This window comes from Desulfuromonadaceae bacterium (assembly GCA_019429445.1).
GTDB lineage: Bacteria > Desulfobacterota > Desulfuromonadia > Desulfuromonadales > JAHYIW01 > JAHYIW01.
In genome coordinates this window covers 1-57671 of the sequence record JAHYIW010000010.1, presented here as the reverse complement: position 1 = coordinate 57671, position 57671 = coordinate 1, and the positions used below count along the sequence as shown (strand labels likewise).

Sequence of the window (57671 nt, the reverse complement as noted above, 5' to 3'; positions counted from 1 at the left end):
GCAAGCGTTCGTGCGCTGGTGTTGGCGGCAAGCCGCTCTTTGTATAAGTTCATTCCTTCGGTGCGACCTTTGTAAATAACCCCCTTGGTGTCGCAGAGGATAACATTATCCTTTCTAATCCCCAGTTTGATCGCCAGGTTGGCGCATGCGATTCCGGCAGCACCGGCACCGTTGACGACCATTTTGACATTTTCAAACTTTTTGCCGACAATTTCCATTGCGTTCAGCATTCCGGCCATGGCGATAATCGCCGTGCCGTGCTGATCGTCATGAAAAACCGGGATGTTCATAATTTTTTTCAGCTCTTCTTCGATGTAGAAACATTCGGGACCTTTGATGTCCTCCAGATTGATGCCGCCAAAAGTCGGCTCAAGCAGCTTGACCGTGCGGATAATTTCATCTGAATCGAGGGTGTCGAGTTCGATATCAAATACGTCAACATCGGCGAAGCGCTTGAAAAGGACCCCTTTCCCTTCCATGACCGGTTTGCCGGCCAGCGCGCCGATATTGCCCAGACCGAGTACGGCGGTGCCGTTTGAGACCACCGCCACCAGGTTGCCCTTGGCGGTATATTTGTAGGCATCATCCGGATTCTTCTCAATTTCCAGACAGGGCTCTGCCACGCCGGGGCTGTAGGCCAGCGATAAATCCCGACTGGTGGCGCAGGGTTTGGTCGTAATAACCTCAATTTTGCCTTTACGGCCCATTGAGTGATAATCTAGTGCGTCCTGACGTTTTGACATTTTTTATCCTCTCTATTCCGGTTTTTGGCGATGGTCATGCTGCGACTGTGCTGCAAAAAAAATTAAGTTTCAGTGAAATTTTTTAGCAAAAATGAAGATAATTTATAGTCCTGCCTCCACCGAGTGTCAAGATGTTTCAGTTGCGTGCTGTCTTTTTTTAACGATAATAAAATATATTTTGATTATAGCAATGCTTAAGCCAAAATTAAAAAAAGATCTTGTTTATCAAGATATTGACATGAACAGGCAAATTTTTATGTACGAAATGGTAATTATTGCGAATTAGTGTTTCCGGCTTTAAGGTAACAAGGTTATATTGTGGCCAAAAACAACCATTAATGTTGAAATTTGACCAGCGAGCAAGCCATTAATAAATCAAATCGTTTGACAGTGTCTGCTTCGCTAGGTAAAACATTGGGGTACTGAACATTGGGCCTTGAACAGGGGTGGGTTTGATAATTGTTTGAGGATCGACGCAACTTTGGATAAAGGACAGCCGGGGATGATTAAAATTGGCGTCATCGCTGATACGCACATCCAGAAACTGAAGAACGCAACCGATTTTCTTGATCACCTCGCCACCGGACCATTGCAGGGCATTGATATGCTTTTTCACGCCGGAGATATGGTCGATCCGGATATCCTGTTGATGTTCGATCATGTGCCTGTTTATGCCGTGCGTGGTAATATGGATTCGGCTTCTGCCGGGTTTGAGCAGAAAAAAATTGTGACCGTCGCGAGTTTTCGTATCGGTTTGATGCATGGCTGGGGAGCCAGTGCCGGTCTCGAACGGCGATTGATTCAAGCCTTTTCCGGAGATAACATTGATTGTCTGGTTTACGGGCATACGCACTACCCCTGTTGTCGGCAGCAACAAAATTTGTTCCTGTTCAATCCGGGAAGCGCGACCGAGCGGCGGACGGCTCCCTGCCATTCAGTAGGAATTTTGCGTGTCGAGGAAACTATTTCCGGCGAAATTATCCGTCTGGATTAGGCGAATTGCTGCACCTTGACAACTCCATGGAACGGAATAATTAAGAATGTGGGAAATTGTACTCAAGGGCGGGCCACTGATGTGGCCGATACTTTTTTGCTCGGTATTATCGCTGGCGCTTTTTTTTGAGCGACTCTGGTTTTATTATCGATTTCGCCGCGATGATACTACGCTGGTGGCGGAGGTTGAAGGGCTGGCGCGCGACGGACGGATCAATGATGCCGAAGTGGTTTGCCGTCGGGTCGGATCGCCCCTGAGCCGGATATATCTGGCCGCGTTACGTTGTGCCGGCCAGGAGCGGGCGCGCATCAAAACCGTGGTCGAGGAGATCGGCTCGCGCGAACTGGCACCGTTGGAACGCTATCTGGGGTTAATGGGTACGATCGCCGCACTGGCACCGTTGCTCGGTCTGCTGGGGACCGTTCTGGGAATGATCCGGGCATTTAATGTGATTGCGACCGCCGGTGTCGGAACCCCCGCAACCCTTGGAGGAGGGATCTCGGAAGCTCTGATTACCACCGCCTCGGGGTTGGCCGTGGCAATCCCGACGTTGCTTCTTCATAAATATCTGAGCAGTCGAGCGGATCGTCTCGCCCTTGAGGTCGAGGTTCGCTCCCTGCACCTGGTCGATCTGTTGGAGAAGTAATATGTCCTGGCGGCGTAATCAACGAGAGGAACCACGGGTTGAACTGACGCCAATGATCGACGTGGTCTTCCTGTTACTGATTTTTTTCATGATTTCCACAACATTTGTCGAAACGCCTGGCCTTTCGATTCGTTTACCCGAATCGTCTTCGCGGGTCGAAGAACGTGAGGCCCGTGAATTAAAGGTTTATCTCAATAAAGACGCCGAAATATTTTATCAGGAGCAACAACGCTCGTTGGCATCGTTGACGGAAATTTTTGCCCGAAAAGGCCGAGAAGAGTTGAAGCAGATGACCTTCGTTCTGGTTGCCGACAAAGAGGCGTTGCATGGACGTGTCGTTCAATTGATGGATTTGGCCAAACTTTCCGGATTCGGCAAGCTGGCGATCGCTACAGACCGCGCGGCACCATCAAATTGAGGTTTCGTTCGAAGACGATGCGCTTGATGAACATTCTTGCGTGTGGTATTGCATCGCTGTCGATAATTTGCCGCCGATAACAACTTCTATTATTCTATTTCCATTCCAGTCAGGGGCTTCCCGATGTTACTTCCGTTGTTGCGTTTGCGTCGCAGTGTTCGTCAATTTTTATCAACGCCGGTTGCCGCCGCCGATATCGAGATTTTGCGTGAAGCGGTGTTGCGGTCGCCGTCATCGCGTGGCAAACGTCCCTGGGAATTTGTTATCGTCGATGACCCTGAGCTGTTGGTGCAGTTGGGCGCCGCGAAAGAGCATGGTTCGTTGTTTCTTGCCGCTGCTCCGTTGGCGGTTGTCGTTTGCGCGGATCCCGATAAATGTGATGTCTGGATTGAAGATAGCAGCATCGCTGCCATTATTCTCCAGCTGACCGCAGAATCACTCGGTCTTGGCAGTTGCTGGGCGCAGATGCGTCTGCGTCCGCATGGTGACGGACGCACTGCCGAGGAATATATCAAGCAATTGCTGGGGCTGCCCCCGCGTTATCGTGTTGATTGCGTTATCGGCATCGGTCATCCGGCAGAGCGCTCCGCGGGGCATGCAGCGGAAACACTGCCGTGGAAACAGCTACACCACAACCGGTTCGATCCTGCCACAGCCGAAAATTGAACTTTTATTGATGGAATATGACGCTCTCCCTGGCACACTAATGTGCATTGCGCCGACATTAAGTCAAGACGGATAATAAACAAATGACAACCAAACCGATAATTCTGCTGGTCGATGATCTCGATTTTTTTCTGGAAATGGAAAAAGATTATCTGAGTAAGACGCAGGCCGACATCCGGATTGCCAAAAATGGCCAGATCGCCATCGAAACGGCCCGTCGCGTTCTTCCTGACCTGATCTACATGGATGTGCAGATGCCGGTCATGGACGGAATGGAAGCGTGTCACAAGATCAAACAGGATCCATTGCTGAGCAATATTCCGATAGTGATGGTTTTTACTGAAACGGGGGGCGTCACGCGTGAGTCGGTAATGCGTTGTGGCTGCGATGACGCGCTGGTCAAGCCCGTCGATCGCAAGCTCTTTCTGGACGTCGGACGTAAATTTCTCTATCATGTCGAACGGCGTGATAAAAGGGTTTCCTGCCGCACGACCGTCGAGTTTCGAATCAATGGGCTTGATCGTCAGGGGGTGTCGCATGATCTGAGCAAAAATGGCATCTACGTTGAATGTCGCGAAGCACTGAAGCAGGAAGATCATGTCTATCTGTCATTTCTGCTGCCGACGATCAGTTCACATAAAATCCAGGCACGAGGGCGTATCGCCTGGGTTAATCAAGGATTTCCACGCACCAACAACAGTCTCCCGCAGGGGTTTGGCATCGAGTTTCAGAACCTTGACTCGATTTGTCGCCGGATGGTTGAAGAGTACGTAAAAAAAGCCACCAATTAACACCTTACGTTTTTGAGAAAGCTTCCGAATGATGATGCACAAGAAGCTCAAACAGGGGCGCGTACAGGTCTATACCGGAGAGGGGAAGGGGAAGACGACAGCGTCGCTCGGGCTTGCTCTACGTGCCGTTGGTCACGATTTCAAGGTTTGTATTCTCCAGTTTATGAAGGGCAGCACGGTTTACGGCGAACTGGAGGCCGCGCGGAGGTTGTCACCCTGGTTGACCATCAAACAGGTCGGACGTAAAAACTTTGTGGCGCGTGACACGCCCTCGGCAGACGATGTTGCTGCCGCCGAGGCCGGTTTTGCCGAAGCACAGCAGGTGGTCACGTCTGGTGACTTTGATCTGGTGATTCTGGATGAACTGAATTGTATCGCCGATTTCGGTCTGGTGCCGATCAGTGACATTTGCGCACTGATCGCTTCCCGTCCGGCACATGTCGAACTGGTATTAACCGGGCGGAATGCACCTGAGGAGATTGTCGCTATGGCGGATCTGGTAACTGAAATGCGCGAGGTAAAGCATTACTTCCACGCGGGGCAGGTTGCGCGCAAAGGGATTGAATCGTAGCTTCGATGACGCGGCAATTTCGATTGACAGCGCAGCCCTGAATTGATATAAAACACAACTCTTGGGCGATTAGCTCAGCGGGAGAGCATCCGCCTCACACGCGGAGGGTCACTGGTTCAATCCCAGTATCGCCCACCAAGTAAAAACAGGCACTTAGAGGAATTCTAGGTGCCTTTTTTCTTGTCTGGAATTGCTGCGAAATACAAGTTGAAATACAAGTATTTTTTTTGACGTGTTTTTTGTGCTGTTTACTCCCCAAAACTCAGCAAAAAAAAACAGCTCACCTCGTTAGAAGTGAACCGCTCAGGTTTCAGTTAATCCCTGCACGTTACAAATATATTACTGATAAACCAGTTCGCGTCTTTCGCCTTTGAAGATGTATCGCTTCCCTCAAAGATAGAATTTCCAAACCCCCTAGAAAAGTCTACCGTATCTACGATGTTTACGATCCCGCCTGTATTACTTCGAGCATATATCTTCAATTTTAAATTCCTGCATTTTGGCCCTGAGCCTATCCTTCCACTTACTGTTACTAGATCGTCCTTTGTAACTATGTTGGTTGTTATTTTATAATCACTTGCACTTATAAGCTTTTTATTCGGCTCTTTTTCAATAATATCGATTGCTGACTCTTTTAGTTTGAAGTAGAAACCCACACCCTGTCGGTGTGGTGATGTGGACTGGCTACGCCGGTCCCGGATGGGTATGGCTGAAAGCCGCTCACTGTTATTCTTTCTTTCGAGTTGTGCCGCAACTTCGAAAAGAAAGGAGGAAACAGTGAGCAGCCGATTTCGTAAGTTATCACACTCGATATGGCACTGCCCGTATCACATTGTTTGGGTCCCAAAGTACCGGTTTCGGATTTTGCAAGGGAAAGTGAAAGAGGCCGTTGAATCAGGTATTCATGCGATATGTGGTTATGCCGGGTGTGAAGTCGTGGAGTTGAATGTTCAGCCCGATCATGTCCATCTGATCGTGATGATTCCGCCCAAGGTATCGATCTCGAACTTTCTTGGGCGGTTAAAAGGGCAGACGTGACCGTCCGCCTTCGGGATGTAGCTTCTAAGAACCGGCTTCGCCCGGTACGCTCCTCGTTTCAGCCGTTCGGTAAGGTTCTGGAGATTTTCCTCCAGATTCTCGCCGTAGTGGCGCCATGTCTCTCCATCAATCCCTGGGGCGGCGTTACGTTTGACCGCGTAATAGGCGCGCCGCAGTTGCTCGATATCGTAAACGTGGTGAAAGAGCGCCGTGAACCGCTGCTTCTTATCCTTTCCTGCTGCTTGGCGTACCCGTTCGAGGGCGCTGGGCGCGCCGGTCCGGCACTGTGTCCGGGGCGCGTTGCTCTCGGGCGGGTTCCCCTTGGCCAGCCCCCTTTCCTCCATCTCCTCCGCCGCCCGTTGCCGGGCCTTGTTCGGCGACTTCTCAGGTACTACGGGGCTGTCCGACTTCCCATATCCGTTCATCATCGGCTCACGTCCTTGGACTTTCCGCTGCGGCCTTCGCAACCCTCATTGCAAAGGCGGATAGGGGATCTCCCGGTTCCCGTGCGAGGTGTTTCCGTACATGCTCGAGGTCTCCGACCGCGCAGGGTCCGACCGTGTCTCGCGCTAGCGACCCGGTCGGTGTTGCCTTCCACCACGTCCAAAGCGTGGGCACCCTGAAGTTACAAGATTTCACGGCTCAATACTCGGCCTGCACGTACCCCTGCCAACGCTTCGCCGCCTCCTTGCGGATCGACGCATGACGCGGGGCCGGTGTGGTTCGCTACGCCTTCACCGTACGACTCTTTCATTCGCTACACCTCGCCGGTTTTGACCGGCGCTTTCGGACGTCCTTGATATTTTGACATTTACCCATTCCTGATAAGTATTATTGCCTTCCATCAATACTCGTGCTAACATTTGTACGCACTACAAACTCAGGAGCGACTCATGGATACTAGAATTCAATTTCGTGTTGACGAGGAAACAAAACGCTTGGCCCAACAGATGACTGAAAGCCAAGGTCGTACTCTCAGTGACGCTTGCCGAGAACTAACTGAACAGCTCGCCGAGCAACAGCGCAAAGCTTTATCTCATGATGTCTGGCTTACCGAACAAGTAAACCGTGCGTTCGACAAACTTGATTCTGGTAAAGCGGTGTTCATCGACAGTGACTCTGCAAAAACTCAAATGGCTGACCGTAAGGACAGAGTTCGCAATCGAGGGCGCCAATGATCTTTTGGGAAGAAGAATCCTTAAATGATCGTGAAAAAATTTTCGAGTTTCTTTACGATTTCAACCCCGATGCTGCCGAAAAAACCGATAAAATCATTGAAGCCAAAGTTAAAAACTTAATTGAACAACCTTTGATGGGCGTTCAACGAGATGGAATCCGAGGCAGATTGCTGATTATTCCTGAAGTTTCAATGATTGTATCCTATTTTGTCGATGGAACCACGATTCGTATCCTCCGAGTTCTTCATCAAAAACAAAAATTCCCCAATTGAGTAACTGAACTTACACAATTTTATTGATTCCGACCCGAAGCCTGCGTAGCGACTCGTCTTTCCCCAGTACTTCGAGAACCTCGTAGATCCCCGGACTGGTTGTCCCCCCGGCCAGTGCCACCCGCACCGACGGTCCGATCTTCCCGAGTTTCAAGCCGCAGTCAGCCATCACCCCCTTGAAAACCGCTTCAATACCGTCGTGGGTCCAGTCGCTGCACGCTTCAAGCTTGTGCAGCAACAGATCAAGCACCGGTTGCTGCTCGGCAGTCAAAAATTTGGCCACCGCCTCACTGTCGTACTCCAACTCGGGGCGATAATAGAACGCCGCACTCGCGGCCATCTCGACCATCGTTTTGGCACGTTCCTTCAGGGTTTTGACCACCGCAGCCGGGTCTGGTCCGAAGGATGTATCAATCCCCATCGCAGTGAGATGTTCGCACAGAATGGCACCGAGTCGAAGCGGATCTCCGGTTTTTATGTAATGACTGTTGAGCCACAACAGTTTTTCCGGATTGAAAACTCCGGCTGACTTGCCAACACTCTTCAGGCTGAAGAGTTTGATCAATTCGGCTTTGCTGAAAATCTCGTCATCACCATGCGACCAGCCGAGGCGTACCAGATAGTTGAGCAGCGCCTCAGGCAGATAGCCCTCATCCTTGTAAGCCATCACCGAGGTGGCACCGTGGCGTTTGGACAAGCGGGCTTTATCGGCGCCGAGAATCATCGGCACGTGAGCAAATTCCGGCACCGGATAACCGAGCGCCTGATAGAGCTGAATCTGGCGCGGGGTATTGTTGATATGATCATCGCCGCGAATCACCAGGGTGATCCCCATCTCGGCATCATCGATCACCACCACAAAGTTGTAGGTCGGCGTGCCGTCGGTGCGCTGGATAATCAAATCATCGAGTTCTTCGTTGTCGAAGACGATCGGCCCCTTGATCTGATCAAAAAAACCGGTATCCCCTTCCGGTGGTGCCTTGAAGCGAATGACACAGGGCTGCCCCGCCGGCTGGTCGGCACGCTCCCGACAGGTACCGTCATACTTCGGCTTCTGGCCGAGCTTCATCGCCAACTCGCGTTTGACGGTCAACTCATCGGTCGTGCAGTAACAACGGTAAGCTTTCCCCTCATCAAGCAATTGCTGCACTTTCGCCTGATAATGATCGAAGCGCTCCGACTGATAAAATGGCCCCTCGTCATAATCGAGTCCGAGCCAATCCATGGCCTGCAAGATCGCATCGACCGACTCCTGGGTCGAACGCTCAACATCGGTATCCTCAATCCGGAGAATCATCTTACCCCCCTGCTGACGGGCGAGCAGATAATTGAACAAGGCCGTGCGGGCCCCGCCGATATGAAGATATCCGGTTGGACTGGGGGCAAATCGTACGCGTAACTGAGACATGGAATTCCTCCTGAAAACGACTCAAGGGCCGCTGTTGCGGCCCTCTTTATACGTGATGTTTGACTAATTGGCAAGGATTGATCTGTGCGCTTCAGTGAATCACCACCCCGGCATATCCGACCACGTCGGTATCGTCGCCGCTCACTTCCCCGGAATTGCCGTAGCGAATCAGTTCTGCCTGGCACCCCCCCATGACGCGCACGGCAGCCAGCATGACAACGGTCGGAATCACCCCGCACATGCTGATCCGCTGTTCATGAACGATGGTGTAGAGCCCTTCCGGATCGAGCGCCAGAACCCGTTCCAGGGCAAGAAAGTCGTGTTCCCTGGCGCGGCTGGCCGATTCAAAATGAGTCATGTCGCTGCTGGCGACAAGGAGCACATCGCGCGCCTGCTCATTGAGCAGCACCCCGATCTGCTCACCAGTCTGCAGCAGCACATCGAGCGGTAAATGACCGAAGCAAATCGGGACAATTTGAGCAACCGGGTTCAACATTTGAATCAGCGGGATTTGCACTTCCAGTGAATGCTCGCGAAGATGGGCACTTTCGTCGCACGCCAGCGCCGGGCAGGCAGAGAGAAGCAGCGCGGCCAGCCCGGCATCGATCATAACTTCTCCAAGGGGGGTCAGCCACGAACCAGACGCGTAGAGCGCTGCACTGTGTCCGAATCCGTGATGATTCGGACCCATGACGATGACCTGTTCCGGTACGTTTACAGCGGCGAACGTTGCTGCGGCAATCGCCCCGGAATAGACATAGCCAGCATGGGGAGAGATGATCCCGCGGGCGGCAGACGGTGCCCTGTCGGTCGGCAACAAGCGCTCGATCAGATCATGGAGCGGCTGACGTTTACCCGGATAAAAATGACCGGCGACCGCAGGTTGACGCACCATCACGCACCTCATTGAAAATAACGACCCAAAATCATTTGCAGCCCGATAATAATCAACAGGCCGGAAAATACCTTTATCAGTTTAGCATGCGCTGACCGTCCGGCAACCCGCACGCCAAGACGCGCGAAAAGAATGGAAAAAGGAGCAACAATCAGGGCCACCGGTTGGCTGACAAAGCCGAGTGAATAAGCCGGCATGGCAACATCCCAGCCATGCCAGATGTATGCGAGTACCCCGGAAATTGCGGACAGCACAATCAGCGCACTCGAATTACCGACCGCCAGATGAATCGGCAGACGCAGTGCGATCACCATCAGCGGCACGGCAACGACCCCTCCGCCGACGCCGAAAAATGCGGAAAAGCACCCTCCAGCCAGCCCCACCAGCACAAATTTCCACGACGCATGCTCGCGTCGTTCGGCTTCAGGTCGTTGCTCGGGTGAACTGATCATCTTCAACGCCACGGCGATCTGCATCAATCCGAATAAAATTTTCAGTTGATCGCCGCCGATCCCGACCGCAAGGGTCGAACCCATCACCGCCCCGATCATCCCGCCCCCTCCCAGGGCGAAAACCTGATGCCAGTCGACATTACCGCGTTTGCGATGTCCCAGCGTACTGGAGACGGCGGTCGGAATAATTACTGCCAGACTGGTGGCAAAAGCGGCATGAACAACGATCTGGTCAGGGAAACCGGCGAGCGGAAAAGTATACAGGAAGAGCGGCACGAGAATGATGCCGCCACCGATACCGAGCAACCCGGCAAGGAAACCGGCACCGGCACCAAGGAGCACAAACAACATGAGAGTAAAAAAGGTTAATTCCATAAAATAAGCTTAAACCATTATTTTCGACAGGTGCGATATTTGTCCGTTATTGGGGGGCTGACGGTAGATTTTTTACCGTCGGGGCACCCCTCGCGGGTGCCCCGGTTCAGGGCGTCGCGTCTTGCCCACAATTAACATCGCTATTGGCATCGACGTCAACCCAACTTCTCCCCCACCACAATCCCCATCCCGTTACCCCCCTGCGCTTCCTCAACCCGCCGCACATTCACCAGCCCTGCCGCCGTCATCATTTCAATCAACTCATTCTCCCGATACGCCTGCCCCGCGTCGGTTTGCACCAGCATGTTCAACGCGAACAAGGTCGGAAAAACGGGGGAGCAGCCATCATCATGCAGGATAAACTCCTGGATCAGCAACAGCCCCCCCGGTTCCAGTGCATCGACCGCACGCTGCACCAGCGCACGACAGGCCTCGGGGCCATTGCTGTGGAGGATGTGCGACATCCAGAAAAGATCGTAGCCGGTCGGGAGTGGATCGCTATTGAAATCACCGGGATGGAAATCGATGCGTTGCTGCATGTCGAAACGTGCCACGGTGGCGGTGGCGATGGGGCGACTCACCGGACGGTCAAAAATCGTCGCTGTCAAGTCTGGATTAACGCGACAGAACTGGATGGCATAGGTTCCCGGCCCGCCACCGAGATCGAGCAGGCGTTGGTGAGCGCTGAAATCGAACTGCTGCGCGACCTGCGGCGCACGCATCGATGCGAGATTGAACATGCCGTTCAAAAATGCCGTCAGCCACTCCTCATCTTTATGCAACGACAGCTGTTGATGCGCTGCGCCGCTGGCGACCGAGCGGTCGAGATGCGACCACGACTCCATCAGGTGATGATGATGCAACACGATATCACCGAGGTATTCCGGCTGCCCCTGCACCAGATGCGTGCGGGCAAAGCTTCCGGCGCGATAGCCGGCTTCTTCCTTGTCGAGCAGACCGAGGGCCGTCAGCGCATCGAGCAGCATCCCCAGACCGCGGGCGCTGCAACCGGTGCGCTCCGCCAGTTGGGTGAGGGTCAGGCGCTCCTCGGCCAGCGGCGTAAAAACATCATGCTTGACCCCGGCGTGCAAGGTCGCCGACACCCAGAAACCGCTGCTCTGCTGTATGAACCGTTCGATCGACCATTCATTCTTTGGCATATGTTCTCCTTGTCACTTGAAATGAATCGATATCGTCCCCCGTCAACCCCCTCGGTGCGAAGGCGACTTGAGGTAACCCGGCGAAAAGCAGTTGCATTGCCGCAACGACTGCGTATAATGCCCCCACTCTACCCACTGAAGGAATAAAGAATGAAACCGATGGAAAAACTCAGCGGCAAGCAGGCCCGACATCTGCGCGGCCTCGGCCATCATCTCAACCCGGTGCTCGTCATCGGCAAAAACGAACTGACCGAGCAGGTTGTCGCCGCCGCCGAAGAAGCGCTGGCCATTCATGAGCTGATCAAAGTCAAGCTGCTGGAAACCTGCCTCAGCAATCGCAAAGAGGTCGCCGCCGAACTGGCCGCCGCCACTCATTCCGCGATCGCCCAGGTGGTCGGTCGCACCTTCCTGCTCTATCGTCCCGCTGAGGAACCGACAATCAAGCTCCCCTGACCGGCAGCGCCACGCTCACACCCGTTCAAACGGCTCGAAGAGCCGTTTGTATTCGTCCTGCGCGTAGCGATCGGTCATCCCGGCAATATAGTCGCAGATGACGCGCTCCCTGCCGAAACGCGCATACTTTTCCTGATAACTCAGCGGCAGCAATAGTGGATTATGCTGATAACACTCAAAGATCAGCGTAATAAACCGTTCTGCTTTAAAGCGCATCCGTTCGACCTTGTAATGCCGATACAAACGTTTGAAGAGGAATTTTTTCAGTTGGCGGTTTAACGTCGCGATGCGGGGGCTGAATTCTACCAGGCGGCGTTCCTGACGACGCACATCTGCCAGACTTTCAATCCCCGCAGCAGTAATATTTTCAGCCGTCTGCTCAACCAGATCGAGGATCAGCCGCCCGATCAAGTGACTGATCGTTTGATGGGCATGCCTTTCCTCACCAAGTGTCCCGTATTTTTCACGCACCAGATCTGATGTTTCGCGCCATAATTCGAGCTCAGCCAATTCGTGCAGATGAATAAACCCGGCCTTGAGCCCATCATCGATATCGTGATTATTGTAGGCAATCTCGTCGGCCAGATCGATCAACTGCGCTTCGAGAGTCGGCTGGGCACCAGGCTCATACTCCACAAAATCACCGTCCGCTGAATCGTAATCAGAGGTGTGTTTGATAATCCCCTCGCGTGTTTCCCACGACAAATTCAAACCATCAAAACCAGGATAACGCTCTTCCAGCTGTTCAACAATACGCAACGATTGACGGTTGTGCTCGAACCCGCCGTAATCCTTCATCAAACGATTCAACACATCTTCACCGGTGTGCCCGAACGGGGTATGCCCCAGATCGTGGGCCAGCGCCAGCGTTTCAACCAGGTCTTCATTGAGTTGCAACCGCCTTGCAATCCCGCGCCCGATTTGCGCCACTTCGAGCGAATGGGTCAGCCGCGTCCGGTAGTAATCTCCTTCGTGGTTGACAAAAACCTGGGTTTTGTATTCGAGACGCCGAAACGCCGCGGAATGGATAATGCGATCACGGTCGCGCTCGAAGGGCGGGCGATCGTCTTTGTGCGGTTCCTCATAACGGCGGCCACGACTGGTGTCACTGTGTGCGGCATAAGTTGCCAGAGCGGATCGTTCCATGGCAGTTCTCCTCCTAAATGCACTCGCAAAAAAGAATTAGATGGCTAAGCCATCAATTTAAACGATTTTTTACAAAGGGGCAACGTGAAGGCAAAATGCCGATCGAGAAATTGACAGATCACGCAACTACGGTAATAATTTAGAATCCGAAATAAATTCAACATTGGCGGTACCGCCGCCCTCAGCTTCGCAAAGGAGAAAAAATAATGGCAACTTACAGCTGCGCAAAATGTGGCATGGGTGTAAACGCAACCTGCGCCAAATGCAATGCCCCGCTTAAAAATGACACCTTGACCTTGCCCGACGGAAAGATGGTCCAGATTTCCAAATGCCCTAACGGACATGGCAAGATCAAATCACCGATGTGTTGCGGCGAAGACATGAGTTGTTCGCTGTAAAAAACATAAACGGACGAACTATTAAATGATCAAGGGCCCCGCCAGTTCAGGTGCGCTATGGAACAGGCGGGGCTCAAGCTTGATGCACCGGCGATCACGGGAGCCGACCCGGCTACCCCTTCGGTAAATGATTCCTGAACCGTTTCCGTACCCAATTCACTTCATCCTCATGCGTCACCACCCGCCCGTCGAGCCGTGCCCCGAGCAGTCGTTCCAGAACCTCACGATACAGCGGCCCCGACGGCATCCCCATGTGATGCAGATCATCACCGGTCAACAAACATTGGACCTGACGCAAATGGGTCAGATAATGAGAAATCCACCGTTTTATCGCATCGCGCGAGGTCAGGCTCATCAGGTAGAGAATGACTTCCGGAGTCAACGGTTGCAACCGACGATACAACTGGCTGGGCAACAGCGTGCCGTCACTCCCGGCCCGGCGCGACAAGTAACGCAACATCTGATGTCCGGCGGCGCGGCCAATGACAAGCTGCGTACGCTGCCGCTGGGAGAGTGTTAGCCGGGTGCAAAGCGCCTGCATCGCCTCATCATCAAGTTCGCAGGTCAGACAGAGCAGATAGACCAGCCAGATCTCGCAATCGTGTTCCGCGTAGAGCAGTTCGTACCAGTGCAATACCTTGCCGACCGCTTTCAACGCCCGCCGGTTACGGCGTCCGAGCTTCAGGTCAAGATGCAACCCGGCCAGCAGTCCAAGGTCGTTCAGCCGCTCAAGGGCGCGGAACGGCTCTGATTCATTGAGAATATGGATCAGTTCATTGGCCAGGCGACTGCCCCCCACCTTGTTCAGGAAGCCCATACGCACCGCACTGGTAAGGAGGTTGAGGGTATGTTTACCGATCTTGAAACCGAGCCGCTGCTCAAAACGCACCGCCCTGAACATCCGCGTCGGGTCCTCGACAAAGCTCAGATTGTGCAGCACCCGTACCGCCTTTTCACGCAGATCACGTTGACCACCGAAGTAATCAACCAGTTCACAAAAGTGCTCTTTATTGAGTGATAAAGCCAGCGTGTTGATCGAAAAATCGCGACGATAGAGATCCAGCTTGAGGGAAGAATTTTCGACGTTGGGGAGCGCCCCCGGTTCCAGGTAATACTCGGTACGCGCACTGGCAACATCGATTTTGTAGCCGTCAGGAAAGATAATCACCGCCGTCCCGAACTTGCGATGCACCCGTATCCGACAGGTGCGCCTGCGGGTAAAGGCCTGCGCCAGAACGATCGCGTCGCCTTCGACGACCAGATCAAGATCGATGTTTTCTTCACCGAGGAGTAGATCACGCACAAAGCCACCGACGGCAAACACCTGGCAATCCAGTTGGTCCGCGAGATCCCCAAGTTCTTTCAGCAGCGTTACCACCCGCTCCGGAATTTTAGCGTGCAGCCGTCGCATCAGCTGGTGGCGTTTGATTCCTCCCCCACCGTCCGGATGCAGTGCCGATGACAGGCGTGCGATGCGTCCGCCCGAAACCAGATGGCGCAGCAAGTCGGTACGGGTGACCGCGCCGACCATGCGTTCCCCCTCAATGACCGGCACAAAGCGCTGATTATTGCCAACGATCAACTCCTGAAGCTCGGCAACGCTGGTTTCCGGGGTCGCACAAGCCACGTCATCAAACATGTACTCGGTCACCAGCTCTTTGGCGAGACCGTGATGCGCTGCTTTTTCAAGCGTCTGTCGGGTAATAACGCCCGCCACTCGCTGCCCGTCGAGTACCGGCAGGGCGTTGAGATTGTAGCGGGTCAGTAACTGCCGCGCCTCACTGATTGTCGTATTGACCGCGACACTTTTGACCGGTGTTGACATCAGGTGTCGGGCATTCCAGCGCGGACTCACCTGCTGTGCCAGCACCAGCGGCAAGCGCTCCATCACTTGGATCAAGGTCAGATCGCGCACCACCCCGGAGGCAGCATAAGGATGTCCTCCGCCGCCAAACTCGCCCAACACCTCCCGCACATCAACTTCCGGCAGCCGCGACCGCCCGACCAGAAAGATCCGGTCGCCCATCCGTGCCGCCACGATCAGCACCTGGCAATTTTCCATATCTTTCAATTTGTGAGTCAGCATCGCCAGATCGCCCACGAACCGTTCCGTCGAGGCATGCGCCAGGGTGATGTCGACCCCGTGGACATTGAGTACGGACAGATTCTGGGTCAGTTCATGGAGCAACGCGACCTGTTCGACCGTCAGCTCCTGCGTCAGGAAGTCGGCAACCGTGTTGAGATCGGCCCCCTGCTCCAGTAAAAAAGCGGCGGCGGAGAAATCTGCGCCGGTCGTCGAGCTAAACAACAGACAGCCGGTATCTTCATAGAGCCCGAGCATCATCATTGTCGCTTCTTCCGGGCTCGGCGTGATGCCACGTTGGCGGATAATCCGCGTCAGGACGGTCACTGTCGCGCCGACCGGCTCGACTATTTCGAGCGTGCCGCGCAGATCATTTTCACTGGCGGAGTGATGATCGTAGATATGCAGTTCGATCCCTTCGCGGCCAATCAGCTCGGCGAACGGACCGATGCGCTCCGCCTGACGCACATCGACCAGGATCAAACGGGTCACGGCAGCCAGGTCGATATCGCGAAAGCGTTTGAAATCGAGGGCATAACCGACGCTCTTGACAAAGAACTCGCGCAGTCCACGTTCCTGTGCGCCGGCAAAGACCATCTTGGCCTGCGGATAAAGCAGGTGGGCTGCGACCATCGAACCGAGACAGTCAAAATCGGCATTCACATGGGTGGTTATGACATCCATCGTTGTATCCTGAATAAAGATAAATTACTGAAATTCTGTCGATTATAGCGTGTTTTGGTCGGCGCTACCAGCGCTTCATCAGGCATGACGGTCTGAAAATCGAGCATTTTTTCATCCTTGACAGCGTCACGTCATCATGGTTATCATTTGACAACCATGAAACAACTCTCGCCACGTCAACAGCAGGTTCTCAACTTTATCACCGTCCATCGTGACACCCACGGTCGGCCGCCAACCCTGCGCGAAATTGCCACTCATCTGGGGGTCTCCGGCACGCTTGGCGTGATGAAACATCTGGCCGCTCTGGAACGCAAAGGGTATCTGCACCGCCGCTCCGGCAGCGCCCGCGGGATCATCCTCAACACTTCGGAAAGTGCGGGTGACGCACTGCCGATTGTCGGCACCGTGCAGGCGGGGAACTGGCAACCGGCCACCGAAGAAATTGAAGGATATTTCGCCATCGATCGCGCACGCCGCAGCGGCGGCACCTTTTTTCTGCGCGTGCGCGGCGATTCAATGATCGACGCCGGGATCATCGACGGTGATCTCGCCCTGATCCGGCCCCAGCCGATCGCGCATGATCGCGATATTGTCGTTGTCCTGCTCGATGGCGAAGCGACGCTAAAACGTTTTTTTCACGAACCTGGGCGGATTCGCCTGCAACCGGAAAATCTCCACTATGCCCCGCTGTATATCTCGGCCCGCGACGGCGAAGCGCGCATTGTCGGCAAGGTGGTTGGTCTCTATCGTCAACTGCCGGACTGAACATGATGGCGTCGCAAAAAGTCCGGCCTACGGCGTTACGCTGTTTTTTCAGGACCTCGACCGACCTGATGTAGGCCTTCGCCCCTGAAAAACCACCAAGCATTGTATGACGAAATTTTTGCTTGGCCATCTCATTCTTTTTTGCGAGTGCATCAAAACATGGTGATCCAGCTCAATAAAACGGTGCGGGTCGCGGTCATCTTCGCCCCCGGTGAAGTTCCCCGGCCAATCTGGTTCGACTGGAATCGACGCAAATACCAGATCGCCGAGATCACCTATCGCTGGCAGGAACAACGCGGTGCGACCACCTTGCACCACTACGCCACGACGGTCGACAGCAATCTCTACGAGCTGATCTATGACAGTAATGAACAGAGCTGGACGCTCGGCGCGGTCGATACGGAACAGCGATGAAGCGCACCATCATGCATATCGACATGAACGCGTTCTTCGCTGCCGTCGAGCAACAACGCAACCCGCAGCTGCGTGGTAAACCGATCGCCGTTACCGGTGGCGGGAAACGCACGATCATCACCACATCGTCCTACGAAGCGCGGCGGTGCGGCGTCAAGACCGGGATGAACCTCTGGCAAGCCCGCAATGTCTGCCCTGAATTGACCCTTGTGGTTGGCAACAACCGGCTCTACACCGACACCTCAAAACGCATCATTGCCCTCTTTCACGATTTTACCCCGCAGGTGGAAGTCTTTTCCGTGGACGAGGCGTTTCTCGATCTGAGCGGATCGTTGCAACTCTTCGGTTCCGCACAACGCGTTGCGTACCTTCTCAAGGCGCGGATCCGGCAAGCTTTCGGGCTGACCTGCTCGATCGGCATCGCACCGAACAAATTACTCGCCAAACTGGCTTCGGAGATGCAAAAACCGGACGGTCTCACCATCATCGACAGCGCACGCATTGCCGCAACCCTGGAGCATTTGCCGATCGGGGAACTCTGCGGGATCGGCAAACGCACCGCGAGTCAGCTCAACCGTCTCGGGATTTTCACCTGCGGAGAACTGGGACGTTTTCCGGGCGCTGCGTTGCGGCGCAAATTCGGCATTATCGGCCCGCGTCTGCAACGCATGGGACGTGGCGAGGATGACGCGGCGGTGATCCCCGGTACACAGGCGGAACCGATCAAAACCGTGGGGCACGGGGTGACGCTTGCGCAGGACATTGACGATCCCGAAGAAATTCATACTCAACTGTTGCGTCTGTCCGAAATGGTCGGTCGCCGCGCGCGTCGCTATCGGGTCAGCGGTCGAACCGTCACCCTGACGATCCGTTACGCCGACTTCACCACCTTCAGCATTCAGGACAGTTCTTCGGAATGGATTAATCGCAGCGACGAGATCTATCGCCGGGCGCGGGGGATTCTCGACCGAACGCCGCTTTGTCAACCGATCCGCCTCCTCGGCATCCGTCTCAGCGGCCTGCAACACCAGAACGGGCAGCTGCAACTACTTGATGAAGATCGGCGGCGCCAACTGACAACGCTGGCGATGGATCGGGTGAATGAGCGCTACGGCACCGCCGCCCTGACGTTCGGGAGTATTCTGGGACAGGAAAGCGTGGCGCGGGTCATTGCTCCGGCCTGGCAACCGGCGGGGATTCGGGACGTGGAGGTCGAGTGATTCACCCAAGAGCCTGGCTGAGAATAAGGGCCGAAGCGAAAATCCAGAAGTTTGAGGGCAGATTTTGGCTCGTTTACAGCCTCATAGCCATAGCTATGGGGCAAAAAGGAGCTGAAATATGAGCCAAGCAGCTGGGTTTGCAGCCGGTCATACATTCTCGGACAGGCTCATTGGAGTAAAAAGTTGCAAAATCGTGTCATGATCGACGACGTCGATCTGTTCATCGTTCATGTATTTGCGGGCATAATCAAGATAGATCCGCTCTTTGACAAAGACGGCAAAAATATCCGCGTCAAAATGACGATCTTTTGTCATAAAGGCCATAATCCTGAGCGTTTCAGATAAGGTCTTGCCTTTTTTATAAGACCGATCTTTCGCGGTCAGCGCCTCAAACACATCGGCAACAGCGATAATTCTCGCTTGCAGCGGAATTTGTTCTTCAACCAGATGCGCGGGATAACCGTTACCGTCCAGCCGTTCGTGATGCCCGCCTGCATATTCAGGAACATGTTGCATGTCTTGCGGAAACGGCAACGATTCGAGAATTTTGATTGAGGCAACGACATGATTATTGATAACGTCACGTTCTGCGTCAGTCAATGTGCCACGAGAAATGATCAGATTGTTTATTTCATCAGCGTCCAGCAACGGTCGCGTCGTACCGTCCGGCCCCCGCCAGCGCATCGATTCGGCGAGCGTTGCAACCCGCTGTTGCTGATCCGACGGCATAAATTCTCCCCCGGTATTGCACCGCCGCAAAAAATCACGTTCTTTGTCGAGTCCGGCAAAAATCTCTTTCAGCGCTCCTTCGTCAATCTTTTCAACCACTCCGTGCTGCCGCAACTGATCGCGCAACCAGGCAATTTCGGCGTCGCGTTTAATAACCTCAAAACGCGTATCAACCGCTTCAATCCGGTCGTAAATCGTTTCCAGCTTGGTTGCCTTGCCGACCACATGTTCCGGCGTGGTTATCTTGCCGCAATCGTGCAACCACGCGGCAACCTCCAGTTCATAACGCTTCTTTTCATCAAGGACAAACGGGGCAAGGTGCCCCTCGGTAGAAACAGAAACAGCATCCGCCAGCATCATCGTCAGGATCGGCACCCGCCGACAATGTTGCCCGGTGGTCGGCGACTTCTCGTCAATCGCAGTCGCCAGTAGCTGGATCAACGCCTCAAACAGCTTCTTTAAATCCTGAATCAGGCGCTCTTTGGTCAACGCAACTGCCGCCTGCGAAGCCAGCGAGGCGACCAAACGTTGATCCTCATCGGAAAAGGACACCACCTCGCCGGACTCAGCGTCGATCGCATTGAGCAGCTGCAAAACCCCGATAATGACATCTTCCTGATTTTTCAGGGGAACGGTCAAAAATGATTTGGAGCGAAATCCGGTTTTTTGATCAAAAATCCGCGTCCCGGAAAAATCAAACCCGGACGCTTTATAAGCGTCCGGGATATTGACAATTTCATCTTTGATCGCGGCGTAGGTCGCCACCATTTTTAAATTAGGCTGTCCCTGATCATCATACATGGGGATCGGCGCGAAAGGAATCTCGACGCCATTTGTCCCCCCCATCGCAAAACCAAGTGACTCGGTCCGCATGATTTCAAACTTGAGGGAATTGTCAGCGGTGACCGAATAAAGGGTCCCCCCGTCGGCATTGGTCAAGTCCTTGGCGCCAAGCAGAATGGTTTCAAGCAACCGGGCGGTATCCTTTTCTGTAGACAAGCGGATACCAATCTCGTTCAGTTTCTCTATTCGATCAAGCAGGTTTTTGAGATTGCCGCCACTGTCCACAACTCACTCTCCCCAAGAGCCATTCCGAACACAGGCACGCCGCATCATTCTGCGATGCCGCACCCCCGACATTGCCGAACATGTCATCGATAGGACAAGTGAAACTATTGTGCCCCGGCTTTCAAATTTTCCAGTGCCAGCAGCGAATCCTGGCGAAGCGCACTCGTCGGATAACTGGCAACAAATGCTTCAAAAAGTTCCGTCGCACGCGCGCTGTCGCCGTCAACAGCGACCTGTACCGCCGCATTAAACGCCGTCAATTCTTCTGCGGAGACGTTCAACGTTTCTTCTTTCCCTTTCCAGTACAATTCTCCGCCGTCGTCATTTTTAGCGCCGCGTACGCCCCCGACAGCTGTTGTAACAGAAGTCTTTTTCGTTGGCGTCACCTTCTCGATTTTGCTGCGCAGTCCGTCCCAGAAACTTTTCTGCGCCTCTTGCGCCGAAACACCGGCGACACCAACAGAAAATACCAACGCTAATGCAATAACAATAAGTCTTATCATATTAAACCTCCTCACGGTCCATGTCCCGTAATGTAGCCCTGTTATCACCCTGTTCAAATCGGCCCGGTCAGTTCGAGCGCCAGTTTCCGATATTTTGTGGCAATCGTTATATCCATTTCCATGGCTCGTTTAAATGCGTTCACGGCCTCTGCTTTCATATCCTTCCCCAGATAAGCCCGAGCCAGATTGACCTGGATGTAGGGGTCCTCCGCGTCGAGTTCAGCGGCCAATCGATAATAGTATAACGCCTGATCAACATCTTCCTGCAAATAATTTACATTCCCCAGATTGTTTTTAATTGACGCATCCCCAGGGGCGAGTTCTTCGGCTTTCAACAACATTCGTGAAGCCTCGTCCAGTTCCCCCTCTTCAGCGTAGACGATACCGAGTTGCAACATCGGCGCATAGTTGTCAGGTTCCGCACGCACGGTATCGACCAACGCCTTGGTGAGATATCCCATGCGGATCTTCTTGAGACTCTTCAGCTCATCGAATTTTTTTTCAATTTCGCTTCGTTTGACCGGTTGCGGGCGCCAGTCGATACTTGGCAAACTGGCGGGTTTAAACTTTCCCCATGCTGCGCGAATATCCATCGTCGTCAACCCGCGACCGGCCCAGTCACGGTAATTTTTACCCCCCTTTTCCCATGCTTTGAGAAACGATGAACCGACCATCGTCACCTCTACCGGAATCCAGAGCATCTCCTCATCAACGACAAAAAGATCGGTCATTGACTCCGGTCGGCTGGCAAAATCAAGGGGCGTTGCAAACATCATGAACATATGCCCCGGAACCTCCACCGCCTTGGTCCGCACCCCGATACTCTCCATCATTGAGCTGTAGAGCGCAACCAGGTCATCACAGTCCCCCGAACGGCGCTGCAACGTTTCCCGTGGATACTGAATGTAATCTATGAAATCAGTATGTTCCGATGTTTTCTGGTAGGGATTGGAGGGATCCTGCATGTACGTCAACCCAACCACACCGAGGGCGTCAAAAAGGACTCCGGCATATAACAGGGGATCATCAACCTCAGGATACTGGGTCGTGATTGTACGCACGAATTCGAGGATAACGCTATCCTTCGGTGCGATAAATGTCGCAAAGCGTTCCCGCACATCCCACATCATCCGATGTTTTTCGTAAATATTGATCGTATGATTACGGGTAAAGGTCTTCAGACTATCATTTTCGTAGTAAGAAATTTCAATCTCTGTCTGCACCGGGGTATCTTCGGTGACATCCAGAATTTTGTTGTTGAATACCGCCTTCAATACCACCTCGGCACTCGAACGTGGGCCCAGGTCCTTAATCTCGACTTCTGTCGGGAAATCCATAAAATCCTTGATTTTAAACTTCACCTTGAGACTGGCGATCCGGGCGCGCGTATTATTGGCAACCGTCAGCACGCCAATGCCTTCGTTTTCGTAGAGCTTGTAGGTATTTGAAAAAACATTGCTGATATTAATCGCTGCATACTCAATCGGAGGCCGGGTTGCGATTTGGGTTATTGCCTTGATCTCTACCGGCACAGTTTCCATTTGATCGATACTGACAGCGGAAACGCGGAAGGCATACTCGGTCGACGGGTCAAGCCCGGTCGCCACGTAGATCGGTTCCTTACTCTCTCCAGCCTTGGTAAATTCACCACTCACATTACGGTAGATATTATAGTGGTCGAAAAATGGGGCTTTGCACTCATCCCATTGCAGCTCAACCGACCATTCCTGCGTAACCGCCCGCACATTATTCAGGGGAGCAACCTCAGCGCGCGCGGGGGTCGCATTGACAGCGGCGGTACGCGCCCCTTCATTCCCTCCCTTGGCCAGGGCACTGACCCGATAGTAATACGCGGTTTGCGGCTCAACAGCCGTATCAAGATAGGAACTGGAGCTGGTTTCAGTCAGTTTATCAAAAGGCCCATCGACGGCATTGGCACGATATACTCGATATGCTGTGACGTAGGAATAAGGGCTGACCGACCAGTCAAGACGCACCTGACGCATCCCCTCACTCGCTTGCAACTCGGTCACCGCAGTGGGTGTATAGATGGTTTGAAAAGTCTGAAGTCGCTTGCCAGCGGCGTCGGCAACGACAAAAGTGATGGCATCAAGGGGGACCATTGCCGTCGGTCGGCTAAAATCCCCCTTTCCCGTTCCGGGAGCACCAAACCGGCGCGACAAGGTTCCGTCAAGAGCATAAACCTTGACATCACTGGTTTTGGTATCCAGTACAAAAACTTCGTCGTTCGTTACCGCCAGATTGACCGGCCCTTGCAGAGCGTCCTTGTCTTTTCCGCCACCAAATTCATAGGCCGGTTTGCCGTCAGGGAAAAAGACCACCACTGCCCTGCGCTCATTGTCCAGCACATAGAGGTTTTTGTTCGGACCGATTTTGATCGCAATCGGCTCCTCAACGACCAAACGCCCGGTATTTTTCCCTAATACAGCCAAAAACACGCCATCGGTATTGAACACCTGAATACGTTCATTTCCGGTGTCAGCTACATAAATAATCCCCTCGCGAGAAATAGCCAGATCGCTTGGCTTTGAAAAACTGCCGTTGCGGCGCCCTGATTCTCCGACCGAAAGCAGCACCGCGCCATCATCGGCAAGTTTCAACAAACGCCCTTTATCGCGATCAAGCGCCCAGATGTTTCCCTGGGGGTCAACCGCCGCCGCTACAGGTTCCCAGCCCTTCACACGAATGCTTTTATCCAGCTTCAGATCACGATAAATATTGAGCAGGTTCTTTTTACTATCGACCGCCAGCAGGCGTTTATCGCTGGCATCCCAATAGAGATGATGCGCTTCAAGAGCAGCGTCGCCCAGCCATTTCACTGAGGTGAGGGGAGGATTCCGATCTGTATGGGCAATCTTTGTCCCGTTCTCCATGGCAAAAATCTGGATATTTTTATTCTTGAGGTCGGCCACGTAAAGCTGCCCGGCGGCATCAACCGACAAACCACTGATTTTCTGAAATTGCGCACGCCCATTCCCTTTCGTCCCGAAACGCAGAAGCTGCTTGCCGGACAGGTCGAATTTGGTGACGTTATAAGCATCGCGATCAGCAATATAAAAACCGCCGTCATTCATCGCTATGGCACAGGGTTCACTCAGACCTCCAACTTTACCAAGGTATCTTCCCGCTGGATCGTAAATCTTGACCATATCGTCCCCGGCATCGACGACATACAGGTTGCCCTGATAATCAAGCGTCAAATCGACCGGCTTGCGCAGACGGGCATCACCCTTGCCGTCGTTGCCGATAAAACCAAGAAAAACACCGTTCGGGCCGAAGATCTGTATCCGCGCATTATCGGTGTCCGCAACGAAGATATTGCCATCAAAGATCGCAATCCCGCGGGGATCGTCAAATTCCTTCGGGTCGCTGCCGTCCGCGCCGAAGCTCCCCAGGAATTCACCGTCACGCGTAAACATCGCAATGCGATCCAGACCACGATCAGCGACATAAACTGTATCGCCGTAAAGCGCGATCCCGGATGCCTTTTCAACTTCCGGTCGACGGCTGCCGGGCTTTCCCAGGGTAAAGAGGACCTTCCCTTCCTGATCAAGAACAAATGCCGCGCCATTTTCTGTCGTGACATAGATACGACCTTCCTGATCGACAGCTATTTTTTCCGGGGGCTGACAGGGAACTTGACCGATAAAATTTACCTGCTGAAAGGCAGCACCGGCAACCCCGTTCAAACCACATAAAAACACGCCCGCCAGCAGCCATGAGAAGTATTTCGATATCGGCATTTTGTCGTCCTTCAGCAAAGCAATAAATAAACTCATATGCAAAAAATCCGTAGTCTTTAATTATGACACAAAACAAAAAATCAATGGAGGAGAAATTTTACTTGCGCAGCGCCGTATAAGATCCGTCCCAATCTTCCTCGGGAGGGGTATCAAGGTATTCCTGGCAGCGCTGGCAGTACAATTCTGATGGCCGATCGTTGTAACGTTCGACGAGCGCGGCAAAAGCTTGCTGGGCGTCGAGGAACTTGCGCTGCCGGTATAACATCAGCGCATCGTGAAATGCAGTCGCCGCGTCAGCATGACAGGTCATCACCTCAAATATTGCCAGCGGCCGTTCTTTCCCCTTGACGCGCACAAAATCAACTTCACGCAGAACATATTTGTTCACCGGCAGCAGCTGTCGGGTCGAGTCACTGATCAGAATACGGGTGCCGTAAAGTTTATTGATCGCCTCCAGACGTGAAGCCAGGTTGACATTATCACCAATGGCCGTATATTCCATCTTTTTCCCCTCGGCACCGATATTGCCGACGACCACGTCGCCGCTATTGATACCGATCCGCACCGAGAGCTCCTGTTGGCCGAGACCGCGCCACTTTGCACATAACTCGTCCATCTTGGCCGCCATGCGCACCGCGCAATCGACAGCAAGCTCAGCATGACGCGGCTGGTCGACCGGCGCGCCCCAGAAAGCCATAATCCCGTCGCCGATAAATTTATCGAGGGTCCCCTCCTGATCCATGATCACGTGTGTCATCTCCGCCAGATATTGATTGAGAATCCTGACCACCTCTTCCGGTGGTAATTTTTCACTGAAACCGGTGTAGTTTTGCACATCGGAAAAGAGAATTGTCAGCTGCCGGTTTTCACCACCGATCTTCGCCTGGCTGGGGTCCTGAATCAGTCGATCAACCACCGACTTTGAAACGTAACTGGAAAACATGCCACGAATTTGCCGGGTCTTGCGGTCGAGAAAGAAAAAACGCAGATAGGCCGTCGCACAAAATGACAGGACCACGCTGAGTTCAGGATAAACAATGCTGATCCAATGTCCTTTGAGGAAAAAGAAGTAGGCGAATCCCGCATGGCCGAACATGAGCAGCGCAATAAGTGGCAGGGAGATCGAATGGCGCAGACTGAGTGTTACGAACGCCGCGATAATGCCGAGGGTGATGATCGCCACCAGATTGATCAGCGACTCGTAACCGCCATGCTGAATAAACCGCTGTGACAGGATATTATCGACGACATTGGCATGCACTTCGACCCCGGGCGAGTTATTCGAAAAGGGGGTCACCCGCATATCGTAAATACCGAGCGAGGTTGCTCCGACCAGGACCAACTTGTCTTTCAGCTCCGCCGCGCCGACCGTGCCATTAAGCACATCACTGAATGAATAGCGGGGATAGGTTCCTGGCGGGCCAATATAGTTAATCAGATAATAATAGTCGCCATCGGTCGGCACTGACCGGTTACCAACCGTAATATCATAAGCACCCGGCACAATCGATTCAACATCAAGGGCCGCCCGGGCCGCGCTCAGGGCGTATGAAGCAACAAACATCTCCCCGTCGGAAAGAAGCAACGGTACCCAGCGCACGACACCGTCATCGTCGGGGGTCATATTGATGTGTGCGGTATAACGGGACGCCTCCTGCAATGCAGGCAAACTCCGCGTGATCCCTGCAACGTGTCCGTCGGGACCAAACTCAAACGCCATCGCCAGCGTTGTTTTTCCCGAACGCCGTAGCGCTGAGGCTAAGGCCTGGTCAGCCTCCGGAATCTCCACCTCGGGAAAAAACGCATCCAGAAAGATTGACTTGGCCCCGGCGGCAGTCGCCAGATCGACAAATTGCGCAAAACGGGTGCGGGTCCACGGAAAACGTCCAAGTTCAGCGACACTTTTGTCATCAATCGCAACAATGACGATAGCGGGATGTGGTTCGAGAGCCCCACGCACCGTTTTAAACCGAAAATCGTAGGTTCGCGCTTCGAATCCTTCAAACAGACCGGTCTGACGATAATAAAGGAAGACCGTGAAGAGAATCACCAGCGAAGTGAAAAAAATGATTAACACCCTGGTTTTATTCATCTTTGCAAAGTAGCAACAGAAAAGGTTCATGTAAAGTCACATTTCATCTGATTCCCCACATTTTTTCACCACGCCGGACGGCAGGAACAGGTTGCACCGAACGGGCGCTTCTGCTAAAGTCCCGCCATTCTCTTCTCCGGGAAGGACTCCCCATGTTTCACTTCGAGCTGCTCGCCACCGACATTGACAGTGCCGCCCGCCGCGGGCGACTGACGACCCCGCACGGTGCTATTGAAACGCCGATCTTCATGCCGGTCGGCACCCACGGCGCACTCAAGGCGATGACCCCGGCCCAGGTTGAAGAAACGCAGGCCCAGATCATCCTTGCAAACACCTACCACCTGCATCTCAAACCGGGCGAAGGTCTGGTCAAGAAAGCTGGCGGTCTGCATAAGTTCATGCACTGGAACAAGCCGATTTTGACTGACAGTGGCGGCTTCCAGGTCTTTTCGCTACCGAAAAACGAGATAACGGAGACCGGCGTCTTCTTTCGCAGCGAAGTATCCGGCGAGCGGATCTTTCTCGGCCCCAAAGAAGCCATGGCGATCCAGAACGATCTGGGTGCCGACATCATTATGGCTTTTGACGAATGTATCCCCTACCCGACCACCCATGACTATGCCGCGCAATCGATCCACAAGACGCTGCGCTGGGCGGAAGAATGCCTGGGGGCTCATGCGCGTTCCGATCAGGCCCTGTTCGGCATCGTGCAAGGTGGAGTCTACGATGATCTCCGCCGCGACTGTGCCAAAGCTCTGACCGGGATGGCGTTCCCCGGCTATGCCATTGGCGGCGTCAGTGTCGGCGAAGGGCTGGAGCTGTTGAAAAAGGTGGTCGACTACACCGCACCTTTTTTGCCAGAGGACAAACCCCGTTATCTGATGGGGGTCGGTTTGCCCGAAGATATCCTCGAAAGCGTCGAACGCGGCATGGATATGTTCGACTGTGTCATCCCCACCCGTTACGCCCGCAGCGCGACCCTCTTTACCCGGCGCGGCAAGATCCGCCTGACTTTGCGCCGCTACCGGCGGGACTTCTTTCCGGTCGATCCGTCGTGCGACTGTTACTGTTGTCGCAACTTCACTCGCGCTTACCTGCACCATCTTTTCAATGCCAACGAAATTCTTTCCGCAACCCTCTCCGCGATCCATAACGTCCGTTTTTATCTCAATATGATGGCGGAAACACGGGCCGCCATCGAGCGCCACGATTTCAAGGCGTTCAAGGCCGACTTTCTCGGCGAATATCTCTCTGAAGACCAGAAGCCTTGACCTTAGCCCGTTGATCTTCGATAATTGTTCGTCATGAGCATTGCGGACTTCAAAGCGGGCTTCGCCCCGGAACTTGTCAGGCGTTTGCAGTCGGCTTTGAGCGCCGACCACGAGCATCTCTTCCAGATCATTCTCGACCCCGCGCCGGAGGTGTTACGCGCCCTGCTGAAAAATCGCAATCTCGCGGTTGACCACTTGCTGGCGCTACTCAAGCGCCGTGACTTGCCCGAGGATTTACTTAAAGCGATCTACCGCCTGGAATTGACCGGCAAGAATCGTGAGTTAAAACTGGCGCTGGTCAAGAACCCCGCCACCCCCGGCCAGATCGTGCTGTCGCTTATTCCGCACCTTTATCTCTTTGAACTGCTCAATCTCTGTTATCTGCCCGGCGTCACTCCCGACCAGAAGTACGCCGCGGAACGCGCCATCATCAAACGTCTGCCCGAAATCCCTCTCGGCAACAAGCTGACCCTGGCCCGGCGCGGCACAACAGCGTTGCTCGACGCCCTGTTGAAAGAGGGAGATCCACAGTTGCTGGACCCTTGCCTGTCAAACCCTCGCCTTAAGGAAGTTTCCATTGTCCAGTTCATCAACGGTCCGCAAGCAAGCGCCGCAGCGATCTCCGCCATCGCGCGTCACCCCAAATGGAAAAGCCGCCCAAACCTGCGCACGGCGATCCTTAAAAACCGCCGCACCCCGGCAATCTGGTTCACCCTGTTTCTGCCGCAACTGCGCACTCCCGAGATCAACACCCTGCTCATCTCCCGGCAGCTGAGTCCGGCGCAAAAAAAGTTGGTCGCAACGGAGCTTAAGCGTCGTCAAGGACGCTGAATGAAAGGAAAGATTCGTGACGAGGAAGAATTGGGGGGGGGAAACAGAATCAGGCAAACAATCGGTCGATCTCGGCGAAATCGTATCTCAACTCAGCCAGTTGATGAATCAGCGATATTTTTTCCGTATCTTCAGCGGTCAGTTTCGATACGTCTGCGGTAAATTCCAGAAAAATATCCGCCGTGGTGCGCGGCGTGCGCAAATAAGGGATGTTGCTCTTGTCCAGAATCAGTTGTGTCGTCTTGGCAACCGGCGCAACTCCGGCGATGACCAGCCCGGCAATCTTGTCATGATATTCTTCCATCTCGTAAAGGTTGGAGAGGGTCACCAGCAGTTCATCCCGCGAGCTGGTAACGATCAACATCGTCGAGTCCTGCATCGTATCAAAAACCCGTTGGGTCGAGGCGGCAGCGATCTGCACGTGGTGAATAATCCGCATCAACTCCTGCTGATTGCCCTGTACCTGAAGATTGAGGACCCGCGCCAACCGCGTGATCGTCGGATCAGCGAGAATCGGTTGATAATTGAATCCTCCCAGCACTGCAAAGTTCTGCTCGCGAAACGCCAGCCGCAGATATTCAAGGGTGCGGTCACGTTTCGCAGGAGTCAGTTTGTTGACCACCAGCGCCCGTACCTCGGCGTTTTCCTGGCGGTAAAGAGCCAGATTCATCGCCACCGCATCGACCACACTCCCGACGCCGCCGCCGGTGACCATCATCACCGGAGCACCAACCAATGCCGCCACCCGGGCGTTACTCAACCCGATCACCGCACCGACGCCGCTGTGCCCCGCACCTTCAATGATCAGAAAATCACATTCATTTTCCAGCCGCTTAACCGCCGCGAGAATTTTATCCTCCAACCTCTGAACCGGCAGTTCTCCACGCAGAAATTGCTGCGTCATCCCCGGCTCGATCACCACCGGGCACATCAGCTCAACCTTCTCCTCCCACCCGTAAACCGCGGCAATCGTTGCCGGATCCATATCGATCCGATGCCCGCGCCAGTCAACCGGCTTCGGTCCAATCGGCTTGATAAAACCGATCCGCGCATATTTTTCCCGCGCCAGATGCAACAGCGACAAACTGGTCGTGGTCTTGCCACAATCCTGTCCGGTCGCGGAAATAAATATTTTTTTGGCCATTAAATTTCTCTCTCTCACCGGTCAGCGGCAGAACGGCTCCTAACGTCGGGGGAAAATCCACGGGGATTTAGAAAACCTTGACGGCATAGCCGGGATTATGAAGCATTCTCCGCCCGGATTCAACACCGAATGAAAATCTTTTCAAATTCATCTTGACAATATCCGCATACACGAATATGTTTTCTTCATGAAAAATGAAGCCAGACTCTTTAAAGCCCTCGCCGACGAAACCCGCCTGCGCATTCTGGCCCTGTTACTGGAGGGTGAACTGTGCGTGTGTGAGTTGATTGCCGCACTCGAACTTCCGCAATCAACCGTCTCGCGCCATCTGGCCACCCTGCGCAACTGTGGCTGGGTCACGGATCGCCGCCACGGGGTCTGGATGTACTATCGCCTCAATGATGACGGAAACCTGGCGGTGAAGAGGATTAAACCACTGCTTGAAACATTACTCTGCAACCTGGCGGAACACGCCGCAGCTATCGACAGGCTTGGCTCTTTTCAAGACGGGCAGAAAAAACCACTCTGCTGATTTTTTTTGCCGCCATAATATCTGCTTATGCGGATAGAAAGGATTACCGAGTTGACTAAAAAACGCGTTCTGTTTCTTTGTACCCACAACTCCTGCCGTTCGCAGATGGCCGAAGGTTTGGCAAACCACTTTCTCAGTGACCGGATCGAGGCGTTCTCCGCCGGCACCGAAGCGACCCGGGTCAACCCACTGGCGGCCAACGTCATGGCCGAGATCGGCATCGACCTTTCCGCGCACCGTTCCAAGATCCTCGACGAATTCACCAGTGAGGATTTTGACTACGTGATCACCCTGTGCGGCGACGCCAACGAAAAATGTCCGCTCTTTTTCGGCGGCGTTCAGCGGCTGCACATCGGCTTTGACGACCCGTCGCGGCTGCCCGGCAGTGAGGCAGAAGTGTTGCCGGAATACCGCCGGGTACGCGATGAAATTCGCCGGACGATGAAGGATTTTTTCGATAAGGATTTGGCATCGTAGGGGCGACCCCCTGTGTTCGCCCTGAACTGTCCTTGGATAACCCAAAACCCGGCAGACACAGTGGTCTGCCCCTACAAGGAAACCCGTTATGTCGACCCTGACCCGCAAACTCTCGTTTCTCGACCGTTATCTGACCCTGTGGATCTTCGTCGCCATGGCAATTGGCGTCGGCGCTGGCTGGCTGGTTCCCGGCGTCAAGGACTTCGTCGACCTGTTCACCGTCGGCACCACCAACATCCCCATCGCCGTCGGCCTGATCCTGATGATGTACCCGCCCTTTGCCAAGGTCCGCTACGAGGAGTTGCCCGACGTCTTCCGCAACAAGAAGATCCTCGGTCTTTCGCTGGTGCAGAACTGGGTGATCGGCCCGATTCTGATGTTCATCCTCGCCATCGTTTTCCTGCAGGACTATCCCGAGTACATGGTCGGGCTGATCATGATCGGCCTGGCGCGCTGCATCGCCATGGTCATCGTCTGGAACGAGCTGGCCGACGGCAACAGCGAATACGCCGCCGGGCTGGTCGCCTTCAACAGTATTTTTCAGGTGCTCTTTTTCAGCGTCTACGCCTGGTTTTTCATCAGCGTGCTGCCACCGCTGTTCGGTCTGGAAGGGGCGGTGGTCGACATCACCATCGGCGAGATTGCGCAAAGTGTCTTCATCTACCTCGGCATCCCCTTTCTGGCCGGGGCGTTGACCCGTTTGATCGGGGTCAAAATCATGGGACGCGAACGCTATCATGCAGAGGTGGTACCGAAGATCAGCCCGCTCACCCTGATCGCCCTGCTCTTCACCATCCTGGTGATGTTCAGCCTCAAAGGTGAGTTGATCGTGCAGATCCCCATGGACGTGGTACGCATCGCCATTCCACTGCTGATCTACTTCGTGCTGATGTTTCTGGTCTCCTTCTACATGGGCAGGAAGGTCGGTGCCGACTACAGCCGAACGACAACTCTGGCCTTTACCGCCGCCAGCAACAATTTCGAGCTGGCCATCGCGGTGGCCATCGCCGTCTTCGGCATCAATTCCGGCGCCGCCTTCGCCGCGGTGATCGGCCCGCTAGTCGAAGTGCCGGTGATGATCGGCCTGGTGCATGTCGCCTTCTGGTTTCAGCGACGCTATTTTCAAGGTCAGGCTACACTCTGACCCTTCTCCCGCAAAAGAGAGCCATCAATGGATCTTTCCGAGTGCAAAGTTTTGAAAAACTTTTTTCACCGGCAAGCGCGGCGGCGGCAAAACCACAGCCACCACGCTGAACAGCCCCGGAAAATTATTTGAAACGTGAATTTCTGTAAACTTGGTATTTCAATTGGTACTGCACCATCAACCCTCTCACAAAACCGTACGTACGGGCCTCGTATACGGCTCCTGTCTATTCTTCACCTCAATATTTCTGAGGCAGGTACCCGGTTTGTACTGCTTCTATTTCAAAGAGACCCTCTTCCCTTAAATACCGGTTGAGTAAAGCGTAATTCGCCAAGGGGCTGGCCGCATTGCGCCATGAGTTCATTTTTATGAATTTTAACTCGCCTTGATAGCCGAGCCCGCTTCAAAAATTCGTACTGCATGACTTGCGCCGGACGCATGCCACGCGCCTTGCAGACCTCGGTTTTTCGGACGAAGTTATAAACGCTGCACAGGGCCGCGTTAAAGTCGGTATTATCGGAACCTACAACCGCCACCAGTATCTTGATGAACGCCGCCGGGCCGCTCTGGCATGGGAGCGTAAGCTTAACGAGATCGTCACCGGAGATGCACCGGCAAAGGTTGTTTATCTGCACCAGTGAGACCCCTTTAAGCCGACAACTTGGCAAAGACACAATGCCAGAAAATGTTGACACTGTACTAAAAAAAGGTACACAATAAGTATGTCATGGAAGGTGACCATATCGCGACAGGCGAACAAGCAGGCGACAAAATTACCCCGCAAAGTGCGGGACGCGCTGCAAGCATTGATTGGCGAAATAGAACGCTTTGGCCATGTTCGCGGCGACTGGCCCAACTATTCCAAGTTAAGCGGCGACCGGCACCACTGCCACCTGAAAAAAGGCCGCCCCTGTTATGTTGCCGTCTGGAAAATAGAGAACCAAGAAATAAAACTGATTGAGGTGATTTATGCAGGAACACACGAAAACGCACACTATTGAAGCCCGGTTCACTGGAAACCCTGGAACGATTGACCGCTTGCGCAACTACGCGAAAGAGATCGGAGCCGAAGAACTCCACGACGTCACCGCCGATGAGTTTTTCAACGAGCATTTCCAAGGTGAAAGCCGTTCCGCTGTCACCCTGCGAGGATACCGGCACCGCGAGGGATTGACACAGGAGCAGCTTGCCACCGCCGCCGGAGTGCCGCGCCGTCACCTGTCCGAAATGGAGAACAGCAAGCGCCCTATCGGCAAGGCCACCGCCCGCCGCCTTGCTGCTGTCCTGAATTGTGATTATCGCATGCTGCTGTAACAGCACCCCGCGCCTAGCTCGACGGAGCGAAAAGCCGGACACCCTGACCGGTTGGCGCGGGATACTTTCAGGGGCGAACAGGGGCGCACGCCATGATTGATTTACACCCAGAGAGTTTAACCTTCCCCGCCATTGTTGAAGAACTGACAAAAGAGCACCCTCACCACGGTTCTGGTAAGTGGTTAAAGTACCTGACCGATGCCGCATATATCCGGGCACCAGCTCAACTTCGCTGAGACTGGCCGTCTCGATCACGATAGAGAGCTTCTCTTCGTTGGTCAAGCTGCCTGCTTGTTGGTTTTTGTTCGCATCAAGTTCGCCTTGAACGTGACGGTATTGGCGTTTCCAAGTGTACAGAGTGTCTCTGGGAATCCCAGTCTCTTTCACCATGTCAGGGACACTGACATTCTGCGGAGGCAGGAGCTTGGCAATAATGCTCTGCTTAAATTCGTTGGAGTATTTGGCGTTCATCGACTCTCTCTTTTTGCCCCACAAGTTAACACAAAATTTTACAACGAGAGGCGACATCTATCCTGACACAGGGGGGTTTTGACATTTACCCATTATCGGTTCTACTCCCAACTTGCCAAAACACACACAAATAGACATTCCGGGCTGTTACGACACGCAATCGTTCGCGGCATTGGACGATCAGACATGTTTGGCATGTGGAGCGACCATGACCAATCTCAAAACGTCGATGAATATGTCAAAAATTTAAGAAAAGGACGATTTTAATGTTAATGGTCGATACTGACGTACTTGTCTGGTATCTGCGTGGCAATGAAAAGGCATTTAAAACCATAGAAAATCTGGAAAGTTTTTCTCTTTCCGTTATCACTTACATGGACCTTGTCCAGGGGATGAGAAACAAAAACGAACTGAACAGTCTGCGCCAGGCTCTTCACGCATGGAACGCGTCAAGCCTGTGTATACGGAAGAAATTTCGGCCAAAGCCATGTTTGCCGTTGAGCAACATTTCTTGAGTTACTCTGTGCAACTTGCCGATGCCCTGATTGGTTCAACTGCTGTCGCCTACGGTCTTCCGCTGCTCACTGGCAACGACAAGCATTACAAAATAATGAAGGATGTCCAAATCAAAAAATTTCGCCCCTAAGCCGAGCGTTTCTCGCCTCAGCCGTGGGTGATCAAGTCAAAAATCCCAGCGTTGCACAATAGCTATGCGACGCGCTACCGTCAGCGCGCCGAGATATCCTCGTGCCGGGGTAAATGATCTGCTTAGCGCCCCGCTATCGGGTGCGGATAAAGGGGCGGAAAATCCGCATCCCTGATATTTCAATCCCGCTTCCTTGCGGGTCCAGAGCCGGAAGAAGAAGCGGCGCTGACGCGGGGTGGGACAACGCTGCATGGCACTTTTTTCTGCTGCTGAAAAGTAACGCGCCATGACCTGTTCAAAATCCAGCTGCGGGTCGATCTGTTCAACATCAACGCCGACCTCAAAGCCCGCAGCAACCAGCAGTACCCCCCAGTCACCGGCATGAGCGAGATTGAAGGAAAGCCCTTTGCACGCGGCCAGGTATGGTTTGCCCTGCGCAGTGCTGGAAAACTCGATAACAGCGGGAGGGCAGTCGAGGTAGCGCGCCAGAATCTGGCGCAGGCGGCCCCGGCCGACGATAAAGTGAGCGCCTTTTGCCGGGTCGCGCAGCCGCGTGGCGCGATGCCGTTCTTCGGCGCTGAGCAGATGCGTCAAGGTGCCAATCTCCGCCGCCGAAAGGTCAAGACGAAAACGCCAGAGGTGGGCGGTTTGTCCGTCGAGATCAAGCCGGTTTGGCGGCGGCTGCCAGCAGGTGAGTTGGACAGAGGGCATGCCGGTCACCTGCTCAGGTTTTTGCCAGCCACTGGCGTAGCCGTTCAATCCCCTCGTCAAACGACACCTGTGGTTGATAACCAAAATCCCGCCGTGCCGCGCCAAGATCGAACCAGTGCGCGGTCGAGAGTTCGCGGGCAACAAAACGGGTCATCGGCGGCTCGCCCGGCACATGCAACAGCGGATAAATCTTTTCCAGTACGGCACCGACGAAATAAGCCACTGCCGGGGAGATGCTGCGGGTGATCGGCGGCAGTCCACCAGCGTCAAGGATGTGATTGACGACATCCCACAGTGGCAGCGGTTGACCCTGGGAGAGAAAATAAGCCTTGCCCGATAGCGTCGATCCGATGTCGAGTCGATCAGCCGCTTGCAGGTGAGCCAGGGCGGCGTTGTCAATATAGATTGTATCGACCAGACAGGGGCGGGTGCCGATCCGGCGCAAGCGTCCCGTCGCGCCGCGCGCGAGAATCCGGGGGACGAGGTGGTTGTCTTCCGGTCCCCAGATCAGGTGGGGGCGCAGGGCGACCGTCGCCAGTGTCGCGTCGGCGGCGCGCAACACCAACTGTTCAGCTGCCGCCTTGGTTTGCGGGTAAAAGGCCTCAAAGTGCTGCGGGTAAGGGGCCGATTCATTGATCCCTTCCATGTCGGTGCCGTTAAAAACCACACTCGGGGAGCTGGTGTAGACCAGCCGCCGGACCCCCTCCGCGCGGCAAGCGGCGATGACCTGTGCGGTGCCGAGCACATTCGTCGCGTAAAACTCCTGATACGGACCCCAGACCCCCGCCTTGGCAGCGACGTGAAAGACCAGCTCGCATCCCTGCACCGCATTTCTGACCGCCTCGCTATCGTTCAGCGTTCCCTGCCGATGCTCTACCCCCAGCGCGGTCAGCGCCGGGTGGGCGTTGCGCGAGAACGAACGGACGGCGTCCCCGCGCTCGATCAGCAGTTTGCAGATCGCCTTGCCGAGGAAACCGCCGCCGCCGGTGACCAGCACTCTCATGACAAACGCTCCGCCGCCCAGAGGGCCAGTTTTTCACGGAAAATCTTGGCATTGTGACGAATATCGACCGGAAAGGCCGGATGGATCAAAAAGTCGTCAATCGGACGGGTGATTGGATGTTCGCTACCGATGACGCGGAGTTCTGCAAGGATGCGGCTCTGGGCTGAACGCTGCGTTCCCGGTGCCAGCTCGATGCAGAGCACCGGTTGCTGCCGACCAGGCGTGCCGATGCCGACCAGCGCGGTGCGCAAAACCTGCGGGTGGGTGTTGAAAATTGCTTCACAGGGGATGGTGAACAGGGTCTCTGCGGCGGTCACCACCCGGTGTGCCTTGCGTCCGCAGAACCAGATGCGTCCCTGCTCATCGCGATAACCGAGATCGCCCATACGATGGAAAAAACTGTCCTCTTCCGGGATCGGGATCTTTGCCAGCGCGGTCGATTGCGGGCGATTGAAATAACTTTGCGTTACCTGCGGCCCGCGCACCACAATCTCGCCGATCTCATCGGTGCCCAGCTTGAGCGTATCATCCCAGCAGGGCAGGGGTTCATCGGTGATCGAAATTATTTCCGCCATAATCGACGCTACCGGCGGCCCGACACAAACGCCGCGCCCCTGCGCGGTTGCCAAACGGGTACTGGCGAGAATTTCGGTGCTGCCGATTGAGCAGACCGGCAGCGCTTCGGTGGCGCCGTAAGGGGTGTAGACTTCGACGCCAGGGGTGAGCAGGGTCGTGAACCGTTCCAACACTTCGGCCGCGACCGGCGCTCCGGCGGAGATGACCCGTTTGAGGCTCGGCAACTTGACGTTATGGGTGACACCGTAATGACTGAGGCGGTTGATCAGCGCCGGGGAACCGAACATGGTCGTAATCTGAAAGGTTTCAATCGCGGCAAAAATTTTGACCGGATCGACAGCGGCGGGGCGGGTAAAATCCATCTCCGGGATAACCGATGTCATCCCCAGCGCCGGGGCAAAGAGCGCGAAAAGGGGGAAGGTCGGCAGATCGATCTCACCTGGACGAATAGCGTAGAGCTCGCGTAACGCCTCCACCTGGGCGGCGAAGTTGCCGTGACTGTAAAGGGCACCTTTCGGCACGCCGGTGCTGCCGCTGGTGAAGAGAATCGCAGCGGTTTCGTCGCGGGTGGTGTGCGCGGCGGGGTATGACTGATCGGCCGGAATCGTCGCCAGCGCCTGCTCCAGAGTTGTCCCTCCCCAACCGGGTCGGCGGCCAACTGTGAGCAGAATTTTGATCGTGGGCTTACCCCAACCGAAGAGCAGCCGGGCAAGGTGCGCTTTGGGAACACCGATAAAGGCCTGTGGCGCGGCCTCGGCGAGGCAGGTTTTGAGGTTCTTGAGCCCCATCCCCGGATCGACCAGAACCGGCACCGCGCCGATCTTGAAGAGCGCGAAGGTCAGCGCGAAGAAGTCGAAACCGGGAGGGACCATCAGGATCGTACGCACGCCGCGTTTGATGCCGAGCGCGTCGAGCGCCGCCGCCATGCAATTAGTGGCCTGCTCCAGTTGGGCGAAGGAGTAGTGATCGTAATGTTGACCGAAACCTTTACGCGGGATGTGAATCGCTGGCGTTTCCGGCTGGAGTTGCGCCATCTTTGGCAGATGCGCGGCAACGTTGGTGGAGACGGTCTGCTTCACGGGGTCTTTCCGTCGAGGGGGTGCGCAGCCAGAAACTGTGTGATCAGCGGAATGACCTCTTCTTTGGCATCTTCCAGAATATAGTGACCGCAATCGGCAAAAGCATGAACTTCGGCATGCGGGAAACGGCGTTGCCATTCGTTGAGAAAATGGACGTCAAAGACGAAATCTTTCAGCCCCCAGCAGATCATCATCGGCAGGGTGGCAAAACGTTCCAGCCCGCTCTCAATCTCGCTGATCAGTGCGTAGCCGGGATCTTCCGGTTTGAGCGGGATATCCTGGACAAAGCGCAGGGTGGCGATGCGGTTGGCGGGGGTGTCGTAAGGGGCGCAGTAGGCACCGCGAATTGCGGGGGGCAGCGGGTTACGCTTGCAGCCGACCCGGGCCGCCAGCAGGGCAAACATATTCAGTTGCTGCACCAGGAAGGCGCCGAACGCGGTAGCGCGGCAGATTTTCAGTGCCAGGGGGAAAGCCTTCCCGGCGGGGAGATGAAAAGCGGCGGTATTGAGAATCACCAGCCGCGCGATCCGTTCCGGGTGACGGCTGGCGTAGGCCATCCCGATCATGCCGCCCCAGTCGTGAACCACCAGCGTGATGCGTGAACGCACCTCCAGCTGGTCAAGCAACGACTCAAGATCATCGACCCGTTGCTTGAGGGTATAGCTGTAAGCGTCGTCCCCCGGTTTGTCTGAAAGTCCGCAGCCGATATGGTCGGGAACAATAACGCGGTAGTGCTCGCGTAACGATTTGGCCAGATCGCGGTAGTAGAATGACCAGCTCGGGTTGCCGTGCACCATCACGACCGGATCGCCGTTGCCCTCGTCAAGGTAGTGATATTGCTGGCCGTTTAGATCAAGAAAATTATTTTTAAAGGGATAAAGATCGGTCATCAGTAGAGGAACTCGTGCAAAAGGTCAATGACGCTGAAGCAAATAACGCCGCCGGACGGAACTTTTGCGGTGTTATTTACCATTGAATACCGAGCATCAGGCAGTTGAGGCCACTGCCGATGCCAAGAAAACCGACCATGTCGCCGGGGAGGAGGAAATCACGTTCTTTGGCGATGGCGGCGGTGACCGGCAGTGACACCGTCCCCATATTGCCGAGAAACTCATAGGTGGAGAAATCTTTCTCCGCAGCCACCCCGATCGTTTGCAGAATCAGTTTCTGGTGAGCTTCACCAACCTGATGACAAATGACTTTGTCGAAGCGCTCGGTGGTCAGATCAAGTTCCTTGACAAACGCGTCCCAGGTGCGTTTGCCGAGTTCCACGCCGTGCTTCATGACCGCGACAGCATCGGTTTGCATATAGGGGACATGATGTTCCGGGGCGTCCGATCTGATCCCCCAGCGACAGAGTTTGTGATGCTGGGGCTCGGCCAGATTGATCCCGCCGAGCAGCCGCGGCCGCCGCGCCGGGGTGAACGAACCGTCGGTCAAAAGGACGGCTGCGGCACCCGATCCACCGGTCAATGTGGCCAGTGACGTGGTAAAACTTTCCATCGTCGGTTTGTCCAGCATCTGCTGGATCATCGTCTCATTGATCTCGCGGGAACTTTCACAGGCGACCACCAGACCGGCGCGGATCTGTCCCAGTTCGATGCGATTGGCGATATCGAGGACGCCGTTGAGTACCCCGAGGCAGGCGTTGGACGTGTCATAAATCGCCGCCTCGCCATGCACCCCGAGCGCCGCCGCCACCTGACATGCGGTTGCCGGTTCGTAATGCTCGCGACACACCCCGGCGTAGACCACCGCCCCGATATCGGTCGGTGAAATGTTGCGTTCGCGCAACGCTTTCTTCGCGGCGGCAATGGCTCCTTCCGAGACCGGCGTGTGCGGCTTCCACCAACGGCGTTCACGGATCCCGGTCAACACTTCGAGTTGCCCCGGTGCGATATGCAGGGCCTCGTACATTGGTCGCAGGCGCTGTTCCAGCTCTGTCGAGGTGACCACGATCGGTGCCAGTTCGTAGCCGACCGATTCAATATAAACGCGTGAGTATCTCATTCGTACCACCATCTCAATGTCATAATTTTCTCTACGCAAATCTAGTCATAATACCTGCTGTACAGTGGACAATCAAGCAGGGTTTTCAAACGACGGCTGTAAACGAAGTTTGAAATCGTTCATCTGATAGATGATTTTACCGTCGACTGACAGGTAGCCGTTCGCGGTGAGCTGCTGTTGTGCATCATCGACCGCCGTCACCAGCGCCTCGACCAGGACCAGATTGTTCTGCGGAACAATCTGGCCACGATAGTTCCAGCGATGTTTTTCCCCGCAAACCGGGGTGGTGAAGATGCTTGCAGCGGTGACGTTCCAGCGTTTTGCCGCTACCACCTTGAGCAGCTGCAAAAACGATTCGAGCCCCAGCGAACCAGGGCAGACCGGATCCTGATAAAAATGGGCCTTGAAAAACCATTCGTCCGCATCGACCCGCTTGCTGCCGCGAATAAAACCGAGTCCGTGCGGCCCGCCGTCAGCAATGAACTGTTCAACGCGATCGATCATTCGCAGTTGCGTTTTTGGGAAGGGGGCCGCGCGCGGATAGTCAAATTGTTCGGCCCGGTCTGCTTCCACTGCCGCCGGTGCATACGGTTGGGCATCGCGCACCCCGACCTGCTGGGCCAGGGATTCCGCCGAGAAGAAGCCGAACACCGTATCCCCGGTGTAGACCGGTCCGTGCTGATCGCTGATCGTGAAATCGTAATTCTGGATAATCATTCCGCCGCTGCTGGCGATACGCGTTATCTGCACCTGAGTCGTCAGCGTCCCGGTTTGGGGGGTGACCGGACGCTGCTGGATGGCGTTGCCGTCGAGATTGCGAAACTTGAGATCGGTCTGACTGGTCAGCGCCGAACCGAGATAAGCCGCCAGCCAGCCGCACGGTTGCAGGCCGGTTTCGAGCAGAATGCTGAACGGCATTTCCGGTTGCCGCCCGGCACTGAAATACCAGGCGTCAGGCGGTACATCGTACTCTGCGGTACAGGTCGCTCCGGCGACCAGTTTGAACGCTTCGCCGCTGACGGCGGTGATGCGATCGAGAAACTGGAAGGGCGGACCCGGCAGGCGGGCAATCTTGCGCTGCTGATCGAAGATGCGGTACGGTTCACCGAACGCCTCCGACGGCTTGCCGATGGCGTAGGCTAAAATTTTATCGTCACCGTAAAGCACCTGTTTAGCGGCTGTTTCCGGAATTTCAGGCGTATTCTGTGCCCACCAACGTTCAACCTTTTCGCGGGTCAACCCTGCCAGTCGCAGCGACATGTTCGGAATCTCGACAATCGGCTTGCCGTCGGCAAACATCAATGCATCGCCGATCGCAAACGGCTCCGGAGCGTAGCCGAGTTCCTTGATACTCACCTGATACGTCACGGTCCGTGTGGTTTCAACCACCTGTCCGCGACATTTCAGTCCGCTGTTGACGCCGGGGAGCGGTTCGCACCAGGTGCTGCCCGCCGCGCCGACCCACCCCATGCGCAGCAGATAAATCCGCAAGGTGTGCATGCAGCACTCATACATCAGGGTGCCGGGCATGACATGGTCGTCGCAGAAATGACTGGTGAGGAACCAGGCGTCGGGGTGGATATCCATTTCAGCACGGATCAGGCCGAGGCCGTAGCGACCGCCTTGCGGATCGAGCTCAATAACCCGATCAACCAGCTTGAGATAACCGCCCGGCAAGGTGTAGGGCCTGGTCAACGGTAACGTTCTGAAGGGGGCGCCGAAGGCCGTTGCGAGGTCACCGGCGTAAATGGCGGCAACCTGGTCTTCGTTGTAGGCCTCCGCTGCCAGTGGTACCAGTTCGCTCCAGTCCGCAGGCCGGGTGCCGGGTTGTGGCAACAGATCGAGTTGGGTATGGACAATCCCCTGCCCGGCGGCCAGTTCCTGCGCGGTGAAGAAACCGGCAACGCCGTTACGCATCGACAGCAGCGGTTCGCCGTTGACCGTGCCTTCAAAATTGAAACGGAACAGATAGGTCTGATCCTGACGGAAAAATTCATCGATGCTGATATCGTAGCGGATCACGTCGCCCGGAACCGGCAGGGTGCGATGGAAGGTGACCACCGCATCGAGCAACCGGTAGACCGCCTGCCCCTTGCTGATCAAGTCGATCCCCAGATAGCCGGAAAGAAAAAGGTCCGCCTGTCCCGCCTCGACGGCGATACAGGTCGGCATACGGCCACCGTCAAGATACCAGCGGTCGGCGGTGACATCATGTTCGGTGATCACCCGACCATGCGTCATCGAACGGGGTTCCCCCTCGACCGCCATGATGCGGTCAACCAGCATCAGCGGTTCGTCCGGCAGGCGGACGCGTGTCGGATAGCTGTCAACCTCGGCGAACTCCGGACCGAGCACCGCGGCGCAGGAGCCGATCGCAAATTCCATACACTGTGCGCGGTCAAAGAGTGGCGGTTGTGCAGCGGTCGGCGGAACCGGTGTGTTGCGTGGTGCCAGCGGGGTGAAAACCGGCGCTTGCGGCGTGATCCCGGGCGCGGTGAAATCAAGCGACTCCAGCTGCGGGAGCGTTGCGCCGTTGGCTGCCAACTGCTGGAGCAGCGTCAACTGCCGATGAATATTCGCGGTCAGGATCTGTTCCATGGTGGTGGCGAAGTTCAGGTAGGCACCATGCGTTTGTGCGTTAAGGGCACCCGATGCTGCCAGCTGCGCCACCAGTGGCGTGGCGCTTGGGGCTGACGCCGGATCCGGCACAGCGCTGCTGGCCGATAAACTTTCGGTTGTTGCAAAGGGCTCCGTCGCCGTCGCCGGGGGGGATGGTTGCGGCGGCGGCGCGGGGGTAAAGGGGGTGCCGCCGATGGTCGTCTCGATGTACGCTCCGGCGGGTGGGGCGATACTCCTGACCGTCTCGGGGTAAAGTGCCGCCAGATTCACCGGCACGCGTTCCGCCAGACAGTTGGCCAACAGGCGCAGTATCAATGACGTCGGCGGCGGGCCGGGATAGCAGGCAGCGCGGGCCAGATGCGGCTGACCTTCGAGAATACTGCTGATCATGCGACTACCGGAATTGCCGGGGCCCATTTCGAGAAAAATGCGCACGCCGTCAGCGTAAGCGCGCTTGATCACGCGGGTGTAATCAACCGTCGTCAGTGCCTGTGCAAGGATCACATCGGCGGCATTGTCGGTGGTGAGCGGATAACGTTCACCCCGTGCGCAACTGTAAAAATCGATCCCCGGTGGTGCGCTAACCGGAAAGAGATGCAGCTCGCGGTACGCTTTTGCCACCGGTGCGACGACTTCACAATGGACCGTGGTGACCCCCCGCAACGGAAAAAAGTGGCCGTTGACCTCGCGTGCCAGCGCTTCAACCTGACGGCGATCACCACCAATAACGCACTCCCGATGAGTATTGACGATCAACAGATAAGCGCGGTTTTTGTTGATCAGTGCCTGCCGCACCCGGTCGGCGGGAACATCGACAATACCGAGTACCCAGTCGACGGACTCATCGCGATGCAGGTTCCAGACTTTGCGGGCCGCTGTACAGCGACCGGCCAGCTCCTCGGTAAAGAGAGGGGATTCTGCAAGTCGCCGCGCCATGCCGTCACGATCTTTCCAGGCCTGGAGGGAGAAGAGACCCGCTGATTCGCCGAGACTGTAGCCGCTCACCGCCTGCGGTTCAATACCGAAACTGCGTACCAGATCGCTGATTGCGGTGCCGACGGCAACCTGACCGATCACCAGGGCGTTATGGTTGTCGTGTACCGCTTCGGCGAGCACCGCTTTCCAGAAGTGCTCGGGCAAAAACTGACGGGCCAGAAACTCGCTGCCACTGTCCTGGCGGCGATAGATTGCCGGCCAGCGGGCGGAGAGTTCGCACCCCATTCCGGCAAAATGATTGCCGGAGCCGGGGAAGACAAAGGCTACCTTCCCTTCGGGTGCCAGCGGTCGGGGGGTGTAAAAAAGCCGATCACGGGTCGCGGCAAGAGCGGGGGGCGCGCTTCCGCCCAGCGCACCGTCCGGGTTGTCGCGCAGTGCCAGCGCCGCCTGCTCAAGGTGTTCAAATAACTCCGTGCGGTCAGTGACCACCAGTGCCACACATAACCGGTGGTGGTGAGCGAGGCCGACTTCGTGATACCACTGTGCTGCCAGCTGGTCGATAGTGCCCTCGGGAGCCAGTGCTGCGAACTGCTGAAGGCGACTGATCAGGGCCAGCAGCCCGGCAACATCATCTGCTGTCAGCGCGAAAAGACCTTCATCAAGGGCACCGAGCGGACGCGCGACAGGGAGCGATCTCACCCTGCTGGAGGTGTCATCGATCCCTTCGAGGATCACCTGTGAGCAGCTGCCGTCACTGCCGAGGCCACTGACCAGCGCCCGCCGTGGTCCCTCGGCCCGATTGCGCAGCCAGAAGCGGGCGGATTCGGGAGCAACAAAGTTGCGTTTCCCCCGTACCCAGTTGTAGCGCAATGTCTGTACGTTGCGTAGCGGCGGAAGGATTTTCTGATCGAGACACAGCGCTGCTTTTATCAGTGACACCAACCCTGCCGCCGCCCCTGCGTGGCCGACATCCCCCTTGGCGCTGCCGATATAGCAGGGATTCGCGTTCTGCGTCGTCCCGAAAAAAGCGCCGAGAGCGTTGGCTTCGAGTTCGTCATGGCGCGCCAGGCCGCTGCCGTCGGTTTCGAGGTAACTCACACTTTCCGGGCGAACGCCCGCCTCGTTAACGGCGTGTTCAATGGCGCGGGTATAGGCTTGCTGCTCCGGGCTGGTTGATTCCGCCTCTCCGCCGACAGCGCTGCCGATTCCCCCGATGACGGCGTAGATCCGGTCACCGTCCTGGCGGGCATCGTCAAGGCGCTTGAGGATGACGGCGGCCGCTCCCTCGCCGACCACCGTGCCGTCAGCATCTTTATCGAAGGGGCGTACCGTTCCGCTGCGCGAAAAGGGCCAGGCAGCATGTTGGCCAAGCACGGCACGCAGATCACCGGCCATATCGACGGCTCCGACAATGGCCCGGTTGATGGAACCTTCCTGAAGTGCCCGAACGCCGACCTCAAGCGCTCGTAATCCGGAATTTTCTTCATTCGCAATGGTGAAGCTGGGACCACCGACTTTGAATTCCTTGGCGACCCGGCTGGCCACAACGCTGCCCAGAGCGCCCATCACCCGGTTGGCGCTCAGCGGGGGACCGGCTGACTCCCGCAGGGCGTCAACCCATGCCGCCATCTCGGCAGCAGACAGATCAAGCTGTAATTCCTTTGCCCACTGTGGCGCCAGTTTCTGGATCGACCAGCGGAAGCTGAAATTGGTGGCGTTCAGATCGAGTCCGGCGCCGATGAAGACGCCGGTGAAGAGCAGTTCCTCGTTCTTTATCCCGGCATCTTGCAGGGCTTCGTCCGCGACTTTGAGCATCAACAACTGGCGCGGCAGCATGTCTTTAATTTCCTTGGGCGGGATGCGGAAGGTCCCCGCCTTGACCTGCACTTTGTTGGTAAAAAAACCTTTGAAATCGGTCTTGTTCAAGCCTGCGTCGGCAAACCAGCAACTTTGGTCGGCCCCCCACCAGCGGGCTGGCGAGGTTGGTTCGACCGCGGCGCTGCTACCGAGCAGGCGACTGCGCAAGGTGTCAAGGGAATCCCACGCACCAAAATGCGCACCGATGCCGACAATGGCGATCGGTTGCTGTTTTTTCTGCGATGATGGGAGGTAGGCGACGGAACTTTTTTCCGGTCGATGTGGAATCCATTCTTCGATCAGCAGATGGGCGTTGATGCCGCCGAAGCCAAAAGCACTGACCGCTGCCCGGCGGGGTTGCCCTTTCTTGCGCGCTTTCCAGTCCTGGGTGTGTGACAGAATCTTAAACGGACTTGCATCCAAATCGATCCCTTTGGCCGGATGGGTAAAATTGGCGGTCGGTGGCAGGGTGCGTTCCTTGATCGCCAGCAGGGCCTTCATCAGTGCGGCGGAACCGGCGGCGGTGAGCAGATGTCCGATATTCGATTTGACCGAGCCGATGACACACTGCCCCGCTTTCCAGCCGGAATCACCCCACAGGTTTTTCAGACTCGCAAATTCAACGACATCGCCGACCGGGGTTCCGGTCGCATGACACTCGATCAGATCCACATCGGCGGGGGACCAGCCGGCCTGCTTGTAGGCGGCGCGCATCGCCCGCAATTGCCCCTCGGAAGCCGGGGCGAGCAGGGTGCCGCCGAGATCGTTAGAGAGACCGATGCCGCGAATGACGGCGTAGATGTGGTCACCGTCGCGCACCGCGTCGGCGGTCCGCTTGAGTAAAAACATGCCGCTCCCTTCCCCAACCACCAGACCGTCACCGTTACGATCGAAAGGGGAACAGGTGCCAGAGGGGGAGAGGGCGTGCAGCTGGGAGAAACCCATTTGCGTATACAGGGAGTCCGGCCGCGACAGCCCGCCGGTGAGCATGGCATCGGCGCGCCCTGACAGCAATTCGTCCATCGCCAGCTTGACGGCGTAGAGCGATGAGGCGCAGGCCGCGTCGAGGGTATAGCAGGTGCCGCCAAGATTGAGCGCCTTGGCGAGGATGCCGGCAGGGAGGCCGGCGACGTAACGATTCAGCGGGTTAACGCCTGGCAGTCGGGGGGGAGCGCCGATGCCCGGCAGCTGTTCTGTAAAGGTGCGGCCCAGATAGTCGCGCGCCAGGGTCGAGGAATATTCACTCGGCAGGGCGAGGTTGCCGATGATAACACCGACCCGCTGACGGTCGAGGTGGTCGGTGCGGGAATCACTGAACGCCTGGTGACCGGTGCGCAGCAATAAATGGAAAAGTGGATCAAGCCCGGACAGAAAATCGGCGTCGATCGTGAGACCGGCGCTTGCGCTCAGTGCGTCCTCGTCGTCAATAAAACACCCTTTTTTAGAGTAGATCTTGTCCTGCGCGCCGACCGTCGGAGCAAAAATTTCATCGGCGTCGAGCAACCAGCGCCCTTGCGGCGGTTGACGCGAGGTGCTGATATTGGCGGTGATTGTCTCCCAGAAACGACCCAGGGTCGGCGCCATGGGAAAAATGCCGCCGACCCCGACAATTGCAACAGATTTTCCGTGCTTCATGCTCAGGCGGCTCCCCGCAACTTATTTCGCTGGAAGCTTGCATTTAACGACGCATCGATCACACATTCATATTCTTCGATACGCGCGATCAAGGTACTGTCGGCGGGATCGACAAAGTCAATTTGCGCCCCCGCCTTGTCGGCACTCTGATGGGTAACCGTGATCCGGACTTCAACCCCGGTGGTCGGGAATTTATCCTGGTACTGGCGATAACGTCCGGCAAAGACCGGCAGGGAGGCCGCCTGGTAACGTTCAAAACTCCAGAGGATCATCAACTGAAAGCTGCTGTCAAGCGCGAGAGGATCAGCCAGCCAGGTGTTGCGCAACGGCTGATTAATCCATTCGGACGGCAGGGGCGCCGGGCGCACCAGGGAGGCAATGCCGTCAGCGCAACAGCCGATAACTTCACGAATACTGTGAAAAGCCGGACCATGAAAAAGGCGACCCGTGTGGTAGATTTCGCTCACCGGGTGGGCATAAACGGCCAATGCCTCCTGACGCTCGGCAGCGACTTTGGCTTCCGGGAGCTTGGCTGCCAGCACCATGCGGGCGCGGGAGTGGATAAAGTACTGACCGGCTGCCGTAACCCCGGAAAGTTCGACCGGCACGACATGCACGCCGCCGCTCTTGAACGCCTTGCCGGTGGTTACCTGAAGGGTATGGATCTGTCCATCTTCAAGTGTCACTCCTTTCAGGATGCGCAGATCGTTGAAGCCGTGAAAACGCAATCCCGGATTATTGTGAATGGCACCGTGGGCCATCCATTCGATAATCATTGCCATCGGCAAAACCGCTTTTCCATCGATCACATGGGACGCCAGGAACGGGAAGTTCGCGATGGAGATTTCCAGATCGAAAGCCTTGGAGACATAAATATTTTCATGGGTTGACACCTTGTTTGTATCACTGGCCGCCTGGCGACCGCCGAGGATGACCAGCTCAACCGGGCCGCCGGGCGGGGTGGAAATTTCCTCGACCAGATAGTGCGCTCCGGCCTGCAAGTCGATCACCGCGATCCCCTCTTCGGCAAAGATCTTTTTCAGCGCGGGGGTGACCATCCCACCATCCCACGGACCCCAGTTCAAAGACAGTACGCGGCAGTCAGGGCGCCGGGCGGCCTGTTGCTGAGCCATCTTGTTAAGGACCTCGTTGGCGACGGCGTAGTCGATCTGACCGGTCCGCCCGAAACGACCGGTGGATGACGAGAACATCACCATAAAGCGCAGCTTCTCCCCGGTCAATGCCGCCAGCAGATTTTCAAGTCCCGCCACCTTGGTAGCGACCACCTGGCTAAACTGTTCGGTGGTCTTGTCCTTGATCAGCCGGTCCGCCAGCACACCTGCCCCATGGATCAGCCCTTTGATCGGGCCGTATTCTTCGCGGATAGCGTTGATCACCGGAGCGACGGCAGCGGCGTCGCGCAGATCGACGCAGCGATAGATCGGTTGACCGCCCGCTTCCTTGATGCGGCGCAAGGTATTGCGGATTTCGCGCTGGTCAAGAACTTGCTGATATTGCTGGCCGACTTCTTTGGGCTTAAGTGGTCCGTGACTGTTGGCGATAAGCGCCTTTTTAATGTCACCTTCGCTGTTCAGCCCGTCGAGCCAGACCGGTTCATCGTGCGCTGCGGCGCTGCGTCCCAACAGGAGCAAGGTGGCGTGGCTTGCAGCGGCCAAAGCCACCGCGACTTCGGCGGTCACCCCGCGTGCGCCGCCACTGATGACGACGACATCACCGTAGCCGACCGGTGAATCGTGTGTTTCGCCGACGAGTGACTCTTCGGTCAGACTGAGGGTGATACGTCCATCAGGGGTGAAGCCGACTTCCTGCGGACCCTCGACCAGCAGTTCGGCAAGCAGTGCTTGCGCCGTTTGCTCGACATCTTCCAGGTCGGTCGCCAGGTCGAAAGCTCTGCAACTGACTGTCGGCCACTCGTGTCCGGCGGTTTTGGCAAGTCCGGCCAGCCCCCCCGAGAGGGGGTCGCTGACCGGCCCGCCACCGGGCAGGGCAAAGTGGCCGTTCAGCCGTGAAACCGTGGCCAGAATCGCTCCCCCCTGGTCGGCGCAAAGCTTGAGTCCCGGCTCCGCCAGTTGCAGCAGTTGAAACGCTTGCTGCAGAAACGCTGCACTGGCACCGGACTGCGGCGTCAGGATAATCAGCCCGGACAGTTGCTCCGCAGGAGGGAGGCTGGAGAGCTGATCGATGCTGATTTTTTGTGCGTTCAACTGCCGGGCGTTCAGTTGCTGACAGATCGCGGTCGTCAGCGCGCTGCCATCATCACTGACCCAGACGACGCTGCTTTGCGGCAGTTGTATCGGTTCGCGCCTCCCTGTGGTGCGCAACGGCACAGCTTTAAGGACCTTACGCTCAATCCCGCTCTCCACCGAGGGGAGTTCAAAAGGCGCTCCCGGTTGCGGTGCCGGTTCGGCAGCCCCGGAAACGCTGGCCAGAAAATCGACAATCTGGGCGACCGTCTGCAAGGTGCCGAGGTGTTCGGGCTTGATAGCGGGTGCTCCCGGCAACTGATCCTGTAAGGCAGAAAGGATTTCGACGCGTTTAATCGAATCGATCCCCAGATCGGTATCGAGCGCCATCTCCAGTTCCAGCATCTCCAGCGGATAACCGGTTTTTTCGGCAATAACGTTGAGCAGTGCGGTGGCAACAACCTCCCGGTTGAGCGGGCCGGTCGCGCTCGCGACCGGTTGCGGCGCCGAGCTTCTCCCGCTTGCTGCGCTCAAGTGGGTGACAATCTGACCGAGGGTTTGCAGCACGCCGAGGTCTTCGGGTTTGACTGCCGGAGCATCGGGCAGTTGTTCCTGTAAGGCGGACAAGATTTCCACCCGCTTGATTGAATCGATCCCCAGATCGGTGTCGAGCGCCATCTCCAGCTCCAGCATCTCCAGCGGATAACCGGTCTTTTCGGCAATGACGCTGAGCAGGACGGTTGCGACCCGGTTACTGTCGAGCACCTGCGGGATGGTCTGCCGCGTTGCCGCAGCGTCCACTCTTCCAGCCGCCAGGTGGGCGACGATCTGACCAAGGGTCTGCAAGACACCGAGATTTTCCGGTTTGACCGACGGAGCATCAGGGAGTTTTTCCTGCAGGGCGGAAAGGATTTCCACCCGCTTGATTGAATCGATCCCGAGGTCGGTATCGAGGGTCATCTCCAGATCGAGCATCTCTTCCGGATAGCCGGTTTTCTCCGCAATCACCGCGAGTAGCGTGGCGGCAATCTCCGTGCGATCAAGCGCAACCGGGGGATGTTGGGCGACCGAAGAAACGGCAGTGGTGTCAGCGGCGGCCGCTGCCGCAAGCGTAGCTGCGGGCGGTGCCTGGAGCGGTGGCGCGGTCGGTACGCTCGGCGCTGTCGAGCTGAACGGAGGCTGTTGTCCGTGCAACAACTGATTCTGTTGCTCAACCAGCTGGAGAAAGGAGCGCGCCGCCGATTCCTGCCCGGACAAAAACTGCTGATGGAGGCGCGCGGTCTGTTCTTGCAGCGTTTGCAATGCCTGGAAGCTCTGTTGGGTTAGTTGCAGGGCGGTATGCAGCGAAGCGTTATCGGCAATGACCGCTGGCTGGTCGGGCGCCGCAACGGCAGCTTTGACAAAGGGGGCTGCGTCTGCCGCGGACGTCGGCGCGGGCGCACCGGCGTTGGTTGCCGATTGTGGCAGCGCCGGTCGTTTGGGCGGGGCCTTGAAATGGTTGGCACCAGTCAACGAGACGGTTATGCCACGTTTCTGTTCCGGGCGCGATTGGCGCAGGGTGGCATAGCCCTCATCCCAGCGGTTCAGATCGACCGGGTGACCGAGTGTCGCCAGTTGTGCCAGCGCGCGGCCCAGATCACAGATTCCCGAACGCTTGCCGTTGGAGGCATCGAGAGCGAAAGCCTGATGGGGGCGTTCAGCGAGGATGGCCCTGACCATCGCGGTCAGGCGGGCACCGGGGCCGACCTCCAGGAAGATGCGCGTACCGGCGGCGTACATAGCCTCGATCTCGGCGACGAAATCGACCGGGCAGGCCAACTGCCGAGCCAGCAGCTGCCGTACTTCGTCGGGATTTTGCGCGTAGGGCGCGCCGGTGGTGTTGGCATAAACCGGAGTGGCCGGCCGACTGAATGCAATCGCGTTCAAGCGCGTGCCGAACGGTTCTGCGGCGGCGGCCACCAGTTCACTATGGAAGGCTGCCGCAACCGCGAGGCGCTTGTAGCTTATGCCCTGGGCGTCAAGGAGTGCTGCCGCTTGCTCGATATCTTTTGTCGTACCGGAAAGAACGCCCTGTTCAGGGGTGTTGCGGTTGGCTATAACCAGGGGCAATCCGGAATCGGCAAGGAACCCTTCAAGCTGTGCAAGGGGAGCGGAAACCGCCAACATTGAACCGCGATCGCCTTCCCCGTCGGCCATTAATGCACCGCGCAGATGGGACAGACCGTGCAAGGTGGCGCTGTCAAAATAACCGCCGCAGCAGAGTGCCGTCAGTTCGCCGTAGCTATGTCCGGCATAAGCGTCGGGCACCACGCCGAAAGTGGCCAGCACATTGCGTGCAGCGAGGCTGACCGCACCGAGGGCGGGTTGCGCAACCTCCGTTGCCTGAAGTTTTGCGTGATTCCGCTCAGCGCCAGCCTGATCAAAGCTGGTGCGCGGATAGACCAGCTCTGTCAGTCGCCCGTGCTTTCCGTCGCTGTTGGTCGTGAAGGCCCGATCGGCAGCGGTGAATGTGTCGAGAAATTCTGGAAATTGCAGCGCCATATCTTTCAGCATTCCCGGATATTGCGCCCCTTGACCAGGGAAGAGCATCGCCAGCTGGCCGCCGATTTCGCTCCGGGCAAAAAAGCTGCCGTCCGGCGTGTGCCACGCGTCGTGCCCACAATGGGTGCGCAACATGGTCAGGGCTCCCTGAATCTGCGCGGCGGGTTGTGCCTGGGCCTGTTCCAGCACCAGAATCAGACGACAGGTCTGCCGTGAATCGAATTGACGGCGACTGTGGGCCGCCGCCAGGCGCAGGTCGCTCCATGCCCCGCTGGTCGGAAACGCTTCCAGCGCCTTTTCCAGGGTGGCCTCATCGGGACCACTGAAGGCGACGAGCTGGACATCGCCCTGCCAGTCAGCCACAGTCTTGAGGGCGTGATGCTCTTCGAGCAGGCAGTGGAAGTTACTACCGCCAAAACCGAGCGCACTGACTCCGGCGCGGCGCGGATAATCGCCCAGCGGAATCCACGGACGCGCTGTGGTGTTGATGTAGAATGGCGAATGTGCGGCGCTGATGATGTCCTGGGGGCGGGTAACCTTGATCGTTGGTGGCAGCGTTTTGTGGTAGAGCGCCAGTGCTGCCTTGATCAGTCCGGCGGAACCGGCTGCGGCCTTGGTGTGACCGATCTGCGATTTGATCGAACCGATCGCACACCAGGGGAAATCCGCCGTGCCGAAAACCTCTTTCAAGGCAGAGACTTCGACGGTATCACCGACCTTGGTGCCGGTGCCGTGGGCTTCAATCAGTTCGATGGTGCGCGGGTCGACACCGCTCTGCTCATAGGCACGCCGGAGTGCTTTTTGTTGCCCTTCAGCACTTGGCTCATAGATGGCAACCCCGCGCCCGTCACTGGATGAACCGATCCCCTTAATGAGGGCGTAGATTTTGTCGCCGTCACGTTCGGCATCGGCCAGTCGCTTGATAACGACGATTCCCAACCCTTCCCCCAGGGTGGTGCCATCGGCCTCGGCGGAGAAGGAGCGAGCGTGCCCGGAGGGGGAGAGCGCTGGAGTCTTGCTGAAACAGGTGTACATGAAGATGTCATTGAATGTGTCGATCCCGCCGGTGATCACCATGTCCGTCTTGCCCGCAGCGAGTTCGAGCGCGGCAAGGTTAAGTGCGCCCAGAGAACTGCCGCACGCCGCATCAACGACACAGTTGGTGCCGCCGAAGTCAAAATGTTTGCTGATCCGTCCGGCGACCACATTGCCAAGCAGTCCGGGGAAGGAATTTTCCTGCCAGGGGACGTATGAATCACTGATGCGCTGCATGACATCTGCCGCGATGGCATCGGCGATTCCGGCATCTTTAAGCGCTTCACGCCAGCGTGGATGACCGAGACGTGCACCGAGCGGCACGACCAGCTCCAAGGTGCCGGTGACACCGAGAATCACACTGACCCGTTCGCGATCGAAGTCTTTCTCGCGGGTGTAGCCGGCATCCTGCAACGCCTGATCGACGGCGACCAGACCGAGCAGCTGCGAGGTGTCGATCGCTTCCAGCGCGTTTGGCAGCACGCCGTATTCCCGCGGGTTAAAGTCGACCGGGGAGAGGAAACCGCCGCATCTGGCGTACACCTTGTCCGGGGTTTTGGGGTTCGGATCGAAATAATCGTCGGAACGCCAGTGGGTTGCGGGAACCTCGGTGATGGCATCGGCACCGTTTTTGATATTGGTCCAGAATGTCCCTTGGTCTCCTGCCTGGGGAAAGAGGCAGCCGATCCCGACAATGGCCAGCGGCGCTGTTGCTGCCGACTGAATGTTTTGTTCTCCGCTGTTATCCTTCAACTGAGAAACTCCTTGATGTGGTCGATTTCAAGGGGAGCTACGAGTGTTGCCTCAGCGTCGAGACGAACCCCTTGAAGTTTAAGTTGATTGGCGCGGATCAAAACCGCCGCCCCAAAAAGAATATTCCATGCCACTGTAGCGACCCGCCGCTGCGCGGGAGGATCAAGTAGCGACCCCTTAACCCATTCGTTGAAGGCGCCCATCGCCGGACCGCACCAGATCTGGTAATCGAGTTTTCGCGTCGTTTCGCCCCGATTGGCCCACACCGGTGATTGCCCCAAATACCAGCGAAAGACCAGCGCCAGTTTGTATTTCGGATCGCGTTCGGCCTTGGCCAGCTGGCGTGGGTCGCGATGGTCAAAGAAACTGCGGGTTTCTTCCCAGACCTGATCGAGATCCTTGCGAAAGATCGTTTTTTCGAGCTTCAGCCGTTCTTCAGCGGGCAGCTCCTCAATACTGTTATAGCTGCGGTAAAGTTCATACAACTTGGCAGCGCGCATCGAAAACATCGTGCCGCGTTTGATGACCTGTACCTTGACCCCCATTTCAAACATATCGCCGGACGGGGCCATGGTGACATCGGCCTGACGGGTTTCGGCCAGCATCTGGCGCACTTCGTCGCACGTTCCTGACTCGATGCAGGCCTGATTGACCGTGCCGGTGACCAGATAGTCTGCTCCCAGCGCAAACGCCGCGGCAGCTGCAGCGGGGGTGGCGATACCGCCGCCCAGCCCGAGGCGCAACGGTTGCGGATAATTATAGCTGTTTTGACAGCAGTTTTTTTGTGCCTGAATGGTCGGGAACAATGCCAGTGCCGGACGGTTGTCGGTATGCCCGCCGGAGTCGGCTTCGACGGTCACATCCTGCGCCATCGGAATCTGTGTTGCCCACTGTGCCTGTTCGGCTGTCAACTGACGTGTTGCGACCAGCTCATGCAAAAAACGCTCCGGTGGTGGGGCAAAGAACCTGGCGGCGACCTCTTCACGAGAAATTTTAGCAATGATCCGGTTCGGGGTGATGATGCAACCGTTGGCATCGCGGTAAATGCCGTGCGTACGGTAGCGAACCAGGGGCAAGGTCAGATCGAGAAACGCCGAGGCTTCGATCAGTGTCACCCCGCGCCGCAAATAAAGGTCGATCAGCGCATTTTCCAGTTCCGGTTCATTGGGACTGTGGATCAGGTTGAATCCGTAGCCCCCCGATGTGACCCGGCTTTGCAGTTGATTGATGGCTTCTTCAACCGTCTCCGGCAACAGCCCGGCGGCGCCGAAGAAACCGAGCATGCCCGCCTCGGCCAGCGCCTCGACCATTGCGACCGAACTGATCCCTTTGGCCATCGACCCGCCCACGTACGCATAGCGCAGGCGGTGATCGCGGCAAAAATCGCGGTTACCGAGACTCTCAAGCGGGCAGGGGAGGACCATGCCGGTAAAGGGGTGATCGGCAGCGTGCGCATCGACTGTGCCGGAGACAACCTCAATGTCACAATCATGTGCCAGCAGGTAGAGGGGTCGGTTGATGTGGCGCAACGCCTGGGGCAGTGCCTCTCCCCCCGGTTCAGGAAGGAAAAATCCCAACGTAGGATGGTGCTTTGACGCGTTAATATTCAACAATCATGCTCCTGTAGAGAGGTTAACACCCGCTCGATTTCATTGACAATTTCTTTTGGCGTCGAGGCGCCGGCGGTCAAGCCGATACGCGCATAGTGGCGCAGCTTGTCAAGCGGCAGTTCGGCGGCGCTTTCGATATGCAGGGCTTCCGTCCCGTGAGCTCTGACCACCTGCACCAGACGCCGGGTGTTGCTGCTTTCGTAGCCCCCCGCGACAATCACAAAATCGACCTTGTCCGCCAGCAGAATCGCCTCTTCCTGACGCTGGCGCGTTGCGTCGCAGATGGTGTGCAAAATCGTCACGTCCAGTTCCTTGCGTTGTTGCAGGCAGTCGATGATCGATTGCAGAATGTCTTTGTCCTGGGTGGTCTGGGCGGCCAGGCAATATTGTTTGGCCGGGTCAAGATTCAGCTGCTCACACGCCTCACCGGAATCGAAGACCAGCGCTTCACCGGCGGCATAGCTCAGCAGGCACTTTACTTCGGGGTGCGTTGCCTCACCGTAAAGGAGCAAGGTGCGCCCGTTTGCCGTGTGCTTTTTTATCTGCATGCAGGCGGCGGTCACTTTTGGACAGGTCGCATCGACAATCCGGATGCCCCGCTGCTCCAGTGTCTCGCGAATCTCCCTGGCAATGCCGTGAGCGCGTATCACCACCGTCGATCCGGTCGGAATCTCATCCGGCGAATTGACGGTGATGACCCCTTTTGCGGCATATTCCCTGACCACCTGGGGATTGTGAATGATCGACCCGAGGATGAAGATCGTGTTGCGTTGTTCAGCCTGCTGAATAAGCGCGTTCAGCTTGCAGAGCGCCAGATCGACACCCATGCAAAAACCGGCTCGTTGTGCTTTGAGAATTTTCATCAATCATCCCCAGGGTCGTTACCCGTCGGTAGCCGTTTTACCCGTCAGCCGCGAACAGCCAACCCCATCACCACCAGCGCAATCAGTGGCAGAGGGATATCGCCGTGAAATTCCCAGCCACTACTGTGGCTTTTGCCGTGGGGTGAACAACCATTGCTGGAGACAACCCACGCCTCATCGAGCGACTTGCCGAACGGCTTGATGATATTGCCCTCAACCTTGAACCCGGCAAACATCGTCTTGCCGTAAGGCTTCAGCACATTGGCATTCCATTCATAGCCGCGCGTAATCGAACCATCACACGGCCGCACAAATTTGCCGTCGAATTCCCACCCCTGTTCTTTTGATTTGCCGAGCGGTTTGAGGATGCGACCGTTCCACTCAAAGCCGGTCATAATCGATTGTCCGTAGCGTTTGATTGTAGCAAGGCCCATAGCAAACCAGCTGTCCAGAAAGGTTAACGTGCGGCATTGGATAAGACCTGCAAAGATAACGAAAAATTGAGGCAAATGCAAGTTTTATGCTGTCGCCCAGATCCACCAGCACATTTTTTATAAGGGGGTTCTGACCCGCCTTGAGCGGCCTGTTTGGTTAAAATCTGGTTAATTTTGCCGCCAATTTTGTCTTCATGGCTGGTTTTCTTAAAAAGTGGCTTCCTAATTTCCTTTCTGTGCCCATTTTAGGCGCAGTAAGTTCCGAAGTTCCGGGGACAGTATATTTATCTTTCATTTCTTTTTCGAGTTTGCTAGTTCAAGTTCCGGGGACAGTATATTTATCTTTCATTTCTTTTTCGAGTTTGCTAGTGTAGCGCATGGCCAGAATCGCACGAGTAGTCGTTCCTGGCTACCCTCACCACATCACCCAACGCGGCAATCGTCGTCAGCAAGTCTTTTTCAATGACGAAGACTACCTCGCCTATATCGATCTGATGGCCGAATGGTGCCGCAAGCATGATGTCGATATCTGGGCCTGGTGTCTGATGCCGAACCATGTTCACCTGATCACTGTACCCCAAACAGAAGACGGCCTGGCCCGTGCTGTCGGAGAAGCCCATCGTCGCTATACCCGCCGTATTAATTTTCGTGAAAAGTGGCGCGGGCATTTGTGGCAGGAACGCTTTGCTTCATTTACGATGGGCGAGAGTCATGTGTTGGCGGCGGCACGTTATATTGAAATGAACCCGGTTGCAGCGGGTTTGGTAGAAAACCCGCAGGATTATCCCTGGAGCAGCGCCCGGGCACATCTGGACGGAGAAGATGACGGATTGGTCAAGGTTGCGCCATTGCTTGAGATGGTTGGCGACTGGAAAAAGTTTTTGACACTATCCAGCGCAGAAGAACTGAGCTTGATTCATCGTCATGAGCGCACCGGACGACCTTTAGGCTCAGGGTCCTTTCTGGACACGGTGGAGGAGCAGTTGAGACGGACGGTTCGCCCTCAGAAGCCGGGCCCCAAGAAGAAAGATCATTGAGTTAGGTATACT

The 57671-nt window shown here is 56.0% G+C and carries 47 protein-coding genes, 1 tRNA gene and 1 pseudogene (1 of these 49 running past the window's edge); 24 read left to right on the top strand and 25 right to left on the bottom strand.

Translation table 11 applies throughout. The annotated features are described in order from the left end of the window. Positions 1–743, bottom strand: partial view of an NADP-dependent malic enzyme gene (locus K0A93_05385; GenBank protein ID MBW6511541.1) — the start only. Its footprint begins 1525 nt before the window's first position; the window shows 743 of its 2268 coding nt (coding positions 1–743); the start codon lies at positions 741–743; its stop codon lies off the left edge, out of view. A 502-nt stretch (positions 744–1245) separates the two neighbouring features. Between K0A93_05385 and K0A93_05380 the strand changes: the two genes are divergently transcribed. The 7 genes from K0A93_05380 to K0A93_05350 all read left to right on the top strand — a co-directional run bounded on the left by K0A93_05380 (position 1246) and on the right by K0A93_05350 (position 4967). After that, entirely contained in the window at positions 1246–1737 is a 492-nt protein-coding gene (locus K0A93_05380; protein ID MBW6511540.1) for a metallophosphatase family protein, read from the top strand. A 46-nt stretch (positions 1738–1783) separates the two neighbouring features. Continuing rightward, positions 1784–2383 (top strand): MotA/TolQ/ExbB proton channel family protein, encoded by a 600-nt coding sequence (locus K0A93_05375; GenBank protein ID MBW6511539.1) that lies wholly within the window; start codon positions 1784–1786, stop codon positions 2381–2383. 1 nt (position 2384) lies between these two features. Next, positions 2385–2801 (top strand): biopolymer transporter ExbD, encoded by a 417-nt coding sequence (locus tag K0A93_05370; GenBank protein ID MBW6511538.1) that lies wholly within the window; start codon positions 2385–2387, stop codon positions 2799–2801. A 123-nt stretch (positions 2802–2924) separates the two neighbouring features. Further along, on the top strand, positions 2925–3467 hold the full coding sequence (locus K0A93_05365) for a nitroreductase family protein (GenBank protein MBW6511537.1): 543 nt from the start codon (positions 2925–2927) through the stop codon (positions 3465–3467). An 83-nt stretch (positions 3468–3550) separates the two neighbouring features. Further along, the gene (locus K0A93_05360; GenBank protein ID MBW6511536.1) at positions 3551–4258 is read left to right on the top strand and encodes a response regulator; all 708 of its coding nucleotides are present in this window, start codon (positions 3551–3553) and stop codon (positions 4256–4258) included. A 34-nt stretch (positions 4259–4292) separates the two neighbouring features. Then, positions 4293–4829, top strand: coding sequence for a cob(I)yrinic acid a,c-diamide adenosyltransferase (cobO, locus tag K0A93_05355; protein MBW6511535.1), 537 nt, complete (start codon positions 4293–4295; stop codon positions 4827–4829). A gap of 63 nt (positions 4830–4892) precedes the next feature. Beyond that, positions 4893–4967, top strand: a tRNA-Val gene (locus K0A93_05350). 176 nt (positions 4968–5143) lie between these two features. On the opposite strand, the gene K0A93_05345 is transcribed toward K0A93_05350, so the two are convergent. Beyond that, complete coding sequence (locus tag K0A93_05345) at positions 5144–5485, bottom strand: hypothetical protein (GenBank protein MBW6511534.1); 342 nt, start codon at positions 5483–5485, stop codon at positions 5144–5146. Between the two features lie 121 nt (positions 5486–5606). On the opposite strand from K0A93_05345, the gene tnpA reads away from it, so the two are divergent. Beyond that, positions 5607–5867, top strand: coding sequence for an IS200/IS605 family transposase (gene tnpA / locus K0A93_05340; GenBank protein MBW6511533.1), 261 nt, complete (start codon positions 5607–5609; stop codon positions 5865–5867). Here tnpA and K0A93_05335 read toward each other — a convergent pair. Beyond that, a complete protein-coding gene (locus tag K0A93_05335; GenBank protein MBW6511532.1) occupies positions 5789–6211 on the bottom strand; it encodes a hypothetical protein in 423 nt (140 codons plus the stop codon). The genes tnpA and K0A93_05335 overlap by 79 nt on opposite strands. Before the next feature lie 549 nt (positions 6212–6760). On the opposite strand from K0A93_05335, the gene K0A93_05330 reads away from it, so the two are divergent. Together K0A93_05330 and K0A93_05325 are read left to right on the top strand one after the other, a co-directional pair. Then, positions 6761–7045 (top strand): type II toxin-antitoxin system RelB/DinJ family antitoxin, encoded by a 285-nt coding sequence (locus K0A93_05330; protein ID MBW6511531.1) that lies wholly within the window; start codon positions 6761–6763, stop codon positions 7043–7045. Further along, entirely contained in the window at positions 7042–7317 is a 276-nt protein-coding gene (locus K0A93_05325; protein MBW6511530.1) for a type II toxin-antitoxin system RelE/ParE family toxin, read from the top strand. Before K0A93_05330 ends, K0A93_05325 begins: the two co-directional genes overlap by 4 nt. Before the next feature lie 10 nt (positions 7318–7327). Here the strand turns inward: K0A93_05325 and gltX are convergent, their stop codons facing one another. The 4 genes from gltX to K0A93_05305 all read right to left on the bottom strand — a co-directional run bounded on the left by gltX (position 7328) and on the right by K0A93_05305 (position 11607). Then, the gene (gltX, locus tag K0A93_05320) at positions 7328–8725 is read right to left on the bottom strand and encodes a glutamate--tRNA ligase (protein ID MBW6511529.1); all 1398 of its coding nucleotides are present in this window, start codon (positions 8723–8725) and stop codon (positions 7328–7330) included. A gap of 91 nt (positions 8726–8816) precedes the next feature. Beyond that, complete coding sequence (amrB, locus tag K0A93_05315) at positions 8817–9620, bottom strand: AmmeMemoRadiSam system protein B (protein ID MBW6511528.1); 804 nt, start codon at positions 9618–9620, stop codon at positions 8817–8819. A gap of 8 nt (positions 9621–9628) precedes the next feature. Further along, entirely contained in the window at positions 9629–10447 is an 819-nt protein-coding gene (locus K0A93_05310; protein ID MBW6511527.1) for a sulfite exporter TauE/SafE family protein, read from the bottom strand. 155 nt (positions 10448–10602) lie between these two features. Further along, a complete protein-coding gene (locus tag K0A93_05305) occupies positions 10603–11607 on the bottom strand; it encodes a methyltransferase domain-containing protein (protein MBW6511526.1) in 1005 nt (334 codons plus the stop codon). Positions 11608–11766: 159 nt separating this feature from the next. On the opposite strand from K0A93_05305, the gene yhbY reads away from it, so the two are divergent. Continuing rightward, positions 11767–12060, top strand: coding sequence for a ribosome assembly RNA-binding protein YhbY (gene yhbY, locus K0A93_05300; protein ID MBW6511525.1), 294 nt, complete (start codon positions 11767–11769; stop codon positions 12058–12060). A 15-nt stretch (positions 12061–12075) separates the two neighbouring features. Here yhbY and K0A93_05295 read toward each other — a convergent pair whose 3' ends face one another. After that, on the bottom strand, positions 12076–13206 hold the full coding sequence (locus K0A93_05295; GenBank protein MBW6511524.1) for a deoxyguanosinetriphosphate triphosphohydrolase: 1131 nt from the start codon (positions 13204–13206) through the stop codon (positions 12076–12078). Positions 13207–13412: 206 nt separating this feature from the next. Between K0A93_05295 and K0A93_05290 the strand changes: the two genes are divergently transcribed. Then, a complete protein-coding gene (locus K0A93_05290; GenBank protein MBW6511523.1) occupies positions 13413–13604 on the top strand; it encodes a hypothetical protein in 192 nt (63 codons plus the stop codon). A 112-nt stretch (positions 13605–13716) separates the two neighbouring features. Here the strand turns inward: K0A93_05290 and K0A93_05285 are convergent, their stop codons facing one another. Further along, positions 13717–16371: a CBS domain-containing protein gene (locus tag K0A93_05285; GenBank protein MBW6511522.1), complete on the bottom strand. Its 2655-nt coding sequence runs from the start codon at positions 16369–16371 to the stop codon at positions 13717–13719. Positions 16372–16527: 156 nt separating this feature from the next. On the opposite strand from K0A93_05285, the gene lexA reads away from it, so the two are divergent. From lexA to dinB, 3 genes are all read left to right on the top strand, one after another. Then, entirely contained in the window at positions 16528–17136 is a 609-nt protein-coding gene (gene lexA / locus K0A93_05280) for a transcriptional repressor LexA (GenBank protein ID MBW6511521.1), read from the top strand. A 159-nt stretch (positions 17137–17295) separates the two neighbouring features. After that, entirely contained in the window at positions 17296–17550 is a 255-nt protein-coding gene (locus K0A93_05275) for a hypothetical protein (protein ID MBW6511520.1), read from the top strand. Continuing rightward, complete coding sequence (gene dinB / locus K0A93_05270) at positions 17547–18770, top strand: DNA polymerase IV (protein MBW6511519.1); 1224 nt, start codon at positions 17547–17549, stop codon at positions 18768–18770. The genes K0A93_05275 and dinB overlap by 4 nt, the downstream gene beginning before the upstream one ends. A gap of 147 nt (positions 18771–18917) precedes the next feature. Here dinB and K0A93_05265 read toward each other — a convergent pair whose 3' ends face one another. The 4 genes from K0A93_05265 to K0A93_05250 form a co-directional block, all read right to left on the bottom strand. After that, positions 18918–20567 (bottom strand): GAF domain-containing protein, encoded by a 1650-nt coding sequence (locus K0A93_05265; GenBank protein MBW6511518.1) that lies wholly within the window; start codon positions 20565–20567, stop codon positions 18918–18920. Positions 20568–20671: 104 nt separating this feature from the next. After that, the gene (locus K0A93_05260) at positions 20672–21070 is read right to left on the bottom strand and encodes a hypothetical protein (protein ID MBW6511517.1); all 399 of its coding nucleotides are present in this window, start codon (positions 21068–21070) and stop codon (positions 20672–20674) included. Between the two features lie 53 nt (positions 21071–21123). Further along, positions 21124–24870 (bottom strand): hypothetical protein, encoded by a 3747-nt coding sequence (locus K0A93_05255; protein MBW6511516.1) that lies wholly within the window; start codon positions 24868–24870, stop codon positions 21124–21126. A 61-nt stretch (positions 24871–24931) separates the two neighbouring features. After that, positions 24932–26956, bottom strand: coding sequence for an adenylate/guanylate cyclase domain-containing protein (locus tag K0A93_05250; protein MBW6511515.1), 2025 nt, complete (start codon positions 26954–26956; stop codon positions 24932–24934). A 122-nt stretch (positions 26957–27078) separates the two neighbouring features. On the opposite strand from K0A93_05250, the gene tgt reads away from it, so the two are divergent. Together tgt and K0A93_05240 are read left to right on the top strand one after the other, a co-directional pair. After that, positions 27079–28197 carry a tRNA guanosine(34) transglycosylase Tgt gene (gene tgt / locus K0A93_05245; protein ID MBW6511514.1) on the top strand — a complete coding sequence of 373 codons (1119 nt, stop codon included), beginning with the start codon at positions 27079–27081 and terminating at the stop codon, positions 28195–28197. 33 nt (positions 28198–28230) lie between these two features. Further along, positions 28231–29028: a hypothetical protein gene (locus K0A93_05240; protein ID MBW6511513.1), complete on the top strand. Its 798-nt coding sequence runs from the start codon at positions 28231–28233 to the stop codon at positions 29026–29028. Positions 29029–29077: 49 nt separating this feature from the next. Here the strand turns inward: K0A93_05240 and K0A93_05235 are convergent, their stop codons facing one another. Continuing rightward, positions 29078–30172: an AAA family ATPase gene (locus K0A93_05235; protein MBW6511512.1), complete on the bottom strand. Its 1095-nt coding sequence runs from the start codon at positions 30170–30172 to the stop codon at positions 29078–29080. A gap of 187 nt (positions 30173–30359) precedes the next feature. On the opposite strand from K0A93_05235, the gene K0A93_05230 reads away from it, so the two are divergent. The 5 genes from K0A93_05230 (at position 30360) to K0A93_05210 (ending at position 33639) form a co-directional block, all read left to right on the top strand. Next, positions 30360–30704 (top strand): metalloregulator ArsR/SmtB family transcription factor, encoded by a 345-nt coding sequence (locus K0A93_05230; protein ID MBW6511511.1) that lies wholly within the window; start codon positions 30360–30362, stop codon positions 30702–30704. 27 nt (positions 30705–30731) lie between these two features. Continuing rightward, positions 30732–31181 (top strand): arsenate reductase ArsC, encoded by a 450-nt coding sequence (locus K0A93_05225; protein ID MBW6511510.1) that lies wholly within the window; start codon positions 30732–30734, stop codon positions 31179–31181. Positions 31182–31269: 88 nt separating this feature from the next. Further along, positions 31270–32325 carry an ACR3 family arsenite efflux transporter gene (arsB, locus tag K0A93_05220; GenBank protein MBW6511509.1) on the top strand — a complete coding sequence of 352 codons (1056 nt, stop codon included), beginning with the start codon at positions 31270–31272 and terminating at the stop codon, positions 32323–32325. Positions 32326–32750: 425 nt separating this feature from the next. Further along, a complete protein-coding gene (locus tag K0A93_05215; protein ID MBW6511508.1) occupies positions 32751–32966 on the top strand; it encodes a hypothetical protein in 216 nt (71 codons plus the stop codon). A 328-nt stretch (positions 32967–33294) separates the two neighbouring features. Beyond that, positions 33295–33639, top strand: a complete 345-nt coding sequence (locus K0A93_05210; GenBank protein ID MBW6511507.1) for a helix-turn-helix domain-containing protein — start codon at positions 33295–33297, stop codon at positions 33637–33639. Between the two features lie 219 nt (positions 33640–33858). Here the strand turns inward: K0A93_05210 and K0A93_05205 are convergent. Further along, a pseudogene (locus K0A93_05205) lies at positions 33859–34110 on the bottom strand (transposase). Positions 34111–34549: 439 nt separating this feature from the next. On the opposite strand from K0A93_05205, the gene K0A93_05200 reads away from it, so the two are divergent. Then, complete coding sequence (locus tag K0A93_05200; protein MBW6511506.1) at positions 34550–34756, top strand: hypothetical protein; 207 nt, start codon at positions 34550–34552, stop codon at positions 34754–34756. A gap of 36 nt (positions 34757–34792) precedes the next feature. Here the strand turns inward: K0A93_05200 and K0A93_05195 are convergent, their stop codons facing one another. From K0A93_05195 to K0A93_05150, 10 genes are all read right to left on the bottom strand, one after another. Then, complete coding sequence (locus K0A93_05195; protein MBW6511505.1) at positions 34793–35467, bottom strand: 4'-phosphopantetheinyl transferase superfamily protein; 675 nt, start codon at positions 35465–35467, stop codon at positions 34793–34795. A 13-nt stretch (positions 35468–35480) separates the two neighbouring features. Beyond that, a complete protein-coding gene (locus tag K0A93_05190) occupies positions 35481–36470 on the bottom strand; it encodes an NAD-dependent epimerase/dehydratase family protein (protein ID MBW6511504.1) in 990 nt (329 codons plus the stop codon). Further along, positions 36467–38125, bottom strand: a complete 1659-nt coding sequence (locus K0A93_05185) for an AMP-binding protein (GenBank protein MBW6511503.1) — start codon at positions 38123–38125, stop codon at positions 36467–36469. The genes K0A93_05190 and K0A93_05185 overlap by 4 nt, the downstream gene beginning before the upstream one ends. Next, on the bottom strand, positions 38122–39015 hold the full coding sequence (locus K0A93_05180; protein ID MBW6511502.1) for an alpha/beta fold hydrolase: 894 nt from the start codon (positions 39013–39015) through the stop codon (positions 38122–38124). Before K0A93_05180 ends, K0A93_05185 begins: the two co-directional genes overlap by 4 nt. Positions 39016–39091: 76 nt before the next feature. Next, the gene (locus tag K0A93_05175; GenBank protein ID MBW6511501.1) at positions 39092–40135 is read right to left on the bottom strand and encodes a 3-oxoacyl-ACP synthase III; all 1044 of its coding nucleotides are present in this window, start codon (positions 40133–40135) and stop codon (positions 39092–39094) included. A 72-nt stretch (positions 40136–40207) separates the two neighbouring features. Further along, on the bottom strand, positions 40208–47182 hold the full coding sequence (locus tag K0A93_05170; GenBank protein MBW6511500.1) for a type I polyketide synthase: 6975 nt from the start codon (positions 47180–47182) through the stop codon (positions 40208–40210). Positions 47183–47184: 2 nt separating this feature from the next. After that, positions 47185–53715: an SDR family NAD(P)-dependent oxidoreductase gene (locus K0A93_05165; GenBank protein ID MBW6511499.1), complete on the bottom strand. Its 6531-nt coding sequence runs from the start codon at positions 53713–53715 to the stop codon at positions 47185–47187. After that, complete coding sequence (locus K0A93_05160) at positions 53712–55139, bottom strand: PfaD family polyunsaturated fatty acid/polyketide biosynthesis protein (GenBank protein MBW6511498.1); 1428 nt, start codon at positions 55137–55139, stop codon at positions 53712–53714. Before K0A93_05160 ends, K0A93_05165 begins: the two co-directional genes overlap by 4 nt. Positions 55140–55321: 182 nt before the next feature. Beyond that, entirely contained in the window at positions 55322–56188 is an 867-nt protein-coding gene (ispH, locus tag K0A93_05155; protein MBW6511497.1) for a 4-hydroxy-3-methylbut-2-enyl diphosphate reductase, read from the bottom strand. Between the two features lie 44 nt (positions 56189–56232). Next, entirely contained in the window at positions 56233–56622 is a 390-nt protein-coding gene (locus K0A93_05150) for a hypothetical protein (protein MBW6511496.1), read from the bottom strand. A 377-nt stretch (positions 56623–56999) separates the two neighbouring features. Between K0A93_05150 and K0A93_05145 the strand changes: the two genes are divergently transcribed. Further along, entirely contained in the window at positions 57000–57659 is a 660-nt protein-coding gene (locus K0A93_05145) for a transposase (protein ID MBW6511495.1), read from the top strand. The last annotated feature ends 12 nt before the right edge of the window (positions 57660–57671 follow it).

Coding starts and splice junctions, on each gene's coding strand:
- K0A93_05310 (MBW6511527.1), bottom strand. CDS start 10,447: ATGGAATTAACCTTTTTTACTCTCATGTTGTTTGTGCTCCTTGGTGCC.
- K0A93_05250 (MBW6511515.1), bottom strand. CDS start 26,956: ATGAACCTTTTCTGTTGCTACTTTGCAAAGATGAATAAAACCAGGGTG.
- K0A93_05370 (MBW6511538.1), top strand. CDS start 2,385: ATGTCCTGGCGGCGTAATCAACGAGAGGAACCACGGGTTGAACTGACG.
- K0A93_05330 (MBW6511531.1), top strand. CDS start 6,761: ATGGATACTAGAATTCAATTTCGTGTTGACGAGGAAACAAAACGCTTG.
- arsB (MBW6511509.1), top strand. CDS start 31,270: ATGTCGACCCTGACCCGCAAACTCTCGTTTCTCGACCGTTATCTGACC.
- K0A93_05365 (MBW6511537.1), top strand. CDS start 2,925: ATGTTACTTCCGTTGTTGCGTTTGCGTCGCAGTGTTCGTCAATTTTTA.
- K0A93_05230 (MBW6511511.1), top strand. CDS start 30,360: ATGAAAAATGAAGCCAGACTCTTTAAAGCCCTCGCCGACGAAACCCGC.
- K0A93_05275 (MBW6511520.1), top strand. CDS start 17,296: ATGGTGATCCAGCTCAATAAAACGGTGCGGGTCGCGGTCATCTTCGCC.
- tgt (MBW6511514.1), top strand. CDS start 27,079: ATGTTTCACTTCGAGCTGCTCGCCACCGACATTGACAGTGCCGCCCGC.
- cobO (MBW6511535.1), top strand. CDS start 4,293: ATGCACAAGAAGCTCAAACAGGGGCGCGTACAGGTCTATACCGGAGAG.
- K0A93_05380 (MBW6511540.1), top strand. CDS start 1,246: ATGATTAAAATTGGCGTCATCGCTGATACGCACATCCAGAAACTGAAG.
- K0A93_05255 (MBW6511516.1), bottom strand. CDS start 24,870: ATGAGTTTATTTATTGCTTTGCTGAAGGACGACAAAATGCCGATATCG.
- lexA (MBW6511521.1), top strand. CDS start 16,528: ATGAAACAACTCTCGCCACGTCAACAGCAGGTTCTCAACTTTATCACC.
- K0A93_05145 (MBW6511495.1), top strand. CDS start 57,000: ATGGCCAGAATCGCACGAGTAGTCGTTCCTGGCTACCCTCACCACATC.
- gltX (MBW6511529.1), bottom strand. CDS start 8,725: ATGTCTCAGTTACGCGTACGATTTGCCCCCAGTCCAACCGGATATCTT.
- K0A93_05290 (MBW6511523.1), top strand. CDS start 13,413: ATGGCAACTTACAGCTGCGCAAAATGTGGCATGGGTGTAAACGCAACC.
- K0A93_05305 (MBW6511526.1), bottom strand. CDS start 11,607: ATGCCAAAGAATGAATGGTCGATCGAACGGTTCATACAGCAGAGCAGC.
- dinB (MBW6511519.1), top strand. CDS start 17,547: ATGAAGCGCACCATCATGCATATCGACATGAACGCGTTCTTCGCTGCC.
- ispH (MBW6511497.1), bottom strand. CDS start 56,188: ATGAAAATTCTCAAAGCACAACGAGCCGGTTTTTGCATGGGTGTCGAT.
- K0A93_05225 (MBW6511510.1), top strand. CDS start 30,732: ATGCGGATAGAAAGGATTACCGAGTTGACTAAAAAACGCGTTCTGTTT.
- K0A93_05200 (MBW6511506.1), top strand. CDS start 34,550: ATGGAACGCGTCAAGCCTGTGTATACGGAAGAAATTTCGGCCAAAGCC.
- K0A93_05360 (MBW6511536.1), top strand. CDS start 3,551: ATGACAACCAAACCGATAATTCTGCTGGTCGATGATCTCGATTTTTTT.
- K0A93_05295 (MBW6511524.1), bottom strand. CDS start 13,206: ATGGAACGATCCGCTCTGGCAACTTATGCCGCACACAGTGACACCAGT.
- K0A93_05195 (MBW6511505.1), bottom strand. CDS start 35,467: ATGCCCTCTGTCCAACTCACCTGCTGGCAGCCGCCGCCAAACCGGCTT.
- amrB (MBW6511528.1), bottom strand. CDS start 9,620: ATGGTGCGTCAACCTGCGGTCGCCGGTCATTTTTATCCGGGTAAACGT.
- yhbY (MBW6511525.1), top strand. CDS start 11,767: ATGGAAAAACTCAGCGGCAAGCAGGCCCGACATCTGCGCGGCCTCGGC.
- K0A93_05240 (MBW6511513.1), top strand. CDS start 28,231: ATGAGCATTGCGGACTTCAAAGCGGGCTTCGCCCCGGAACTTGTCAGG.
- K0A93_05175 (MBW6511501.1), bottom strand. CDS start 40,135: ATGAGATACTCACGCGTTTATATTGAATCGGTCGGCTACGAACTGGCA.
- K0A93_05210 (MBW6511507.1), top strand. CDS start 33,295: ATGCAGGAACACACGAAAACGCACACTATTGAAGCCCGGTTCACTGGA.
- K0A93_05180 (MBW6511502.1), bottom strand. CDS start 39,015: ATGACCGATCTTTATCCCTTTAAAAATAATTTTCTTGATCTAAACGGC.
- K0A93_05335 (MBW6511532.1), bottom strand. CDS start 6,211: ATGGAGGAAAGGGGGCTGGCCAAGGGGAACCCGCCCGAGAGCAACGCG.
- K0A93_05325 (MBW6511530.1), top strand. CDS start 7,042: ATGATCTTTTGGGAAGAAGAATCCTTAAATGATCGTGAAAAAATTTTC.
- K0A93_05160 (MBW6511498.1), bottom strand. CDS start 55,139: ATGGTCCTCCCCTGCCCGCTTGAGAGTCTCGGTAACCGCGATTTTTGC.
- K0A93_05235 (MBW6511512.1), bottom strand. CDS start 30,172: ATGGCCAAAAAAATATTTATTTCCGCGACCGGACAGGATTGTGGCAAG.
- K0A93_05260 (MBW6511517.1), bottom strand. CDS start 21,070: ATGATAAGACTTATTGTTATTGCATTAGCGTTGGTATTTTCTGTTGGT.
- K0A93_05170 (MBW6511500.1), bottom strand. CDS start 47,182: ATGAAGCACGGAAAATCTGTTGCAATTGTCGGGGTCGGCGGCATTTTT.
- K0A93_05150 (MBW6511496.1), bottom strand. CDS start 56,622: ATGGGCCTTGCTACAATCAAACGCTACGGACAATCGATTATGACCGGC.
- K0A93_05190 (MBW6511504.1), bottom strand. CDS start 36,470: ATGAGAGTGCTGGTCACCGGCGGCGGCGGTTTCCTCGGCAAGGCGATC.
- K0A93_05285 (MBW6511522.1), bottom strand. CDS start 16,371: ATGGATGTCATAACCACCCATGTGAATGCCGATTTTGACTGTCTCGGT.
- K0A93_05375 (MBW6511539.1), top strand. CDS start 1,784: ATGTGGGAAATTGTACTCAAGGGCGGGCCACTGATGTGGCCGATACTT.